Annotated in this window: 44 protein-coding genes, 3 tRNA genes, 1 pseudogene and 1 riboswitch (2 of these 49 cut by a window edge); of the genes and pseudogenes, 32 read left to right on the forward strand and 16 right to left on the reverse strand. The window is 49.8% G+C overall.

Annotation, left to right across the window (positions count from 1 at the left end; all coding sequences use genetic code 11):
- A protein-coding gene (locus ACYVJQ_RS10980; RefSeq protein WP_460893122.1) for an acylase crosses the window boundary here: on the reverse strand, nt 1-148 show its 5' end (the start). The gene continues 2,066 nt to the left of window position 1, outside the view; 148 of the gene's 2,214 nt are visible here — the first part of the coding sequence; it begins with the start codon at nt 146-148; its stop codon lies beyond the left edge, outside the window.
- Between the two features lie 39 nt (nt 149-187).
- Nucleotides 188-1,537 (reverse strand): M20/M25/M40 family metallo-hydrolase, encoded by a 1,350-nt coding sequence (locus tag ACYVJQ_RS10985; RefSeq protein WP_460893123.1) that lies wholly within the window; start codon nt 1,535-1,537, stop codon nt 188-190.
- A gap of 296 nt (nt 1,538-1,833) precedes the next feature.
- Between ACYVJQ_RS10985 and ACYVJQ_RS10990 the strand changes: the two genes are divergently transcribed.
- Nucleotides 1,834-3,135, forward strand: a complete 1,302-nt coding sequence (locus ACYVJQ_RS10990; RefSeq protein WP_460893124.1) for a M20/M25/M40 family metallo-hydrolase — start codon at nt 1,834-1,836, stop codon at nt 3,133-3,135.
- Nucleotides 3,136-3,215: 80 nt separating this feature from the next.
- Nucleotides 3,216-5,096, forward strand: coding sequence for a gamma-glutamyltransferase family protein (locus ACYVJQ_RS10995; protein WP_460893125.1), 1,881 nt, complete (start codon nt 3,216-3,218; stop codon nt 5,094-5,096).
- Between the two features lie 144 nt (nt 5,097-5,240).
- Here the strand turns inward: ACYVJQ_RS10995 and ACYVJQ_RS11000 are convergent, their stop codons facing one another.
- The 6 genes from ACYVJQ_RS11000 to ACYVJQ_RS11025 form a co-directional block, all read right to left on the reverse strand.
- Nucleotides 5,241-5,417: a hypothetical protein gene (locus ACYVJQ_RS11000; RefSeq protein WP_460893126.1), complete on the reverse strand. Its 177-nt coding sequence runs from the start codon at nt 5,415-5,417 to the stop codon at nt 5,241-5,243.
- 876 nt (nt 5,418-6,293) lie between these two features.
- Nucleotides 6,294-7,319 carry a 2-hydroxyacid dehydrogenase gene (locus ACYVJQ_RS11005; protein ID WP_460893127.1) on the reverse strand — a complete coding sequence of 342 codons (1,026 nt, stop codon included), beginning with the start codon at nt 7,317-7,319 and terminating at the stop codon, nt 6,294-6,296.
- Between the two features lie 269 nt (nt 7,320-7,588).
- Nucleotides 7,589-7,822: a DUF2188 domain-containing protein gene (locus ACYVJQ_RS11010; RefSeq protein ID WP_460893128.1), complete on the reverse strand. Its 234-nt coding sequence runs from the start codon at nt 7,820-7,822 to the stop codon at nt 7,589-7,591.
- A gap of 178 nt (nt 7,823-8,000) precedes the next feature.
- Nucleotides 8,001-8,714: a pseudouridine synthase gene (locus ACYVJQ_RS11015; protein WP_460893129.1), complete on the reverse strand. Its 714-nt coding sequence runs from the start codon at nt 8,712-8,714 to the stop codon at nt 8,001-8,003.
- 157 nt (nt 8,715-8,871) lie between these two features.
- The gene (locus ACYVJQ_RS11020; RefSeq protein ID WP_460893130.1) at nt 8,872-10,116 is read right to left on the reverse strand and encodes an alginate export family protein; all 1,245 of its coding nucleotides are present in this window, start codon (nt 10,114-10,116) and stop codon (nt 8,872-8,874) included.
- A 406-nt stretch (nt 10,117-10,522) separates the two neighbouring features.
- A complete protein-coding gene (locus ACYVJQ_RS11025; protein ID WP_460893131.1) occupies nt 10,523-13,105 on the reverse strand; it encodes a glycoside hydrolase family protein in 2,583 nt (860 codons plus the stop codon).
- 290 nt (nt 13,106-13,395) lie between these two features.
- Here ACYVJQ_RS11025 and ACYVJQ_RS11030 point away from each other — a divergent pair.
- Nucleotides 13,396-13,785: pseudogene (locus ACYVJQ_RS11030) on the forward strand (rhamnogalacturonan lyase family protein); the annotation flags it as partial.
- 115 nt (nt 13,786-13,900) lie between these two features.
- Here the strand turns inward: ACYVJQ_RS11030 and ACYVJQ_RS11035 are convergent.
- The 3 genes from ACYVJQ_RS11035 to ACYVJQ_RS11045 form a co-directional block, all read right to left on the reverse strand.
- A tRNA-Arg gene (locus ACYVJQ_RS11035) sits at nt 13,901-13,974 on the reverse strand.
- A gap of 61 nt (nt 13,975-14,035) precedes the next feature.
- A tRNA-Pro gene (locus ACYVJQ_RS11040) sits at nt 14,036-14,109 on the reverse strand.
- Between the two features lie 113 nt (nt 14,110-14,222).
- A tRNA-Ser gene (locus ACYVJQ_RS11045) sits at nt 14,223-14,310 on the reverse strand.
- Between the two features lie 284 nt (nt 14,311-14,594).
- On the opposite strand from ACYVJQ_RS11045, the gene ACYVJQ_RS11050 reads away from it, so the two are divergent.
- The 13 genes from ACYVJQ_RS11050 to lysA all read left to right on the forward strand — a co-directional run bounded on the left by ACYVJQ_RS11050 (nt 14,595) and on the right by lysA (nt 31,776).
- Nucleotides 14,595-15,563 (forward strand): vWA domain-containing protein, encoded by a 969-nt coding sequence (locus ACYVJQ_RS11050; protein ID WP_460893132.1) that lies wholly within the window; start codon nt 14,595-14,597, stop codon nt 15,561-15,563.
- Nucleotides 15,560-16,474, forward strand: coding sequence for a tetratricopeptide repeat protein (locus ACYVJQ_RS11055; protein ID WP_460893133.1), 915 nt, complete (start codon nt 15,560-15,562; stop codon nt 16,472-16,474). Before ACYVJQ_RS11050 ends, ACYVJQ_RS11055 begins: the two co-directional genes overlap by 4 nt.
- A gap of 484 nt (nt 16,475-16,958) precedes the next feature.
- Nucleotides 16,959-18,143, forward strand: a complete 1,185-nt coding sequence (locus tag ACYVJQ_RS11060) for an acetyl-CoA C-acyltransferase (protein WP_460893134.1) — start codon at nt 16,959-16,961, stop codon at nt 18,141-18,143.
- Between the two features lie 122 nt (nt 18,144-18,265).
- On the forward strand, nt 18,266-19,540 hold the full coding sequence (locus tag ACYVJQ_RS11065) for a toxin-antitoxin system YwqK family antitoxin (RefSeq protein WP_460893135.1): 1,275 nt from the start codon (nt 18,266-18,268) through the stop codon (nt 19,538-19,540).
- A gap of 282 nt (nt 19,541-19,822) precedes the next feature.
- Nucleotides 19,823-20,860, forward strand: a complete 1,038-nt coding sequence (gene bioB / locus ACYVJQ_RS11070; RefSeq protein WP_460893136.1) for a biotin synthase BioB — start codon at nt 19,823-19,825, stop codon at nt 20,858-20,860.
- A 10-nt stretch (nt 20,861-20,870) separates the two neighbouring features.
- A complete protein-coding gene (locus ACYVJQ_RS11075) occupies nt 20,871-22,022 on the forward strand; it encodes an aminotransferase class I/II-fold pyridoxal phosphate-dependent enzyme (protein ID WP_460893137.1) in 1,152 nt (383 codons plus the stop codon).
- A complete protein-coding gene (gene bioD / locus ACYVJQ_RS11080; protein ID WP_460893138.1) occupies nt 21,980-22,630 on the forward strand; it encodes a dethiobiotin synthase in 651 nt (216 codons plus the stop codon). The genes ACYVJQ_RS11075 and bioD overlap by 43 nt, the downstream gene beginning before the upstream one ends.
- Nucleotides 22,623-23,909 (forward strand): adenosylmethionine--8-amino-7-oxononanoate transaminase, encoded by a 1,287-nt coding sequence (gene bioA, locus ACYVJQ_RS11085; RefSeq protein ID WP_460893139.1) that lies wholly within the window; start codon nt 22,623-22,625, stop codon nt 23,907-23,909. Before bioD ends, bioA begins: the two co-directional genes overlap by 8 nt.
- A 32-nt stretch (nt 23,910-23,941) precedes the next feature.
- Nucleotides 23,942-25,162 (forward strand): beta-ketoacyl synthase N-terminal-like domain-containing protein, encoded by a 1,221-nt coding sequence (locus tag ACYVJQ_RS11090; RefSeq protein ID WP_460893140.1) that lies wholly within the window; start codon nt 23,942-23,944, stop codon nt 25,160-25,162.
- Nucleotides 25,163-25,346: 184 nt separating this feature from the next.
- Nucleotides 25,347-26,792, forward strand: coding sequence for a T9SS type A sorting domain-containing protein (locus tag ACYVJQ_RS11095; RefSeq protein ID WP_460893141.1), 1,446 nt, complete (start codon nt 25,347-25,349; stop codon nt 26,790-26,792).
- Nucleotides 26,793-27,476: 684 nt separating this feature from the next.
- On the forward strand, nt 27,477-28,955 hold the full coding sequence (locus tag ACYVJQ_RS11100; RefSeq protein WP_460893142.1) for a T9SS type A sorting domain-containing protein: 1,479 nt from the start codon (nt 27,477-27,479) through the stop codon (nt 28,953-28,955).
- A gap of 348 nt (nt 28,956-29,303) precedes the next feature.
- Complete coding sequence (locus ACYVJQ_RS11105; protein WP_460893143.1) at nt 29,304-30,638, forward strand: aspartate kinase; 1,335 nt, start codon at nt 29,304-29,306, stop codon at nt 30,636-30,638.
- On the forward strand, nt 30,631-31,776 hold the full coding sequence (gene lysA / locus ACYVJQ_RS11110; RefSeq protein ID WP_460893144.1) for a diaminopimelate decarboxylase: 1,146 nt from the start codon (nt 30,631-30,633) through the stop codon (nt 31,774-31,776). Before ACYVJQ_RS11105 ends, lysA begins: the two co-directional genes overlap by 8 nt.
- A 424-nt stretch (nt 31,777-32,200) precedes the next feature.
- Here lysA and ACYVJQ_RS11115 read toward each other — a convergent pair whose 3' ends face one another.
- Genes ACYVJQ_RS11115 through ACYVJQ_RS11125 form a run of 3 tightly spaced genes read right to left on the reverse strand, consistent with a single transcriptional unit; the run spans nt 32,201 to nt 35,831 of the window.
- Entirely contained in the window at nt 32,201-33,454 is a 1,254-nt protein-coding gene (locus ACYVJQ_RS11115; RefSeq protein ID WP_460893145.1) for a homoserine dehydrogenase, read from the reverse strand.
- Nucleotides 33,433-34,488, reverse strand: a complete 1,056-nt coding sequence (metX, locus tag ACYVJQ_RS11120; RefSeq protein WP_460893146.1) for a homoserine O-acetyltransferase MetX — start codon at nt 34,486-34,488, stop codon at nt 33,433-33,435. Before metX ends, ACYVJQ_RS11115 begins: the two co-directional genes overlap by 22 nt.
- 8 nt (nt 34,489-34,496) lie before the next feature.
- Nucleotides 34,497-35,831, reverse strand: a complete 1,335-nt coding sequence (locus ACYVJQ_RS11125) for an O-acetylhomoserine aminocarboxypropyltransferase/cysteine synthase family protein (protein WP_460893147.1) — start codon at nt 35,829-35,831, stop codon at nt 34,497-34,499.
- A 267-nt stretch (nt 35,832-36,098) separates the two neighbouring features.
- Nucleotides 36,099-36,211: riboswitch (SAM riboswitch) on the reverse strand.
- A 350-nt stretch (nt 36,212-36,561) separates the two neighbouring features.
- Between ACYVJQ_RS11125 and ACYVJQ_RS11130 the strand changes: the two genes are divergently transcribed.
- From ACYVJQ_RS11130 to trpS, 6 genes are all read left to right on the forward strand, one after another.
- A complete protein-coding gene (locus tag ACYVJQ_RS11130; protein WP_460893148.1) occupies nt 36,562-37,497 on the forward strand; it encodes a phosphoribosylaminoimidazolesuccinocarboxamide synthase in 936 nt (311 codons plus the stop codon).
- Between the two features lie 68 nt (nt 37,498-37,565).
- A complete protein-coding gene (locus ACYVJQ_RS11135; protein WP_048920757.1) occupies nt 37,566-37,943 on the forward strand; it encodes an STAS domain-containing protein in 378 nt (125 codons plus the stop codon).
- A gap of 21 nt (nt 37,944-37,964) precedes the next feature.
- Nucleotides 37,965-38,882: a ribonuclease Z gene (locus ACYVJQ_RS11140; protein WP_460893149.1), complete on the forward strand. Its 918-nt coding sequence runs from the start codon at nt 37,965-37,967 to the stop codon at nt 38,880-38,882.
- Nucleotides 38,883-39,710: 828 nt separating this feature from the next.
- The gene (locus tag ACYVJQ_RS11145) at nt 39,711-40,508 is read left to right on the forward strand and encodes a queuosine precursor transporter (RefSeq protein WP_460893150.1); all 798 of its coding nucleotides are present in this window, start codon (nt 39,711-39,713) and stop codon (nt 40,506-40,508) included.
- A 75-nt stretch (nt 40,509-40,583) separates the two neighbouring features.
- Nucleotides 40,584-41,186 carry an alpha/beta fold hydrolase gene (locus ACYVJQ_RS11150; protein ID WP_460893151.1) on the forward strand — a complete coding sequence of 201 codons (603 nt, stop codon included), beginning with the start codon at nt 40,584-40,586 and terminating at the stop codon, nt 41,184-41,186.
- A 101-nt stretch (nt 41,187-41,287) separates the two neighbouring features.
- Nucleotides 41,288-42,262: a tryptophan--tRNA ligase gene (gene trpS / locus ACYVJQ_RS11155; protein ID WP_460893152.1), complete on the forward strand. Its 975-nt coding sequence runs from the start codon at nt 41,288-41,290 to the stop codon at nt 42,260-42,262.
- A 922-nt stretch (nt 42,263-43,184) separates the two neighbouring features.
- On the opposite strand, the gene ACYVJQ_RS11160 is transcribed toward trpS, so the two are convergent.
- Nucleotides 43,185-43,583, reverse strand: coding sequence for a hypothetical protein (locus tag ACYVJQ_RS11160; RefSeq protein ID WP_460893153.1), 399 nt, complete (start codon nt 43,581-43,583; stop codon nt 43,185-43,187).
- A gap of 159 nt (nt 43,584-43,742) precedes the next feature.
- Here ACYVJQ_RS11160 and hppD point away from each other — a divergent pair, with 159 nt between their 5' ends.
- From hppD to ACYVJQ_RS11210, 10 genes are all read left to right on the forward strand, one after another.
- On the forward strand, nt 43,743-44,843 hold the full coding sequence (gene hppD / locus ACYVJQ_RS11165; protein ID WP_460893154.1) for a 4-hydroxyphenylpyruvate dioxygenase: 1,101 nt from the start codon (nt 43,743-43,745) through the stop codon (nt 44,841-44,843).
- 184 nt (nt 44,844-45,027) lie between these two features.
- Nucleotides 45,028-46,776, forward strand: coding sequence for a phospho-sugar mutase (locus ACYVJQ_RS11170; RefSeq protein ID WP_460893155.1), 1,749 nt, complete (start codon nt 45,028-45,030; stop codon nt 46,774-46,776).
- Between the two features lie 393 nt (nt 46,777-47,169).
- Nucleotides 47,170-47,466, forward strand: coding sequence for a hypothetical protein (locus ACYVJQ_RS11175; protein WP_460893156.1), 297 nt, complete (start codon nt 47,170-47,172; stop codon nt 47,464-47,466).
- Between the two features lie 239 nt (nt 47,467-47,705).
- Nucleotides 47,706-48,392, forward strand: coding sequence for a hypothetical protein (locus ACYVJQ_RS11180; RefSeq protein ID WP_460893157.1), 687 nt, complete (start codon nt 47,706-47,708; stop codon nt 48,390-48,392).
- 97 nt (nt 48,393-48,489) lie between these two features.
- Nucleotides 48,490-48,936 (forward strand): GNAT family N-acetyltransferase, encoded by a 447-nt coding sequence (locus ACYVJQ_RS11185; RefSeq protein WP_460893158.1) that lies wholly within the window; start codon nt 48,490-48,492, stop codon nt 48,934-48,936.
- 112 nt (nt 48,937-49,048) lie between these two features.
- Nucleotides 49,049-49,459, forward strand: a complete 411-nt coding sequence (locus tag ACYVJQ_RS11190) for a VOC family protein (RefSeq protein ID WP_460893159.1) — start codon at nt 49,049-49,051, stop codon at nt 49,457-49,459.
- 163 nt (nt 49,460-49,622) lie between these two features.
- A complete protein-coding gene (locus ACYVJQ_RS11195; RefSeq protein WP_460893160.1) occupies nt 49,623-50,192 on the forward strand; it encodes a DUF4256 domain-containing protein in 570 nt (189 codons plus the stop codon).
- 79 nt (nt 50,193-50,271) lie between these two features.
- The gene (locus ACYVJQ_RS11200; RefSeq protein ID WP_460893161.1) at nt 50,272-51,462 is read left to right on the forward strand and encodes an MFS transporter; all 1,191 of its coding nucleotides are present in this window, start codon (nt 50,272-50,274) and stop codon (nt 51,460-51,462) included.
- Nucleotides 51,463-52,408: 946 nt separating this feature from the next.
- Nucleotides 52,409-56,011, forward strand: coding sequence for an Ig-like domain-containing protein (locus ACYVJQ_RS11205; RefSeq protein ID WP_460893162.1), 3,603 nt, complete (start codon nt 52,409-52,411; stop codon nt 56,009-56,011).
- Between the two features lie 4 nt (nt 56,012-56,015).
- A complete protein-coding gene (locus ACYVJQ_RS11210) occupies nt 56,016-57,023 on the forward strand; it encodes a PorP/SprF family type IX secretion system membrane protein (protein ID WP_460893163.1) in 1,008 nt (335 codons plus the stop codon).
- 421 nt (nt 57,024-57,444) lie between these two features.
- Here the strand turns inward: ACYVJQ_RS11210 and ACYVJQ_RS11215 are convergent, their stop codons facing one another.
- Nucleotides 57,445-57,671, reverse strand: partial view of a glycoside hydrolase family 43 protein gene (locus tag ACYVJQ_RS11215; protein WP_460893164.1) — the final stretch only. Its footprint extends 913 nt past the window's final position; the window shows 227 of its 1,140 coding nt (coding positions 914-1,140); its start codon lies beyond the right edge, outside the window — the gene reads right to left on this strand; the stop codon is at nt 57,445-57,447.

The raw sequence follows: 57,671 nt of genomic DNA on the forward strand, positions 1-57,671 counted from the left end.
AATTGTCCCGGATGATGGTGACCCGGGCAGCCTGGTCCTGCCACCTTTTCAGGTCTTTGGACGAGGAGGCCTGCTCCTGGCCCGTGCAGGAGAAAAGCAGGGCCAGCAACAGCAGGTAGGCGGTAAGGTTATTTTTAAAGGAGGTCATACAAGACTGTAGTAAATGATTTATGATTACGCGTGAGGGCTATTTAGCCAGGCCGGCCTCTGCCAGCAATACCAGAAGCGTACGCTGAATGGCCAGGTAGCCTTTCTCGTTCACCCACCATTCATCCAGGGAGTGGGCCCCGCCCCCTACGCCGCCTACGCCCACGGTTACCCCCGGCTTGCCCTTAGCAATGGGAATATTGGCGTTGGTGGAGCCGGCAATCAGGTTAGGGTGGGCCTTGAAGAATTGGGTGGCGGCCATGGTACGCTGCACCAGGGCCACGGAAGGGTCCAGGGATCCGGAAGGGCGCTCGCCCACCAAATCCATAGCTACCTCCAGCGCCGGGCCCCAGCGTTTGGCGGTGTTTTCTTCCTGCAGGGCTTTCTGCACCGCTTTTTTCAGGATCTGTTCTATGCCCTTGAGCCGCTCGGGGCTCTCTGAGCGCATGTCTACCTCCATCCAGGACTCAAAGGGGATAGAGTTCACCGAGGTGCCCCCTCCCACAATGCCCACGTTGTAGCTGGTCTTGATGCCCTGCCGGGTAAAGGTATCTGCCTCTGAAGTGAAGTAATGGATGGCCTTGCCCAAGGCATGGTGCGGATTGGCTGTCCCGAAGGCTCCCCAGGAATGCCCTCCCGGCCCTTTAAAGGTAACCCGGTACCGCAGGGACCCTAGGCCCGTGGCGGTGATGCGGTCCAGTCCGCCGCCGTCTACGGCAATGTAGGCATCTATTCTAGGCCCGTTCTCCCGGAAGAGGTGTTTCACCCCCCGCAAATCGCCCAGGCCTTCTTCCCCCACGGTGCCAATGAAAAGCACATCGGCTTGGGTTTCCACCTGGTTGCGCTCCAGGGCCCGCAGCACGGTCAGCACCACGGCCAGGCCGCGGGTATCGTCCATAATGCCGGGGGCAAAAAGCGTGTCGCCGCGCTGTTTCACCTGCACATCGGTTCCTTCAGGGAAGACCGTGTCCAGGTGCGCCTCCAGGACCACCGTTCGCTTACCCGCCTTGCCCCGGCGCTTGGCCAGCACGTTGCCCACGGCATCAGTCCAAACCGAGTCTGCTCCCGCCGCCTGCAGCATGGCCGCATACTGCTTGCCCCTTTGCTCCTCCTTGAAGGGCGGGGCCGGAATCTGGGTGAGCAGGATCTGGTCTTTCACCGTCTGGGCGTCCAAGTCCTGAATGGTTTGCAAGGCTTTCTTCACCCCGGGTTTACTCGCCAGCGTCTGCACCTCTTTTTCGTATTTTTTATCCAGGGCGGCTATGGGCGTGCTAGCGGCATTTTCCGGGCTTGCCTGCGCATGTCCTGGCGTTGGGTTATGTACCAGGAGGGAAACCGGCAACAGTCCCAGAAACGCCCATCTAGGGACCCATATAGTAGAAAGAGCCATGTATCTTATTTTAAATTCTTTGGAGGTGAAAGCGGACCAAAGCAGGTCGATTGCTTCGCTTTCAAGACTAAAAGGTGGCAATAAATTTAGTCTTCTACAACTTCTCTCCTTCTCTTCCCCTCCTAATAAAGATGCTCTTGCCGCCACATCCCTTCATCTCCTATTTCCTTGAGGCTAGGTGGCTTGCGCCCGCTTGTAAGTATTATCCCCAAACCGTATCTTGACAAGAAGAAAACAGTGCTTGCAGAGGGGTATCTAATCAACCGGTTCTGCCTTTTCCACCTTAGCTAAACGACATGATCTACCCCTACCAGGCAAAACGCTTTCTGCTGCTGCTTTGTCTCACCAGCTTAACTGCCTTTGGTCAGAAGCTTACCAAAGAGGAAGGCCAAATCCTGAAAAACGTGGAGAAGAACCACCCGGCCTCCCTCAAGTTTCTGGAGCAGACGGTCAATATCAACAGCGGCACCTTTCACCCGGCCGGGGTGCAGCAGGTGGGCGCGGTCTACAAAAAGATGCTGGACGAGATGGGCTTTACCACCCGGTGGGCAGATATGCCCGCCGGCATGAACCGGGGCGGGCACCTTATTGGCGAGATCAAAGGCCGCAAAGGGAAAAAACTTTTGCTGATTGGCCACCTGGACACTGTATTTGAGCTAGAGTCGCCTTTCCAGAAATGGGAGCAAAAAGACAGCGTGGCCACTGGGCCCGGCGCCAACGACATGAAGGGCGGCAACATGGTCATGCTCTACGCGCTCAAGGCGCTGCAGGAGGCGGGCCAACTCAAGGACCGCCAAATTATCGTGATTTTGCACGGCGATGAGGAAAACCCCGGCGCCCCGCTGGACCTCAGCCGCAAAGACATTGTAGAGGCCGCCAAGCGTAGTGAGGTGGCCCTGGCCTTTGAGACGGGCACCGGCTTTAACTACGCCACCGTGGCCCGCCGGGGCAGCAGCAGCTGGACCCTCACCGTGAAAGGCAGGCAAGCCCACTCTTCGGGTGTTTTCTCCAAAGGGTCTGGGGCGGGGGCCGTGTACGAGTCCTCGCGTATCTTGCACCGGTTCTACAATGAGCTGCAGGAAGAGAACCTCACGTTTAACCCGGGCCTAATGATGGCGGGCACCCATGTGCAGCTAGACTCTTCGGGCACCCAGGGCACCGTCTCCGGGAAAACCAACCTGGTCGCCAATACCGCCGTGGTGAAAGGAGACCTCCGGTTTCTCACCGAGGAGCAGAAGCAACGGGCCCGCGCGAAGATGACCGCCATTGTGCAGGAAAGCCTGCCGCAGACCTCGGCGGAAATCGCCTTTAAAGATGGTTACCCCGCCATGCCGCCCACCCAGGGCAATATGGCCTTATTGCAGGTCCTGAACCAGGTGAGCCAGCAACTGGGGCAGGGCGAGGTAAAAGCCTATGACCCCGGCAAAAGAGGGGCCGGCGATATTTCCTTTATTGCCCAGTACGTAGATGGCCTGGATGGCCTTGGCGTGCAGGGAGGAAACGCCCACAACCCAGAGGAATACGTGCACCTCCCCTCCGTGCAGGATATTGTGAAAAGGACCTCCCTGCTGCTCTACCGCCTTACCACTCCCAAATAAAGAGCAAAAACTGGTAACGATCCCGGGTATTTACTTGTCATCGGCTGCTTTTGTATCTGCTATCTAACCTTCATCACCCTATGAAAAATTTTATTGCGCTGTGCCTGAGCGTGGCCTTGGTCCTACCCACTGCCGCCCAGCAGACCCAGAAACCGCCGCTGCACGGCAAGAACTGGATGGCCATTACCGGTAAGCCCTTGGCGGCCACGGCCGGCGCCATGACATTCCAGAAAGGCGGCAACGCGGTAGACGCCGCCTGCGCCATGCTGGCTGCCACCTGCACGATGTGGGACGTGCTCAGTTGGGGCGGTGAGACCCAGGCCCTGATCTACAACCCCAAAACCAAGAAAGTCATCGCTATCAATGCCATGGGCGTGGCCCCCACGGGCGCTACCGCAGAGTTCTTCAAAAGCAAAGGCTACAACTTTCCGCCGGAGTACGGCCCGCTGGCGGCCACTACCCCCGGCACGCCCGGCGGGCTGCTCTACATGCTGGCCCACTACGGCACCCTGAGCCTGGAGCAGGTCATTGCCCCTGCCATGGAAATGGCGGCCGGCTACCCCATGGAGGCCCAGACCGCCAACAGCATTGAGCGCGAAAAAGAACGCATTAAACAATGGCCGTACAGCAAAAAGGTATTTCTTACCCATCTGGGCCAGAAAAGGGAGGCGCCTGAGCCCGGCGAGATTTTCGTGCAGAAAGACCTGCTGGCCACCCTCACCAAACTGGTGGAAGCCGAAAGGGCCGCCCTCAAAAAGGGCAAAAGCCGCAAGGACGCCATCATGGCCGCCTATGACCGCTTCTACACCGGCGACATTGCCCAGGAGTTTGTGCGCGGCTCTAAAGAACAAGGGGGCCTGATCACCCTGCAGGATCTGGCCAAATGGAAACCGCTGGAGGAAGAGCCTTTAATGGTCAGCTACAAGGGAATAGACGTCTACAAACTGCAGCCCTGGACCCAGGGCCCGGTTATGCTACAGGCGCTGAACATCCTGGAGAACTTTGACCTGAAAGGCATGGGCTATAACAGTCCGCAATACATCCATACGGTGTACCAGGCCATGAGCCTCTCCTTCGCGGACCGAGATTTCTATTACGGCGACCCCGCCTTCGCGCCGCAGGAACCCATCAAGGGCCTTTTGAGCAAGCCCTACGCCAAGCAGCGGGCCAGCCTGATCCAGGCCAACCAGAATAATCCCAAGATCGGTCCCGGGGATCCTTACCCGTTTGAAGGCCGCCAGAACCCTTATCTGAAGTTGCTCAAAGAAAGAGGCTACGAGCTGGACACCACCAAACGGAACTTCGCGCCGCAGCATGACATCCGGAACGGCTCTTCGTTGCTGGAGTACCAGCAACGGCTCTTGCTGGGCACCACCACCGTGGAGGCCGCCGACAAGGAAGGCTGGGTGGTTTCTATTACGCCCAGCGGCGGGTGGCTGCCGGCCTGCATTGCAGGCAACACCGGCGTGGGCATGAGCCAGCGTATGCAGAGCTTCGTGCTGGACGCCCAGTTGAACCCTTTCAACGTGGTGGAGCCGGGCAAAAGGCCCCGCGTGACCCTTACCCCTTCCATGGCCCTGAAAGACGGCAAGCCCTTCCTTTCTTTTGCCGTGCAGGGCGGCGACACCCAGGATCAGAACCTGCTCCAATTCTTCCTGAACATGGCCGAATTTGGTATGAGCGTACAGCAAGCCACGGAGGCCGCCAACTTCAACACCAACCAGCTCTGGCTCTCCCTGGGCGGCACTAAAACCGATGACCGAAAACCCAAGCCGGGCCATATCCTGCTCCATGACAGCACCCCGACCACCGTACGGGACCAACTGAAAAAAATGGGCTATACCTTAAGTTTTGATGACCGTACCAGCGGCCCCATCAACGCGATTTATTTTGACCGTGCCCACGGCAGTTTCTGGGGCGGCTCCAGTAACCATGGGGAGGATTACGGCATAGGGTGGTAAGGTTTTTAGTTTTTCCTGAAGCCTTTTAAAGCAAAAGCCCGGTACGCTATTAAATAGCAGACCGGGCTTTTTAGATGATTTTCCTAGAGTGGTTTTTTCATTTTAAGTTGCCTTAAATCACAGGGCTTTTACTTAGTAACTAACTTATTTCTTGGGTTTCAGAATGGCCGCGTAGAGCACTGGGCTGAAGAAACGTAAATTCTCTATCAGACAGGCTATGTTGTAAAATTTTTCCGGGGCAATCTCGGTATTTTCGGCCATGGCTACCAGAATATTTTCAAGCGCATCGGCGTAATTGGCATCAAATTCTTCTTCGGTCATGTTCCTTGGGAAAGGCCTGTATGGTGATGGTAAATTAACGCAAACCTTAGGGTTTTAATTTCATTTGTTTTGCCTGCTCTCGGTTGATTTGTTATTCTGAGGTTATATTTTAGAAGATAGATGGACAAGGAAGGTTTGATTGAAGTAAAGGCAATTGCCCTAGTCAAGGTATTAGCCGTTTTTGGTGGTCATAAGGGCCAACAACCTGAACACTCTTCGAATTCGGCAATATCCTTTTCTCAATAACTCATTCCGGTTAACCCCAGGCTTGTCAGCTTTTCTATGGCTTCATGGGCTTGGTTGTTTCATCTTCTCTCTCCGAGCGCTCACGGCCGCGAGGCCCCGCCTTCCGCCCTCGCGCTGTACCCTCTCGCCTGGCCCCGCAGGGCCTGCCGCATCCGCGGCACCGGGTCGAGTGCTAGGCGCTCAGACGAAAGGCTGGAAACAATAAATGCGTGGTTTTATAGTTTAAAGAGGCATTGATAGGTAAAGGCGTTTTAGGCACGTTTTAGGGAAAACAGGCTCAAAACGCCTCAGCACTCTAAAACTGCAATAACCCTAACTAAACGCAGACTCCCCCCTTGAGGATTGCCCAAACGAGAGTTTGAGGCAGCGAGCGAAGCTCTGCAGAGGGGTGTTTACACTAGCAGGTCTTTTAACTGCACAAAAAGGGATATACTGTCCATCCACCACGCGGGGGCGTCTCGCATATGCCCATCGCAGTACCTTCCTTACTAATCTGCCTAAGAGGCAAGGCACACCACACTTACAAAAAATCCGTTTTGAGGCCGTTTTTGTAAAAACGGCCTCAAAACGGAAAAAGAAACTGAAAAGCCTAACTTAAGGCAAACCCCTGTCAAAAAACACAATGCCATCTTAATTCAACATGGTCTCCATGTTTGGCAGAAAGCTGGGGAATACTTCGTTTCTGAGGGGTTGGCCTTGCTCAAAGCTGGTAATGTTTTTTAGCGTGACCTGGGCAATGTTGAAGAGGGCCTCTTCGGTGAAGAAGGCTTGGTGGCCGGTAATCAAAACATTGCTGAAGGAGAGCAGGCGCATAAACACATCGTCCTGGATGACGCGGCCAGACAGGTCTTCGTAGAACAGGTCTCCCTCGTCTTCATATACGTCAATGCCCAGGCTTCCAATTTTACCAGATTTAAGCCCTCTGGTCACAGCTTGGGTATTGATGATTCCTCCACGGCTGGTGTTGATGAGCATGACGCCCTCTTTCATCTGGGCAATGGATTCCTCATTGATCAGGTGGAAGGTCTGCGGGGTGAGCGGACAGTGTAATGATATTATGTCTGACTTAGCGTACAAATCTTCAAGGGTAACAAACTGGACGCCGGCATCGGCGGCTTCAGGACTATGGTAAAGGTCATAGCCCAGCACGCGGCACCCAAAGCCTTTTAGAATACGGGCGGTCACCAGACCAATGTTTCCCAGGCCTACTAACCCTACGGTTTTCCCGTGGAGATCAAAACCCATGAGGCCGGTGAGGGCGAAATTGCCTTCGCGCACGCGGTTATAGGCACGGTGTATTTTACGGTTGAGGGTTAAAATAAGGGCCAGGGTATGTTCGGCCACGGCATAGGGTGAATAGTCTGGCACCCGCACTACTTTAATGCCCACCTGGGCGGCAGCAGCCATGTCTACGTTGTTGTAACCGGCGCACCGAAGGGCCAACAATTTCACCCCAACATCTGCCAACTGGCGCAGAATAGTGGCACTTACTTTTTCATTCACAAACACGCATACCGCCGAGGCGCCTTTGGCCAGCACAGCAGTATTTTCATTTAGCGGAACCTCCAAAAACCGTAATTGGTGCCCTTGTATTTTATTGGCTTCGTTGAAGAATTGCTTGTCGTAAGGCTTGGTATTAAAGAAAGTCACTTTCATGGCTCAATGCGTTAGTAAGTCTGTTTTATAGGCGCAAGTTGGAAAGAACCATGCGCCCGGAAAATGACTTTTGCCAGAGCCAGCGGTGATTTTGGTTCAGGGTTTAAAGACCTAAAGCCACCTCTTTTCCTTAAGGAACGGTAGAAATACCGCGAATTCTAGAATAGCCGAATTTGTTTGATAGGCAAAAAAATCCCTGCCCGGTGGTAAAGCTTCACCTTACAGCAAAGCTTTACCACCGGGCAGGGATTCGGGGAAATCAGTTTTTCTTAGCCTTTGGTTTTGGGATCTGAGGCCCTGGGGAAGGTACGCTCTTCTTCAATTTTCCCGTCTTTGGTATGGATGATAACCGAGCTCTTTTCCTGGTTTTTGGCCAGTTCAATAGTCTTGCTCACAACTTCCGTTTTGGTAGAACCCGTGATAGACGCTCTTTGTCCGCCTTCCAGTTTTCCTTCCCAACCATCATCGGTTTTATTCACGTGATATATCTTTCTGTCAGCCATAAGAATTTGAGGTTTAATGGTTTCTGGTAATTTACTGCCAGTAACCCGCTAATGTTGCATTCTTATGATCGCAAAAACCCCTTTTTCGGCCTTGCCCAAAATGAGAGTATTCAGAGAAGAAGCCTGAAATCAAATGCCGCCCATACGTGCCTTGAAACTTGGGTATATCTTCTATGCGCTATTCAGCTGGGTTTATTTGTTGCCGAAGCTGGCTTAGTTCTTCTTCACTTACCTCACGGTATTCGCCGGGCTGTAAGTCTCCTAGGCGCAGGGTCACCAAGCGGATACGCACCAATTGTAGCACCTCATATCCTAGTATATAACACATGCGTCTGATTTGCCGGTTTAGACCCTGGGTAAGAATAATGCTGAATTGGTTTTCGTCTATCCCTTTTACCTGGGCAGGCCGGGTTTTCTGACCCATGATCACAATGCCAGAGGCTAATTGGGCCAGGGCTTCCGGGGTTAAAGGCTTATCTACCGTAACCACATATTCCTTTTCCTGATGGCTCTGCGCATGAATGATGCGGTCATAAATCTGTCCATCATTGGTGAGCAACAGCAGGCCCTCAGACTCCTTATCTAACCGGCCTACCGGAAAAAGGCGTTGGTTCAGCGAAAGGGCCTGGATTAGATTGTCCTGGATGGAAGGGTTAAGCGTTGACTCTACGCCTCGGGGCTTGTAATATACCTGATAGGTGAATTCCTGCGGTTGCTTAAGCACAACGCCATCTAAGGTCACCTCATCTTGCGGCAATAGCGGTTGGGATACCTGTCCCTTTTGCCCGTTTACCAGAACGCGTCCCAACAAAATACGCTGCAACGCCTCCTTGTTGGACAACCTCCCTTTCTGAACCACAAAATGCTGAAGCGAAGAGGTAAGAGCTTTCATGCGACGATAAGAAATAGACAGATTTGGGCCCGCAAATGTAACCTATCGCGGTCACTTCGGCTTGGTCATTTAATGAAACTATGCCCTTCCGTCCTATTCATTTTAATCTGATTTCTATTTCGGGCCTGTTTTTATGAAAACAGGCCCGAAATAGAAATTACTCACTTTTATACAGCACAGGCTTGAAAGTAACCATAAGCCAGGCCCATTGGTTAAGACCGCTGCTCTGCTTGTTTTTAATTACTTCCAGGGTGCGGGTTTCAAACAACTGGGAGTAGCCCAATTTCACATTGAAGTCAGGGCTCAGGTTTTGGGTGAAGATCAGGTCAATTTCCTGTCCTAGCCTTGCGCCCAGCTGGCGGTTCTCTACGCCAGGCTCATATACCCGTACCGGTGAGGCGAAATGGTGCAAATGCACCAGCAGCGCATTGTTGGTACCGGTCTTGAAATTGGTTTTCAGGTAGTAATCTACTAGCCCGGTGTTGCGGCCTTCCTGCCCGTGGTTGTTGCCCACGTAGAAATAATCCATGAACCCGTAAAACCCGTGGTTGGTACCATACAGGGGCACAAAGCTTTTGTTTTTAGAATCGGTACGGCCTGTACCAGACAGGTAGTCTACGCCTATGGTTATGGGTGTGACTGGAGTGACTACGGTAAGGTTGGCTGCCGCCAGAAAAGCCCTCACTTTTTTACCCGGCACGTCCTGCCCGCCCTGGAAATAGAACTCTCCTCCCAGTTTAACCGGCCCCAGCTTGGTATCTCCCACCAGCCCGTAAGTTTGCCGGTAGGCCACCGTACTGTCAGGCTTCTGACGGCCGTCATTGAATACCAGCAGGGATAATTTACTTTGGGACCAGTCTTGGTGCAGCCACACGTATAGCATGGTTTTGTAATTGTCCAGGCCGCCGTAATAGGTGTCAAATAACTTGGTAGGTTCTGAAGGCACTGACTGGTTAAATCCGGCCCCGGCGTGCGCCGAAAACCCCGAACTGTCTGTGAACATGAACCGGATGGCGTCATGGCTTCTGCCCTGCTGGGCCCAGTCCAGATTGCCAAGGAAACGGGCGTTGTCATAGTCCAACTCCTGCCTACCTACGCGAACGGCCAACTGGGGCGTAAACAGGTAATCGCCGTAGGCTTCATAGACATTAAACAAGCTGGGATCAGATTTATAGACCTGGTTGGTGCTTCCCCATACCCGCACATCTTGCAAGGAGAGTTTTAGCCGGATCTTTTCTTTCTGGAACTGGGCATTGAGGCGGGAGCGCTGCTCCACAAAAAACGCGGGGTCATCTTTTTTGCCATTCAGGGTTTTAAAGCCGTTCCTGAGTTCGGCCCGGGGCCTTATTTCTGCGGAAAGGGAGAACTGGGCAATTGCTTGACTAACAGAAAACGCTAACACCACAGTTAGCAGGAGGGTTTTGGGAAAGGAAACGGCTGTCATAAGAAAGGAATTCTAATACTTGGTAGTAAGAAAAGCCTTCGCGCTAATTAGTCGTCTTTTTCTTCCTTTCCCGCCAATGGCATGGTTACAGCGGGTACAGTTTTCTGGCCGGCCAGGGGTTGCCGGTCTTTGGCAGCTATAAAGCGTTGGTGCTTCTACAGGGCCTCAAGGTAATGCGTTTAGTTATTGCTTGGTGGTATTTGCCCAGGTTATTTTTCAGGCAAAATCATCTTACTTTTTAAGTTGCTAATATTCAATAAGTACCCAAAAAACGCCTCCTTCCTTTAATGAAATGCCTTGGCCTGGAAGTAGCTGTTTTGGGCACGTTTTTCAAAAAACATGCCCAAAACAGCTACCTTATAATTTACGGTTTTTTCTTCTCTAACCAGACAGCCTCTACCTCCAAGGTAATAGGGCCGGTAGCAGCAGCGCCTTCCGACAGGAAGATCTGGAGCTTGTCCAGGTCCTGGAGGGAAAACGCGCCCGGCTTATCCGTCTGGAACCAGAACGGGTGAAAGCCCGGGTAAGGGCGCGGCAGCAACATAAACCGTCCGGGCCGCAACGTGTTCAGGGGAATCTCTATATCCTGCAAGGTAGTACCTGCAGGTACGGTAGCCGAAAAAGCAGCCGCCTTTGTATTGACCAAGGCCACGGTTACCGGCACCGCCTTAGAGGTTCGGAGGCGCACCACCAGTTTGTCAAAAGCTTCTAACTCTGATTGCCGGCCTTTCAGGTGGGCTAACAAACTCTGCTGGAACCCAAACGTGCCTTCATTGGGTAATTCTTTGGCCGTTAAACGCAGCATTAACTGGCCGGCTCTCTGGCCGGTAATCAATTGGCGCTCATCACTTCGCCATAGGTTGGGGAAAACCTGAATGGACCGGTCTTGGGTAGGGTTAAAAAGAATGAGTTGGCCCTTTTCAGCCGCTACCCATAGCTGGTAAGAATCTATGCGGTAATAGTCCCAGGCCCAGGGATCACCTTCCACCCCACCCGGATACGTCACGTGCTTGCCAGCATCCTGCACCATAATGCGGTAGTTGACCACGCCAGGCGTGAGCAGGTCTGCCGGAAGTTGGGCAGTGTAGTGATAGGCGTTTTCCCGTTCCATAGAAATGGTCTTAAAAACGCCCGCCTGGTTTTGGGCCTGTAGGGTTACTTTTGCCCCTGAAGTAACACCCACCACCTGCGCCTGAATAGAAAAAGGTTTTTCAGAAGATACCTCGGCCACAGGCTCATGCTGCACATACACAGATTGGTCAAAAGGCGGCGGCGCCACAAATTCCTTAACCTGCAAATTCAGAAAGCTTTGGTCGCCGGACCAATTGGTTTTCGATTTTTTGGAGAGCAGGTAAGTGCCTGGCTTCACCTGAAAGCTTCCGGCTTTGGCCTGGCCTTTTGACTGGTTGCCCTCATTTACGCCCCAAACAGTAAAGGTATTCCCCAGGTCTGGGAGAGTAATCTGCAGGGTCTGGACCTGCCATTGGATGCGGGTTACTTCCTTGCTGGGAGATGCCTTTGCGAAGGGATCTCTTATCTGCACGGCGTCGGGCATTACCTCCAGGCGCCACACGTCCTTGTCCAGCTTGTCAAGGAAGTAGGCCCCGGTGCCGGTGTAGCGAACCACCGAGGAGCTGCCCACGCCCGCCACTTGGGTGAGCTTGCGGGTATTTATGGGTTGTGTATTGGTGTTATTGGAGTAATAAAAGGCCTGCGCAGTATTCATCTCGCTCAAATTAGCGGCGTGACTTACCCTGAAAGCCCCAAAGACACTGTCTGCCGGGTAGCTGCCAAAATTTTTGCGCAAAGGCAACGCATGGAAGGCTTTGGCGGCGATTAGCAGGCTAATAGCTTTGGATGGGGTATAAGCCAGATTCAGGTAGTGCGTCTGGTACTCAGTGTTCGCGTAGGCGGTAGCCAGCGGGTCATAGGCGAATTGGGTGGCCCACTGAAAGCCCGCCTGCCGGAAACTCTTCGCCATAGCAGGATACATGTATGACCCAAGCACATCGCCGGCATCAAACTCATACACCATCAGGGCCTTGTTCTTAAATGCCGGAATAGTGTCAAAAGGGATATGGTACCGGTCTACGTGCGGCAGGTAATTGCCTTGCAGCGTATGGTTGGCCACCAACCCAGTGGGGTACCACTGAAAACTAACGCCGTCCACCTGGGCCTTGGCCACGGCATCTGCGTAGGTAGGTGATTCACTGATGTTGTAATAGACAGGTTTGGTCCAGCCCGTGGCCCTGATGGCCGCCACCATGCGGTTCACATACTCAGTGGTGCGGGCTTTGGGACCAGAGTGCTGGGGCTCATTGTTGACTTCGGCCGCTATGATGTTAGCGTCTGCCCCATAAGTAAGTTTGGTGTATGGATTTACGTGGTTCAGGAATTGCCGGAGATAATTCTCCTGGGCCACAAAAGCTTTCTCCTCCACCAGCGCCCGCTTTTTGCCATACAGGTGCGAGAACCCGGGGGTGGCCTCATCTTTTTCGGGATAGCCGTTGCCCCAAAAGGCAATGGGCGTAAGCATGATTCTGATGTTGCGTTGCTTGAGTTTATAGACCAGGTAATCGAAAAGTCGCAGGTGCTCGTTTTCCAGCAGGTTGCCCAAGGTATCAGAAATCTCGGTGTCCCATATGTGCACCCTAAATGCGTCAAGTCCTAACCGGGCCAGATGGTACACGTCTTGGTCGATGGCCTTTTCCAGATCCATTCCCCGCGCCTTCACAGACCGGTAACCATAGGCAAAGGGCACCGTGTAATTCACCCCGAAAAAGGCCGCCTCCTGGTTGTTCTTCTTCCAGCGCAGAATGCCTTTGGCGTCTATATATACCAACTCTGCCTCATCAGTTGGTTTGGTTTGGGCTAGTACTTCGCTGAAGCCAAAGCACATGAAGGCTAATAAACAGAGGATGATATTTAGAAAGGCGGTCTTTTTCATAGGATTGGGCATTGATATTTATGTTACGCCAGGGGTTGGAGCAAAAGTACGAAGGATTGGATTCGTTCCCCTACTATACTCCTTTGGGTAATACCAATAACTCTTTCCTTTTAAAAGCGCCTGTTGGTTTCATGACTTGGTTCCCTTAACTAACATTGCAATAAGAAGACCCGCATAACAAAGGTGCTGAGAGGTGGTGGTCGGGTTCTGAGGGATTGTTTTCTATGAAAGGAGAAAAGATTGGCCCCTCTCCTGCATCCTCCTGGCTTCTCTGGTAGGATGCTGATTTTACCCGCGAATTGCTGAGTGGCGGTAAAATCAGTAAGTACAAAGGCGGACCTATTTTCACGGCTAGCAATGAAAGGGGCTTTGCCAGAGGCTATCCAAAAGTAACCGCAGACCTTTTCGGGGATTGGCGGGAGGAATTCATTTTAAGCGCGGGTACTTCTGAACTAAGGGTGCACACCACCGCAATTCCTACCCATCACCGACTCTACACCCTCATGCATGACCCGCAGTACCGACTCAGTATTGCCTGGCAGAATGTGGCTTATAACCAGCCGCCCCATTTAAGCTTTTACTTGGGAGAGGATATGAAGCACGTTCCTAAACCTAAGATAGTGGTACCTGTAAAAGGGAAGAGTTTAACCCGGGGGGCGAAAAAGGAGGCGTGGAAATAGAAAGGGCAAAAGAAACAGAGAAAAGGTAGGAAAGCACAAAAACCGCGTTTACGGGCCAGATGGGCAAAAAATTAGCCCCTAGATGAATAAACATCTAGGGGCTAAACCGGTTTTGTGATCCCATTTGGATTCGAACCAAAGACCTACTGCTTAGAAGGCAGTTGCTCTATCCAGCTGAGCTATGAGACCATCGAAACAAAAATGAGTAATGGAGAATGTCTGTACATCCAACATTACTCATCTTTTTTCGTCGGGGTGGCAGGATTCGAACCTACGACCTCCACATCCCAAATGTGGCGCGATACCGGGCTACGCTACACCCCGAGTCCTGCAATTACCAAGTAACCAACTTACCAAACCCTAACCTTCTGGGTAATTGCGGTGCAAAGATATGAATTGAAATCTTCTTTCCAAACTAAATTTTCAAGAATATTTCGCGGAGAGAGGGGGATTCGAACCCCCGGTACCCTTTAGAGGTACGGCAGTTTAGCAAACTGCTGGTTTCAGCCACTCACCCATCTCTCCGGGTTGCTCTTTCGGTTAAAGAGTGTGCAAATATAGACCAATGGCAACGAGATTACCAAAGCCTCCTACAAAAAAATTCCCTCGTCTTCTCCCCTATTCCATCATCCTGCTCTTTTCCAATCGCTTAGAAGGATATATTTTTTGAAATTAATTTTCCTTTCTGCCGTTTTACAGGCATTGGCAGGGTAAAATGGCCAGAATTTGCTTTTTGGCCTGTTACCTTTCATTTGGTTCATTCTTTTTAACTTGCCAGCCAAACCCTTTTAGCGCCTGCGGCTTCGTCTATGAATTGGTACCTTCCCTTTACCTCCATGGAGTTTTTTTTCCTGCTCCTGTTTGTGGTGCTTTATGGCGGGTATCTGTTCAGGATTAAAAACCTGGCCCACCAGTTCAACCAAAAGGCCAATACTGTTTGGGTGAAAGCCATTATCCGGAGCCTTTACATGGTCCTACTGGTAGTAGCTTTGCTGGGTCCCTCCTTCGGGGCCATGACCAAGGAAATAAGAACCAACGGCAAAGATGTATTTGTGGCGGTAGACCTTTCTGCCTCTATGAAAGCCATTGACGTTCCTCCCTCTCGTTTACAGAAGGTAAAACTGGAACTCCGCGACTTCATTAAAAACACCAACGCCGACCGCGTAGGGCTACTGGGCTTTACCTCAGAAGCCTTTGTCATCAGCCCGTTGACCTATGACCAGAGCGCGCTGGAACTGTACATGCAATCACTCAGGACCGGTTTGGCTACCCCAGAGGCTGCCCAGCTGAAGCCTACCCTAGAATTAGCTCTGCAAAAATTCAAAGAAACCGCCGAAAGCCGGGACACCGAAAGGACTAAGATTCTGGTCATCTTCTCTGACGGCGAAACCTTTGGCGAAAACCTGCAAACCGCCGCCAATGGCCTCCGCAACCAAGGTATCAGGGTATTCTGCGTGGGCATTGGAACGTATCACGGAGGGAAAATCCCAGAGGGGCGCAGCTTCAAAAAGCAAAAGGACGGCTCTCCCATCATTACCCGGTTAGAGCCGGAAACCCTGAAAGACATTGCCACCAGAACCAACGGTGACTATTTTGAGATAACCCAGAACATTAATGAAATGCCCCGCCTGCTAAGCGCCGTAAACGCTGTAGAAAGCGAATTGCGCCAGACTAAGGTGATGGAAGTGGCGGCCAATAAATACCTTTACCCTTTGCTAGCCGCCCTCCTCCTTATCGCGCTAGATGTATTATGGACGCTACAGGTGCTTAGAATATGAAGTACTGCCTGTTAACCTGCCTTTTTCTGGCTTTTTCACCCTGGCAGGGACTCCAGCGCATTGCGCTTAGAAACCAGTATGCCCAACAAGCAGGGATAGCCTACGGACAAAAGGACTATAGACAAGCGGCTTTTCTCTATGAACGGGTGCGGCAAACCGAAGGGAATTCAGTACCCACCACATCCGTACAGATTAACCTGGCCCACTCCTATTTTCAGTTACATGACTATAGCCGCGCCTCCCCCATTTACCGGTCCCTTATGAAAAGCCCCAATCCCAGGCTACAGTCTATGGTAGCAACCCAGCTGGCCGCCATTGAGGTGGAAGAGGGAAACTTTACCCGGGCTCTGGCCTACTGCAAGCAAGCCATGACCACCGATGAAACCAATCAGGCGGCACGCTACAACTATGAATTGCTGCAGAAATACCTGCTTCTTCACCCAGAGAAGCGGCAGCTTCCGCCTCCTCCCCCCAGAACAAAGTCTCCCGAACGTGCTCAAGGGGGGGCTCGTAAGTCTGATTCTGAGGGATCTTCCTCTGCCGGAAAGGATGGCCCCTCTAAAGCAGGAGGCTCAGGCGGAACCAACGCCGGCGGCACCAATTCAGAGTCCGGTCCAACAGGCGAAAACCAACGGCAGGAAAGAGGCGACTCCCCAGGCCAGAATCAGGGACAATCCAACACAGAAAGTTCCCAACCTTCTTCTGGTTCCGGCAACCAGAGAAGCAGTCAGGAGGCCCAAGCAAGTGATGCCCAGCTGCAAACACGCTTTGACCGCCTAAAGAAGCTTCAACTAAGCCCTGAAAAAGCACGCCAGTTACTTGACGCCATGCGCCAGGAAGAAGCCCAATACCTCCAACAACTTCCCCGCAAATCCACCGGTAAACGGGATAAGAATTTGCCAGATTGGTAAGGAAAAGCAGTGGCTGTTTTTCCTGGGATGTATGCACTCCCTGGTTCAAGTTTCCAACTTGGACCCACCATTCGGGAAGTTTCCAACTTCCCTGAGGTCTTGGCCTCACCCAAGGCATTTCGTATTCCTTTAGCAGGGGTTGGAGATGATTGTGATCCCATTTTTAAGTTGAAAGCTTAAACTATCAATAAACCTTCCCCACGCGTTCTAAACCTTCTTCCTCAGTAATCATGAAATTATGCCTTACCCGTTTTGAGGCTGTTTTAAGAAAAATAGGCTCAAAATAGGGAACCACATTTTAACCCAAAGGCCAATTGCCACTTACCCCAAAACCAATTCCAATTCATTTAAGTATCAACCCTATTGCCTTTTCCTAATCCTTTAGTAACCTTACTCATCGCAAAACCCTACAACCTAACAAGCGTTTGGTTTTTAAACCGGAAACTGGTAATTTCAGACCATCATCTTAGAAAACACTACTTATATGCAAACAAAAGAAGTTTATGTCATTTCGGCGGTTCGTACTCCCATTGGCAGTTTTGGTGGCGCTTTGGCCAGCCTTACGGCTACTCAATTAGGAGCCATAGCCATTAAAGGCGCTGTTGAAAAAGCAGGCATTGACAAGAACCTGGTGCAGGAAGTGATCATGGGCAATGTATTGTCGGCTAACGTAGGGCAAGCCCCGGCGCGTCAGGCGGCCATTGGTGCTGGTTTGGGCTATGAGGTGGAATGTACCACCATCAATAAAGTATGCGCTTCAGGGTCCAAGGCCATCATGTTCGCCGCGCAGGCTATTATGTTGGGTCATAAAGACGTGATAGTAGCTGGTGGCATGGAAAGCATGTCTAATGTGCCCTACTATTTAGATAAAGCGCGTTTCGGGGCGAAGATGGGCCACGGCCAGATGATTGACGGCTTAATCAAAGACGGTCTCTGGGATGTCTACAATGATTACCACATGGGCAGTGCCGCTGAGAATACGGCCCGTGAAATGGGCATCACCCGCGAGATGCAGGATGAATACGCCATCAACTCCTACAAAAAAGCAGCTGATGCGGCCAAACAAGGCTTCACCAAAGACGAGATCATTCCGGTAGAAATTCCGCAGCGCGGCAAAGACCCGATTGTGGTTTCTGAGGACGAAGAATTCAGCAAAGTGAACTTTGACAAAATACCCGGCCTGCGCCCCGTATTTGACAAAGAAGGAACCGTGACTGCTGCCAACGCTTCCACTCTAAATGACGGGGCCGCCGCCATCCTGCTAATGAGCAAAGAGAAAGCCGAAGAATTGGGCCTGAAACCAATTGCCAAAATTCTGGGCTTCGCCGATGCTGAGCAGGAGCCGAAATGGTTCACGACCACCCCATCATTGGCTATTCCTAAGGCCCTGAAAGCTGCCGGAGTACAGGCCGCCGACGTAGATTTCTATGAAATCAATGAAGCGTTCTCAGTGGTTTCCCTGGCCAATAACCAGAAATTGGGTCTAGAAGGCAGAAACGTGAATGTGTACGGCGGGGCCGTTTCCTTAGGTCATCCGCTGGGAGCTTCAGGTGCTCGCATTGTGACTACCTTGATTAACGTGTTGCACAAAAAGAACGGTAAGATTGGGGTGACAGGCATTTGCAATGGCGGTGGCGGTGCCTCGGCTATTGTATTGGAGGCCATGTAATCTCCCTAAAACTATACTAATTTAAGAAAGCCTTACGTTAATAGTTAGGCTTTTTTTATTGTTTTGCACCCATGAAAAGGACTTTGTTTCTCTTTGCCCTCTTGCTCTTAAACCTTGCTTTCTTGAAAGAAAGCAAAGCCCAGACGCGGGTGGTTACCTACCATGACTCCCTCCAGACCGCCATCAAGGAAATCTACTTTATAAAGGTAAAGCCAGATACGGTCATTCATGGGTACTACCGCAAATTCTACCCCTCGGGTCCTTTAGAGGCCATGGTGAAAGTGGTAGACGGCAAACGGGACAGCATCTACACCGAGTTTTTCCCCAATGGCAAAGCCAAATTGACGGTGCCTTACAAAGACGGCAAGAAGAACGGCCTTTTCCAGGCCATTTACCCCAACGGCAAAAAACTGCAGGAAGGCACGTATGTCAATGACCTACAAAACGGAACCTTCAAAAGCTATTATGAAAACGGCCAACTGAAGCAGGAAACCACTTTTGTAAACGGCTTCCCCGAAGGCGTGATGAAAGAATATTTCCCGGATGGCAAGTTGAAGTCTGAGATCACATACGCCCGTAAGTCCCAGAACGGCCTCACCCGCACGTTCCATGGCAATGGTCAGAAACAAACCGAAGCCAATTACCGCAACGGCATGCTGGAAGGCGACTTCAAAACCTATTATGACAATGGCCAATTAGAGACCGAAACATTAAGCCAGGGCCCCACCAAACCCGCTAAGCACAAAACCTATTACCGGTCCGGCAAACTGATGACCGAGGGAGGCGTTCTGGCTGGCAAGCCGGAAGGGCCTTCCGTGGCTTATTATGAAAACGGGAACAAGAAGAGCACCTTAACTTACAGCAAAGGCATTCGCACAGGCCTGGCCCAATCTTTTGACGAGAATGGAAAACTCCAGCAGGAAATACGCTACAGCAATGCCGAGAGGGACCGGAAAATCACCCGTTACTATCCATCTGGGGCCGTCGCCGCGCAGGAAGAATTTAAGGAAAATAAACCTGTAGGCACTTGGCAGCAATTCTATGAAAACAAGCAGCTAAAAGTTTCTGAGCCTTACAAAAACGGAAAAATCAACGGCGAGCGCCTCACTTATCATGATAACGGCCAGGTAGAATCCAAAGCCACCTACCTGAATGGTAAGATCACTAGCACCCTCATTACCTACTTCCCGTCGGGCAAGGTGAAGTCAGAAACCCTCTACAAGGACGGCCTACGCTACGGCACTTTTAAACAACTTTACGAGAACGGTAAAACCGAAATGGCCGGCACCTTCAGAAACAACCGCGAGACCGGCACCTGGAAATACTTTAACCAGAACGGCAAGGAAGTGAAATCGGTGGAATACCGCAACGGCCAGGTAGTAACCGGAAAGAAATAGCGATTATTCTCTGTTTTGGGCCTGTTTTTCAAAAAACAGGCCCAAAACCAATTTATCAAAGGCTTTCCAAATTTTAAGGGCAATCCCTTGTGGTTTCCCTTTTTCGATGCACTCGTATAGGGGCAACCTCCAAGGGATCACCCGTCCAAAAATCCGTTTACAGCCTGTTTTTCAGAAAACAAGCCTAAACCAGGCTAACACCTGTTAGCAGTTGCAGTAAAAAAATTTCTCCTATTCCTTTTTCCGCCGTACTTTGGTCTTCTAAACTAGATTAAAAAGACTATGACGGACGCTCTTACCACCTCCACTCCCCGCACCGACTGGACCCTGGATGAAATTCGCGCCATCTACTATAAACCCGTGCTGGAACTCATTGTAGAGGCAGCGCAGGTACACAAGCAGTTTCAGGCTACCGGCGAAGTGCAGGTATGTACCTTACTGTCTGTGAAAACAGGCGGTTGCCCCGAGGATTGCGCCTATTGCCCGCAGGCCGCCCGTTACCACACAGACGTGCCTGTGCACAAGCTGCTCAGCAATGAGGTAGTGTTGCAAGCCGCCCAGAAAGCCAAAGACGGCGGTTCTACCCGTTTCTGCATGGGCGCAGCCTGGCGCGAGGTGCGCGACAACCGCGACTTTGACCGTGTGTTGGAAATGGTGGAAGGCGTGAACGAGATGGGCCTGGAAGTGTGCTGTACCCTGGGCATGGTGAATGAGTACCAGGCCGAGCGCCTCAAGCAGGCCGGCCTTTTCGCCTACAACCACAACCTGGATACCTCAGAAGAGAACTACAACAACATTATCACCACCCGCACCTACGGAGACCGTCTGAACACCATTGAGAACGTGCGCAAAGCTGGCATCTCTGTGTGCAGCGGCGGCATCATAGGCCTTGGTGAAACCAACGAAGACCGCATTGCCATGCTGCACGTGCTCAGCAACCTGCCGCAGCACCCAGAATCTGTGCCCGTGAACGCGCTGGTACCGGTAGAAGGCACACCCCTGGCAGAGCAGCCCCGGGTAAGCGTGTGGGAAATGATCAGAATGATTGCTACCGCCCGTATTCTTATGCCACAGACCATGGTTCGTTTATCGGCGGGTCGTCAGGAAATGACCGTGACCGAGCAGGCCCTTTGCTTCCTGGCCGGCGCCAACTCCATCTTCTCTGGAGAGAAATTATTGACTACGCCAAACCCTGGCTTCGCCGATGACCAGGCGATGTTTGAGCTGCTAGGCCTCACGCCCCGCAAATCCTTCAAAACGGAGTCTTCCTGCGGAGTCATCAAAGATGCAGCTGCTCCAGTAACCATGGCCGCTGAATAAGCACCTGCCCATGAAATTCCCGGAACGCCTGTCCCGGCAACTGGAATCCCGCGCGCAGAAAGGCAACCTCAGACAACTATATCCACCAGTCTCCGGGTTGGTGGACTTTAGTTCCAATGACTACCTGGGGCTGGCCGCTTCTGAAAAGCTATCCGCCATGATCGCCCAGGAACTGGAAAGCCACCCTGCCCACGGCGCTACCGGAGCCCGGCTGCTGAGCGGCAACACCGCCTATGCGCTGGAACTGGAAGAAAGCCTGGCCACTTTCCATGCCACGGAGGCAGCCTTGCTGTTCAACTCTGGTTACGCGGCAAATTGCGGTTTCTTTTCAGCGGTACCCCAGCGCGGTGACACCATCCTGTATGACGAAGCTAGCCATGCCTCCATTAAAGACGGCATTCGGCTGAGCTTCGCGCAGAGTTTCCCTTTCCGGCACAATGATCTGGATGATTTAAAAGCCAAACTTAAACGCGCGCAGGGCGATGTCTACGTGGCGGTGGAATCTCTCTATTCTATGGACGGGGACTTCGCGCCTCTGGCACAGTTGGCGGCGCTCTGCCAGGAACAAGGCTTGTACTTGGTGGTGGATGAGGCGCATTCCAATGGGCTGTATGGCCCTAACGGCGAAGGTTTGGTGCAGGCCCTGGGTCTGGAGGAACAGGTATTTGCCCGCATCATGACCTTTGGGAAAGCCATTGGCGGCCATGGGGCAGCGGTAGTGGGTTCTAAGGATCTGCAGCAGTTTCTGTTGAACTTCAGTAGGCCCTTCATCTATACCACTGCTTTACCGCTGGCATCTTTAGCTGCCATTAAATGTGCCTACAAGCTTCTGCCCGGGTTATCCGCAGAGCGGAAGCAGGTGCAGGAATTGGCTGCCTACTATCAATCACTCCTGCCGGAATTTTCCGTTTCAGAGCCGTTTTCAGAAAAACAGGCTCAAAACAGCCCTATACAAGCCTGGCACTTGGCAGACCCACTAGCACTCCGGAAACTTTCTTCTCAATTACAGGCCGAAGGTTTTGAAGCCAGGCCAGTGTTCAGCCCCACGGTCCCGGCCGGGAAAGAGCGGCTACGCCTGGTGCTGCACGCCTTCAATACCCACGCCCAAGTACAACACTTATGCAATCTGCTCCAACAATACAGCCCAAGCGTTATTTTGTAACCGGCATTGGCACCGACGTAGGTAAGACCATTGCCGCCGCCATTCTCACCGAGGCCCTTTCAGCTGATTACTGGAAACCAATTCAAGTGGGTAGCCTGGACCAAACCGACACCCACACGGTGCAAGGGCTTGTCTCTAACCAAAAATCAGTGTTCCATCCTGAGGCCTGCCGGTTACAATTGCCAGCTTCCCCGCACCTGGCAGCCGAAAAGGAAGGCGTTCGGTTATCACTAGACGAAATCTCGGCCCCGGCCACTCAGAACCATTTAATTGTGGAAGGCGCTGGTGGCGTGATGGTACCCCTGAATGAGCGGGAGTTGGTACTGGACCTGATCCAGAAACTTCAGCTAGAAGTGATTGTGGTTTCCAGAAACTACTTGGGCAGCATTAACCATTCCCTAACTACCCTGGAAGTTTTGAAAAATCGACAGATACCTGTGGCGGGCCTCATTTTCAACGGCGACCCTACGCCTTCCACCCAGGATTTTATTCTGCAGTACACGCAGGTGCCGGCCCTCCCCCCCATTTTGGAGGAGCCAACTTTTGATAAAGCCACCGTGGCCCGCTACGCCCAAACCTTTAAAGAATATTTTGCCGCCCATGCTTAAGAGCCTTTCAGAGCGGGACCAGTTGGTGAACTGGCACCCGTATACCCAAATGCAGACCGCCCCGGCGCCCATTGGCATTGTGCGGGGCGAAGGCACTGTGCTTTACGCTGAGGATGGAGAGGAATACATTGATGCCGTTTCTTCCTGGTGGGTGAACATTCACGGGCACGCGCACCCCCATATAGCGGAGCGGGTGGCCCAACAATTGCGCACGCTGGAGCACGTGATCTTTGCCGGTTTTACCCATGAGCCCGCCGTGGAGCTTTCTGAGCGCCTGCTCCGTTTGCTGCCCGCCAACCAGGCCAAAGTCTTCTATACAGACAACGGCTCCACTGCCGTGGAGGTCGCCCTAAAGATGGCGTTACAGTACTGGCACAACCAGGGAGTACCTAAAACCAAGATCATTGCTTTGGAAGGAAGTTACCACGGGGACACCTTCGGGGCGATGTCGGTGAGTGAGCGTTCTGTCTTTACCCGGCCCTTTCAGCAGTACCTGTTTGACGTGGAGTTTTTGCCCGTGCCCGTACCCGGAAAAGAAGCGGAAGCCCTGCAGCGTCTAGAAGAGATTGCCGCCACCGGCGAGATAGCGGCTTTTATTTTTGAGCCTCTGGTGCTGGGCACCGCCGGCATGGTCATGTATTTGCCCAAAGTTCTAGACCAATTACTGACTCTCTGCCAGAAACACCAGATTATCACCATCGCAGATGAGGTCATGACAGGCTTTGGCCGCACCGGCAAACGGTTCTCCATGGATCATCTCACCCAGCAACCAGACCTGATGTGTTTCTCTAAAGGCCTGACCGGTGGCACCATGGCGTTGGGCGTAACCACTTGCGCTTTGCCTATCTACAACGCGTTTTTAAGCCAGGACAAAACCCAGGCCCTGTTCCATGGCCACTCGTACACCGCCAACCCAATAGCCTGTGCCGCCGCCCTTGCCAGCCTTGATTTGGTGGAGCCTAATGAATTTCTCCAAAACCTGGATCGCATCAGCGCTGCCCATTCGGCTTTTGCAAAGCAGATCACAGGTGAACTTGGCATCAAAGCTTGTCGGCAAACAGGTACTATCCTGGCTATAGAATTTGAAATAGGTGAAACGTCATACTTCCATAACCTGCGGGACCAATTATATAACCTGGCCCTGGAGCATGGGGTTTTGTTGCGGCCGCTGGGTAACATTATTTATGTTTTGCCGCCTTATTGTATTACTGCAACACAGTTAGAGCAGGTCTATGCCGTTATAGAGAAAATGCGGCTTTTGGTGGTAGAGCTGTTTTAGGCGTACTTTTGCAAAAACGGGCTTAAAACGGAATGCACGCAGCGCAGGAGAAGGAATGGATTGTGATCAGGGGCTGGGGCTCTTTGTCTGGCTTGGGAAGTACTCCGGCAGAGATCAAGGCTTCCTATGCCACGGGAAAGACCACCTTTACCACTCTGCCGCATTTGGGCCTGGATATACCCGTTTCGCCTCTTTCTGCCTCCGGCGAAGCAGCCCTGCAGGCTCTGGTACAGGAAGAGCCCGTTTACTTCTCCCTGGACCGCTCTGTGCTTATGGCCATTGTGGCCGCCCGGCAAGCAGTGGCACAGGCCGGGTGGGCTTCTTCTCCAGACGTGCCCATTGGGGTGAACATTGGGTCCTCCCGTGGGGCCACGGGTTTGTTTGAGCAGTACCATGAAGAATTCCTGCAGAATCCGGAGCAACGCCTTTCGCCCAGCGCCTCCCCCAGCACCACTCTGGGCAATGTGGCCAGCTGGGTGGCCAATGATCTGAACGCGTCGGGCCCGGTCCTGAGCCATTCGGTTACCTGCAGCACCGCTTTGCAGGCCTTTGCCAATGGCGTGGCCTGGCTGAGGGCAGGAATGGCCAAGCGCTTTCTGGTGGGCGGCACCGAAGCCCCGCTGACCCCTTTCACACTGGCGCAGATGAAAGCCATTGGCATCTACACTAAGTTTGCCGCCCATGAAAACCCCTGTCGTCCGCTTAACCCCGGGGGACACAACACCTTTACCCTAGGCGAAGGGGCCGCTGTGTTTGCCCTGGAGCGGATGGCCGAACAGGAAATGAAAGCCCTGCCCCAGGACCAATTCTTTACGGTAGCCGCCGTAGGCATGGGCTTTGAGCGGAGCCCTTCCAAAACCGGCATTTCACAAGATGGGCAACATTTCCAAAAAGCCCTCCGGAATGCTCTGGACCAGGCAAACCTTGTCCCTTCACAAATTGACAGTATAGTGGTACATGCCCCCGGCACAAGGGCTGGCGATCCTGCTGAACTTGCCGCTATCCACTCAGTTTTCGGCTCAGAACTTCCAACTCTCTATTCTAACAAACTCCAGATTGGCCATACCTTGGGCGCCTCTGGCGGACTCAGTGCCGCTTACTTTCTGGACTACCTTTCCCATTACCCCAATTCTACCAGTTTAGTAAAAAATAATTTTGCCTTAGATTTATTACATCTAAATAATACTATCATTTCTTCTGCAGGCTTTGGAGGGAATGCTTCTGCCCTCCTGTTACAAAAATTTACAATATAAGTTATATTTAAAATAAATATATTTATATAAAAGTTTGCTTTTCTATAAGCTTTATAATATTTTCATGTAGTATTTTACCTTACCAAGCAGAACGGGAAGTTTGTGCAGGGTAAAAATGGTAAGGTAAGGGAGCCACGGTCTTGTCTGACATCTACCTCTATTAGCAGATCTATTAAATTTTCCTATGATGAAATTAATACCTAACCTCGCTTTGCCAATTTTTTCAAGGATCCTATTTTTTATTGGATTTATTATATTATTACAACCATTGGAAGGGTTTTCACAAATAAGTATGACTCCCAAAACCACATATACTCAGGACTTCAATGGGTTGCCACCACTTCCTCAGTTTAGTTTCGGGGTAAACCCCCAAAATGGTCAAGATGTCTTTATTAGTAATTCTATTAGGTGGGTGGATAATGTATTCATTGATAATTGGTATGCAGGAATGACATCTACCTCTGATCTCATGTATTCCTCCTCCTCTAAAGGTGCAATAAAGCATACAGATGACAAAATGTATACCCCAGGAAGAGGGATGCTGGGGATGGGGACACAGAGTGATTTTGCCTTAGGTAGCCTTAGTGCTCAGGCTAATGCTAATACTGTAACCGGAGACATTTATTATGGTTTAAAATTTAAAAATACTTCTACAGAACCTATCAAATTTCTTGATATCAATTTTTACTTAGAACAATGGTTGGACGCGAATGAGGATAATGGTTTACTGCTTCAATATAGAGTTGCTTCTGCTCCTAATACTTCTATTGGTAGTATAAAAGAAGGTACATGGACAAACATAGGAGGCACCACTCTCTTATCTCCGCCGCAGAATAAAGTTCAGAATTCTAAAAATGAAGATTTAACTCCGCTAGATGGAAACCTTGCTATAAATAGAAGGTTAATAGGAATTACTTTGGGCGGTGCAGGCACTCCAGAATTAACTATCCTTCCTGGCTATGAGTTTATGATTAGGTGGGTAAACAAAGATAATGGTAGGAATGCTGAAACAAAAGACATCTTAGCCATTGATGATTTAGTTATTAATGGATTTGACCCAGCTGCCGTTCCGCTTCCCGTTACGCTTACCTCCTTCACCTCCAAAAACAGAGACGGCAAGGTAGAGCTGGCCTGGACCACCGCCTCCGAGAAGGACAACGACTACTTCCAGGTGGAGCGCAGCACTGACGGCAAGGCCTTCCACGCCATAGGAAGGGTGAAGGGGAACGGCACCAGCAGCATCCAGAGAAACTACGCCTTCACCGACAACTCCGCCCTTTCCGGCACATCTTACTACCGCCTGAAGCAAGTGGACTTTGACGGAAAGTCAGAGCTATCCAAGGTCATCGCCAACACCCTAGGGAAATTGAATGCCGCGGCGACCTTGCAGGTAGGACCTAACCCATTCCAGCAGCAACTTGCCTTTACGCTTAAAACCGCAACTGAAACAGAAGCGGTAGTAGAACTCAGGAATATGCAAGGGAAGGTTTACTATCAGGGAATAAAAACTATTACCCCTGACGCTTCTCAGGTTGGTATCAACACCTCTAGCCTTCCGCAGGGTATTTACATCCTGTCCGTCTCTGGCAGTGACTTCCTCTTGTCACAGCGGGTTTTAAAAGTTGAATAGCATTTACCGGACGCTTACTTTTTCCAAAATCCCTTTATAAACGTTTACCGCTCCTCTTAAGCCCTCATTGACCTACTTTCTAAAGTTGGCCAATGGGGGCTTTTCTGTTTAATGCATATGTGCTTTTTTATTCAATTAAATTAATGATCAAAATATCAGACTTATAATACCTGCCTTACGAGGAGACCAGCTTAAAAAGTGAATAAACCCCAATCATGAAAGGTAACAAGGAAGTTTATACCTCTATTAGTCCTTAGGCTTTCCTTTCTAATTTGAATCTTGAACTATTCTCTATCAGATAAGCCATTCTTATAGCTGCCTTTGGCAAGTTCAAGCATACTCTAGGGGCCTTTTTAATAATGACTCCACTTCTATATACCTTTTAAAAATAAATTTTTCTTGCTTTTATCTAAAATATGGTAACTAAGATATTTGCCGTATGCTCTGAAATGCAGACTTTGGTTATTATTCACATTTTTTAATATTGTTAAATTACTACTTAAAATTATATACATCCTGTAATATTTTGGATTTCTTGTTTTTTTAAAATAATTTCATGGCGTTATTACGTTTCTATCCGAATTTGGAATAGATACAAAGAAATGGTATCTGCATAGGTATTGGCTCCACCGTCTTGTAAACAAGCGCTTATAACGTCTAATTTTTTCATTAAAAATTCAAATTATGAAATTAACAGCTACCAACTCGTTAGCAATTTTTTCAAAAATCCTATTTATTGTTACTTCCTTTATAATTTTTAATCCCCTAGATGGCTACAGCCAAGAGGCTATTCCTGGTATTGGTATTGCTCCAAATGGGAAATACACCCAAAATTTTAATGGTTTACCTACCACACCCCAATTTACTTTAAGCGGGAGTACTGGTAGCCCTACTTTAATAAATTATTCTACCCCTTGGGTAGACAATGGAAATGTATATGGGTGGTATGCCGCCATGGCAACTTCAGGCACCATGCAATACTCGTCTTCCTCTGTGGGCGCCATTAGTAATCCAAATAATGCTAATGATAAATCTAAATATACCCCAGGTAGCGGGATGCTAGGAATGGGGCCTCAAACGGTAAACGGAAAGGACCTGGCATTAGGAAGCCTTACTTCCCAAGCGAATGCTAATAACTTTACCGGTAATATTTATTATGGCATACGATTCAAGAACACTTCAACTACAGAAACAATCAATTTTGTAGATCTTAAATTTTATTTGGAGCAATGGTTAGATGCGGTAGAATATACTTCCTTACAACTTCAATACCAAGTAGCCTCATCAGCAAACAGCCCTCTAACTGATATAAAAAATGGCACCTGGACTACGGTAGGTGGCACAACGTTGTTGGCCGCTCCACAAAACAACGTTAAAAATTCTAACACTGACAATTTAGTTGCTCTTGATGGAAACCTTGCTGCTAACAGAACTTTTATAAGTATTACCCTTGGTGGAGCAGGTACTCCTACATTAGCCATCCCTCCAGGGTATGAGTTTATGATCAGGTGGGTAGATGCTGACAACGGAAGCAACGCCGGCAAAAAAGACATCTTAGCCATTGATGATTTAGTTGTTACAGCCGCTGATCCATCGGCCGTTCCGCTTCCCGTTACGCTCACCTCCTTCACCTCCAAGAACACAAACGGAAAGGTAGAGTTGGCCTGGACCACCGCCTCCGAGAAGGACAACGACTATTTCCAGGTGGAGCGCAGCACCGACGGCAAGACTTTTCATCCTATTGGAAAGGTAATAGGAAATGGGACCAGCAGCATCCAGAGAAACTACGCCTTCACCGATCCTTCCGCCCTGGCCGGCACGTCTTACTACCGCCTGAAGCAAGTGGACCTCGACGGCAAGTCAGAGCTGTCCAAGGTCATCGCCAACACCTTGGGGAAACTGAATGCCGCGGCTGCCTTTCAGGTAGGTCCTAACCCGTTCCAGCAGCAATTGACATATAAGGTACAGGCAACTTCCGCCACTGAGGCGGTAGTTGAGCTCAGAAATCTGCAGGGAAATATCTTCCATCAGGATAAAGTGGCCTTGGCCCCAGGTACTTCCCAGTTCGAAATTGCTACCTCTTCGCTTCCGCAAGGAATTTACATTTTGTCAGTGACTGGTGCAGACCTCCATGTGTCACAGCGCGTGATGAAGATTCAATAACAGATGTCTTTTCAGGGAAATAACAGCCCCTGAAAAAGCATTCCTAGTTTTTACTTAAGCCCTTTATTACAAAAGGAGACGAAGGAAGTTCCGCTTCATTTGTCTCCTTTTGCTTTTTAAGGCAGTCAAGTTATTACTGCAAATAAAAGAGGCGTTCACCCAATACCCTTGGCTAGTTTCCTTCCTATCCCCCTTCATTAATTTCAATCCTTGGTAAACACTCTTATTCAGGCACTTATCTAGCTTCTCTAGCCCATTATTTTATTCAAATTTTTACAGGGTTTAGAGTGGATTTTTTCAGGTACCTAACCATTCATTTAGTAAATTTGCAGGAATTATTTCGTTACTATGAAAATCATGAAATTTGGGGGCACCTCGGTAGGCTCAGCTGAGCGTATGGGTGCTGTCTCACAACTACTTCCAACCCAGGAATCGGTTATTGTGGTTTTGTCTGCCATGTCAGGCACCACCAACCACCTGGTACAGATTGGACAGCAGCTGGAACAAGGAAACCTTGACCAGGCCGAATCACTCACAAACCAACTGGAGCAGCACTATAAACAGGTGGTGGCCCAACTATATAAACAGGACGCATCTAAAGAAAAAGGTAAACAGGTTTTAGGTACTGTTTTTCAGGATATCAGGGCACGTCTGGACCTTCCTTATTCCGGGGTAACGGAGAAGATCATTCTGGCCCAGGGTGAATTACTGTCAACTCAGCTTTTCCAGATTTTCCAGGAAGAGAATGGCATTAAATCTGTGTTGCTGCCAGCTTTGGAATTCATGCGTATCACGCCAGATGAAGAACCAGACCAGGCTTACATCAGAGTATACCTCAACCAATTGCTGGCCCAGTACCCAGACAACCAATTGTTCATTACCCAGGGCTACATCTGCCGCAATGCCAAAAACGAGATTGATAATCTCAAGCGCGGCGGCAGCGATTACTCGGCTTCAATTATTGGGGCGGCGGTGAAAGCCTCTGAGATCCAGATCTGGACCGACATTGACGGCATGCACAACAATGACCCGCGGGTGGTGAAAAACACCTACCCCATTGCCGAGCTGTCTTTTGATGAAGCGGCCGAGCTGGCATATTTCGGGGCCAAGATTCTGCACCCTTCCAGCATTTTGCCGGCCCAGCAACACAACATTCCGGTACGGTTGCTGAACACCATGCAGCCCGAGGCCACCGGCACCACTATTTCGTCTAAAAAATCTGGAAACAAGATAAAGGCGGTGGCAGCGAAAGATGGCATCATTGTCATTAAAATTAAATCAAGCCGCATGTTGCTGGCCTATGGTTTCCTGAGGAGCGTGTTTGAGGTTTTTGAGCGTTTCAAAACCCCCATTGACATGATCACTACCTCTGAGGTAGCGGTTTCCCTCACGATAGACAATGACAAATACCTTCCTGAGATCACGGAGGCTTTGCAGCGTTTCGGGACTGTGGAGATTGATTCAGGCCTGACCATTGTTTGCGTGGTGGGCGACTTCATGGAAGACAAACCAGGGGCCGTGTTACGTGTTGTGCAGTCGTTGGCCCAGATACCATTGCGCATGGTCTCCTACGGCGGAAGCAAAAACAACATTAGCTTTCTAGTGAATACAAACTATAAAGAAGAGTCTTTGCTTGCCATTAACGAAGGCGTTTTTCAGGAGAGGGAGGAAGCAAATGCTTAACGAGCAACTTTCTGTCTTAGAACAGCACGCTACCCCTTTTTACGCGTATGACCTCTCCTTGCTGCGCCAAACCTTAGATTTGGCGCACGCCGAGGCTTCTAAATATGGCTACCACGTGCATTATGCCTTAAAAGCCAATGCCAATGCCCCTATTCTGGCCGAAGTGCTGGAAAGAGGTTTTGGCGCTGATTGCGTAAGCGGAAATGAAGTGCGCCGGGCCCTTGAAGCCGGCTTCTCACCGGAGCAGGTGGTTTTTGCCGGCGTTGGGAAATCAGATGCTGAGATCAATTTTGCCCTGCAGTCTAATATTTTCTGCTTTAACTGTGAATCTGTACAGGAGCTGGAGGTGATCCAGGAACTGGCCGCGGCCCAGGGCAAAACCGCCCAAGTGGCGCTGCGCATTAACCCAAACGTAGACGCCTACACCCATAAATACATTACCACCGGCCTGGAGGAAAACAAGTTTGGGATTAATGTCTGGGAATTGGAGGAGTTGGTGCCCCGTTTTGGGGAGTGGCCTAACCTGCGTCTTATTGGGCTACACTTCCACATTGGCTCTCAGATCACCGACCTGCGGGCTTTTGAAAATCTGTGCGTTCGGGTAAACGAGATTCAGCGGTGGTTTGAAGAGCGTGGGCTGGTTTTCCCACACCTGAACGTGGGCGGAGGCCTGGGCGTGGATTACCGCACCCCAGAACTGAACCCCATCGCCGACTTTGCCACTTATTTTAAGATTTTTGATCTGTTATTGGAAAAGCGCCCCGGGCAGCAAGTCCATTTTGAATTGGGCAGAGCCCTGGTGGCCCCCTGCGGAAACCTGATCACCAAGGTGCTCTACCTGAAACACGGGCAGAAAACCAACTTCGTGATTCTGGACGCCGGCATGACCGAACTCATGCGCCCGGCCTTGTATCAGGCCTATCATAAAATAGAAAACCTCAGCAGCCAATTTCCGGAGAAAATCTATGACGTGGTAGGGCCCATCTGTGAGTCAACAGACTGTTTCGCCAAAGAATATACCCTACCGGAAACCAAACGCGGCGACCTCATTGCCATTAGGACGGCGGGCGCCTATGGCGAGGTCATGGTGTCACAGTACAACCTCCGGGACAAAGTCCAGGCTATATACCTTTCTTAACGATGGGCCAATGGCTAAGTGATTTTCTTTTCAGCCATAATCTTATGAAAACCTGTTTTAGAGCTGTTTTTGAAAAAACGGCTCTAAAACAGGTTTTTGCTTTTACCCTGGTTAGCACCCTTTTATAGAAGTACTAGTCAAATTGCATTAAGAGGAAGAGGTAAATTTTTACCAAAAAAAGAGCGGCCAGAGTAAAGGTTTTCTGTTTTGAGCCTGGTTTTAGAAATCCAGGCTCAAAACAGAAAATACCCCATCACTGCCGTCCTATTCATTCCCAAATGGCAAATTCACGGAAAACGAAAAGCCCAGCTATCTAGCTGGGCTTTTGGTAATAAACGAACTAAAATGAACAAACTACTTTCTACTTTTTGGCGGGCTATCCCTTAAGAAACTGTTATGGGAGAATAAGGAGTATAGTCGTTTATCAGGCGTTTGACCAAGCCACTGCTTCTTTTTCGGGTGCTTCCTTTGCTTCCTCAAAACCAGAGGAAAGGGCCATGATGTAGGCACCCGCCTGTCTTATTTGGTCTTGAGATTTGATAAGGTTGCCCAAAGTAACAGTTCCAATTAAACTGAAGGCATCTGCCTCCCGCTGCACCGTTTGCAGGTTGGAAAGTCCCAAGGCCACCACTAAATCTGGTTCAGGGCACCGCAGATACACTTCCAGCTCATAATCTAAGGCCAGAGCGGCGGCATTTTTATGTCTTTGCAATTTCTTATAACCATAGCGGTATCCACGGCTAATGGAATCAATATCAGATAACACGGCAGACCCAGTAGGGTGCCCGCCGGCGCCACGCCCTTTGAATAGTTGGGTGCCAGAGTAGCCACCTTCCACTACCACGCCATTGAATTCCTGCTCCACGCCATACAAATCATCAGAGGCTTTCACCAGGCTAGGCAACACCAAGGGCACTAACTCTCCGTCGGCGGTCTCATGCACGGAGGCCACCAGTTTAATAACGGCATCCTGCTGCTTGGCAAACTCCCAGTCCTGGCGCCCCAGGAAATCTATCCCGAAGAAGGCAACCTCTTCCGGGGCCAACGTGCGCCCGAAGGCATGGGCCGCCAGAATGCAGAGCTTGTGGCGGGAATCGGCACCGGCCACGTCCAGCCAGGGATCCAACTCGGCGAAGCCTTTGTCTTGGGCCTCTTTTAATGCTTCACTGTAAGCCTTCTGGTTTTTGAAAATCTGGCTGAGGATGTAGTTAGACGAACCGTTCAGAATGCCATGCACCCGCGCCAGGGGCTCATTGGAAAAATACTCCTCTACCGTTCTAATTATTGGTATACCTCCGGCCACGGCAGCTTCATACAAAAGGGTACCGCCAAATTCTTCCTGCAGGGCCAGGAGTTCTGACAAATGGTAGGCCACCAACTTTTTGTTAGCGGTCACCACTTTCTTGCCTCGGCGTAAGGCCTCAGATACAATGGCATAGGCCTCATCTGCGTCGCTAATGGCTTCCACCAGAATATCAAGATGCTCGTCCTGCACCACTTCCAGCCAGTCAAACGTGAAATTTTCTGGGGGAAGCGGACGCAACTTAACGGGGTCTTTTACGCAAATGCGGGCCACTTTGTAGGGCAGTGACTCTTCACGGGCCAGTATATCATACAGTCCTTGGCCTACGCAGCCAAACCCAAATAAGCCAATAGTTAGAAGACGGTGGGAATCCATGTTTTTCGTTGTTGTTTTTTCTGTAAAAAGGTATCCAGGGCCTGGCTTATCTGGGTGGTTTCCAGTAAGAACCCGTCATGCCCGGCAGGCGAATGAATAATCTCCAGGGTTACGTTTGAGATATGACGGGCCACAAACCGCTGCTCATTCACCGGGAACAGCACGTCGGTGTCTACTCCTATTATAAGGGTTTCGGCCTGCACGCGGCGCAAGGCTTCTTCCAGACTTCCTCGATTTCTGCCCACGTGGTGGTGGTCCATCATTTTGGTTAGCTGCCAGTAAGAAAAGGCATTGAACCGCTGCGCCAGTTTTTCCCCTTGGTATTGCTGATAGGTAGCGGCCCGGTAATGGCGCTTCCGCTCTTCTGAGGGATCGCGCTGGGCTTGGTTATAGGCTTTATAGGTACGGTAAGACAGCAAGGCAATGGCCCGCGCGGTGCGCATGCCCTGCAAACCGGCATCATCCGTGTCTAACTGCCAGGTCACGTCCTGTTCAATGGCCATGCGTTGGGTTTCATTAAAGGCAATGGCCCAAGGCGTTTGCCGGGCGTTTGCCGCCACTTGCACCAGCCGTTTAGTTACCTCTGGGTATTCAATGGCCCATTCCAAGGCCTGTTGTCCGCCCAGGGAAGCACCAATCAAAACTTGAATCTGTTCAATACCCAGTTCCTGGCGCAAAATCTCAAACGCCTTTACCGTATCCAGAACAGTAATGGTGGGGAATGCGTGATAATAAGGCTTGCCGGTATCTGGATTAAGGCTCAACGGACCGGTAGAACCGTAGCAGCTACCCAAAGAGTTGGCGCAGACAATAAAATGCTTGGCCGGATCAAAGGTTTTGCCTTCCCCAAAGAGGCCATCCCACCAGTCTTTCACAAAGGCGTTGCCGGTAAAAGCATGGCACACCCAAATAACGTTGCTGCGGTCTTCATTCAACGTGCCCCAAGTGGTGTAAAATAGTTGGAAACCGGGCAATGATCGCCCGGACTCCAAAAGAAACTCATCTGTATAAGAAAAAACGCGTCCTGATAACATGGCAAATACTAGTTTAAAGAGGCTTCTACTTGGATGTCACGCACCCGTACTTTGGCAAACGCCTGTTCAAAATCTGCCTTGATGTCTTCAATATGCTCAATGCCCGCAGACACCCTAAGTAGCGTGGGGTTTACGCCGGCAGACAGTTGCTCCTCTTCATTTAATTGCTGGTGGGTGGTGGAGGCCGGGTGAATGATGAGCGTTTTGGCGTCGCCCACGTTTGCCAGGTGGCTTACCAGTTCCAGGCTGTTCACAAAAACCTCGGCTTCTTCTTTCCCGCCTTTCAGGTTAAAGCTTAGCACACCGCCAAAACCACGTTTCAGGTATTTCTGAGCCAATGCGTGGTACGGGCTGGAAGGCAGACCGGGGTAATTAACGCTTTCCACCAGAGGGTGTTTCTCCAGCCATTGAGCCAGGGCCAGCGCGTTTTCTACTGTGCGGTCCACCCGCAGCGAAAGCGTCTCCAGGCCTTGGATTAACTGGAAGGAATTGAATGGACTTAAAGAGGGACCAAAATCACGCAGTCCTTCTACCCTGGCCCTAATGGCGAAAGCGATGTTGCCGAACGGACCATTGGCGCCAAACACTTCCCAGAAATTAAGGCCGTGGTAGCCTTCAGAAGGCTCACTAAACTGCGGAAACTTGCCGTTGCCCCAGTTAAAGTTACCGCCGTCTACAATCGCCCCGCCCAGCGTGGTGCCATGACCACCAATCCATTTGGTGGCAGAGGCTACCACCACATTGGCCCCATGCTTGAGCGGCTGGAAAAGGTACCCTCCGGCACCAAAGGTATTGTCTACCACCAGCGGCAGATTATGTCCGGCGGCCACCGCGGCTATTGATTCAAAATCAGGAATGCTAAACCGCGGGTTCCCAATGGTTTCCAAGTACAGGGCCTTGGTATTTTCATCTATTAGGGCGGCATAAGAAGCAGGGTCTTCGTTTTTGGCAAACCTCACCTCAATGCCCAGGCGCTTGAAGGATACTTTGAATTGATTGTAAGAACCGCCGTACAGATTGCTAGAGGCTACAAAATTGTCACCGGCCTGTAAGATATTAGTAAGGGCAATAAATTGGGCCGCTTGCCCAGAACCCACGGCTACGGCCGCTACTCCGCCTTCCAAGGCAGCAATGCGTTTCTCAAACACATCAGTAGTAGGGTTCATGATGCGGGTGTAGATATTCCCGAACTGCTTTAAGGCAAACAGGTTAGCGCCGTGCTCGGCACTCTCAAATACATAAGAAGTGGTCTGGTAAATAGGAACCGCGCGGGAGCGGGTAGTAGCATCTATTTCTTGGCCAGCGTGCAGCTGAAGGGTTTCAAAACGAAGGGAATTAGACATAGTAATGGCTGGTTACAATTGAAAAATTGAACAAAAACAAGACTCCAGAAAAACTAACGGATAGCAGGAACACTCCTGCCGCGGTGCGTCAGACCCTGGAAAACAGGAAAAGGAGGATTATAGGCAACAACAACAGCCCCGCATGCCACAAATTCGCATGCTTGTTGCGCCGAACAAGAAATGAGGTGTACTAAATTTTGTCACTGCTAATGAGCGTGACCCTGCATTGTAAGAAGTGGCTTTTGCTTGATTTTCCATCTTCGTATCAATTTATATTCCCCAAGGCAATATGTCCGTTGGGTTCAGGAATTAGCACCTTACACGGTTGGTAGGTTGCTAGAGCTTCTCAGAGCCTGTCTCTCCACTCTTCTTTATAAATCAACTACCTTGATAATTGACTTGATATTGCAAATGTAGGCCCCAAAACCTTATTTCCAAACTATTTTAAAAAATTTAGTAAATTATTTTTGTCACAGCCGCAACAGCCCGTCAAAACCATTGCAAAACTCATACCCCTACCTAACATTCATTAGCAACTTTACAACTAGCTATTTTCTTATAGCCTGAATTTTCGTTGTTCAACTCCTAACCTTCAGCTCCATCATTTAGCCCAAACAAAGATTTTTTCTGGGTGCATTGATCTGTAAAAGCCTACCGCATATAAACACTTCCCCTAAGGTCTTGCCCCTTATTTTTCCTTTCCTAACTTTGCCGCTGTTAGTCCGCTCTTATGCAAGCATTAAAAGAAACCAACTTCCACTTCCCCAACCAGACCGGGTTTTACCGGGGCAAAGTCCGCGACGTTTATTATTTCAAAGACAAGCTGGCCTTAGTAGCCACCGACCGGATCTCTGCCTTTGACGTGGTGTTACCGCGGGCCATCCCTTACAAGGGTCAGGTATTGAACCAGATTGCGGCCTCCTTTTTAAAAGCCACCGCAGATGTAGTGCCTAACTGGGTAATCAGCCATCCTGCGCCCAACGTGACCATTGGCAAGCAATGTGAAACCTACAAAGTGGAAATGGTGATCAGAGGCTACCTGGCGGGCCATGCCTGGCGGGAATACAGCGCCGGTAAACGTTCCCTCTGCGGAGTGGCGCTGCCGGAAGGCTTAAAAGAGAATGACCCTTTTCCAGAGCCCATCATCACGCCTACCACCAAGGCCGCCGAGGGCCATGACGAAGATATTTCACGGGAGGAGATTCTGCGCCAGGGAATTGTATCTGAAGAAGATTACTTGCAACTGGAGGCCTATACCAGAGCCCTTTTTCAGCGGGGCACCCAACTGGCTGCTGCCCGCGGGCTTATCCTGGTAGACACCAAATACGAGTTCGGTAAAGCCGATGGCACCATTTATGTAATTGATGAAATCCATACGCCAGACTCGTCCAGGTTCTTCTATGCTGAAGGTTACCAGGAGCGCCAGGATGCTGGCGAGCCCCAGCGGCAACTTTCTAAAGAATTTGTACGTCAATGGCTCATAGAAAACGGTTTCCAGGGCAAAGAAGGGCAACAGGTACCTGAAATGACTGACGCCAAATTAACCGAAATCTCCCAGCGGTACATTGAATTGTATGAGCAGTTACTGGAAGAAAAGTTTGTTCCCCAAGACTACGCCAGTCAGCCAGATAGCTTACAGGAAAGCATTGCCGCAAACATTTTTTAACATACTTTGTTACAGATATTCCACCAAAAATTGGTAGATTCGCAGTCTAAACCTTTTTGCTGTTACTTATGAAGTACACAATAGATAAAAAAGAGAACTATACCATCATCACCATAGATGAAAAGAAACTGGACACCACGATCGCCCCTGATCTGAAGTCTGAGTTTGTTAAATTGAATGCAGAAGGTATCACCAACCTGATCTTGGATCTATCAAACGTAAAATATACTGATTCTTCCGGGCTTTCTTCTATTTTGATAGCCAACCGTCTTTGCAACTCTTCTGGAGGCGTATTGATCTTGACTGGCCTTCAGGAGCACGTGACCAAGCTGATCACCATCTCTAAACTGGAGTCTGTGTTGAACATTCTGCCTACCGTTGAAGAAGGTATTGACCGGGTGTTTCTGCACGAAATTGAGAGCGATCTTACCAAAAAAGAAGAATAGTCAATCTGAAGAAACAGCAGTTTGGACTTCGAGCTGAAAATACTTGGTAGCTCCTCTGCCACGCCTTCTTTTGAACGTCATCATACCGCCCAGATTCTCACGGTTGGTAACCAGATAAATCTGATTGATTGCGGCGAAGGTACACAAATGCAGCTGATGCGATACAAAGTAAAGCATCAGCGCATTTGTAACATCTTTATAAGTCACCTCCATGGTGACCATTATTTTGGGTTGGTGGGCCTGCTGTCCACCATGCACCTGCAACAGCGCACAGCCCCTATCAACCTCTTTGGCCCTAAAGGCCTGGCTGACATCCTTTCCCTTCAATTTAAATACGGCGGCACCCAACTCCCCTACCCCATTAACTTTGTGGAGTTAGACACCACCGTTTGCCGTAAAATCTTTGAGGATAAATTCATGACGGTGCACTCGCTGCCTATGCAGCACCGGGTGCCCTGCTGCGGATTTTTATTTAAAGAGAAGGAAAAACCGCGTCACCTGCTCAAATCCAAACTTCCTGATTTCCTTACTCCGCCCCAATTGGTCCGGTTGAAATGGGGAGAAGACATCCGGAACGAGCAGGGAGAAATTCTGGTTCGCAACGAAGACGTCACCACTCATCCCAAGCGCAGCCGAAGCTACGCCTATTGCTCAGACACCAAATACAAGGAAGACATTTTGCCTTACATTCAAGGCGTGGATCTCCTCTACCATGAAGCCACATTCTTAAGTGACATGGCGCAACGGGCAGAATACACCTTCCATAGCACGGCCGCCCAAGCCGCCGCTTTGGCTCAAAAGGCCCAGGTAAAACGGCTACTCATCGGGCACTTCTCTGCCCGCTACAAAGAACTCACCCCCCTGCTGGAGGAAGCCCAGGCTATTTTCCCTAATACCAATTTAGCTACAGAAGGGAAAACAGTTAGTGTGTTGGAGTAATGGTTTTGTAAACATGAATGTTTAGGTCTTCCTTTGTTAAGGTGGGTAGAGGTTTTTTTATCGGACTTTTGCCGTTCGCTTAGATTTGTCTATTAATCAACGATTTAGACAGCTTTTCCTTTCTTCCGCCGTTTTTGGTATTCTCACCAAGGACCAAGATTGCGGCTCAACCTGCAACATCCTTGTGCATGCATTCCCGCCTGTTGCTGGCGTGGTGTCTGCTGTTGCCTATGTCCTTATGCTGTATTGTTGCATGGTTTCCCTCTGAGCGCTCACGGCCGCGGGGCCCCGTCTTTCCCCCTCGCACTGCCCTTGCGGCCGGGTTGCAATTCTCTCTTAGTAAAGCCCCTGCAGGGCCACAAGCGAGGCGCTCGAAGTAAAGACTGGAATTGAGGGAATGCGTGAAGGAGATTTGGTGAAATGTATTTTGGGCTGTTGGCGTTTTAGGCACGTTTTTCGGGAAACAGGCTTAAAACGCATTTCGGCGTACTAAACGCAGACTCCCCCCTTGAGGGGGGCGAAAGGGGGTGTTTACACCAGCAGACATTTCCCTGGTTCAATTTTTCAACTTGGACCTACCATTCGGGAAGTTTCCAACTTCCCTGAGGCGAAAGACTCACCCACGCATTTAGTCCCCCTTTGAAGGGGGTAGGGCTTGACTACGCGTGCAGATCAACTCAGAACCTACCCCAGCCGTTTTGGGCCCGTTTTTCCAAAACCAGGCCTAAAACGGAATTATACCCTACAAGGCACCCTTGCCAAAATTTTATAATTACCGCCTTTCTTCCATCTTTACAGGAAATAAGAACTTAAACCGCCGCATATAAAATGTCCAATTCCACCCACCATTATCACGCCTCCATGGGCGACAAAAAACGACAGCTGTTCATGGTGCTGTGCGGTATTTTCCTCACTAACGCCTTGCTGGCTGAGTTGATTGGGGTAAAGATTTTTTCGGGGGAAGGCGTGTTTGGGTTGCCGGGGGCCCAGATACCGGTTATGGGAAACACATTTGATTTCAACCTCACCGCAGGGGTCATAATCTGGCCAGTGGTCTTTATCACCACTGATATCATTAATGAATATTTTGGAAAAGACGGGGTGAAGCGCATAAGCATTTTAACCGCAATGTTGATCGCTTACGCGTTTCTGGTCATTGTCATTGCCACGGCCTTGCCACCGGCGCAGTTCTGGCAGGACATCAACAACCAGGGACCCAACGGTACGGCCTTTGACATGGACTTCGCTTTTAACAAGGTGTTCCGGCAGGGGCTGGGCATAATCATTGGTTCTTTGGTGGCGTTTTTGGTGGGGCAGTTGCTGGATGCGCATGTCTTCCATTGGCTCAAGGGCATTACCAGCAGCAAAAAGATCTGGATACGGGCCACCGGCTCTACCCTGGTTTCACAGTTGGTAGACACGGTGGTGGTCCTATTTATCGCCTTTTACCTGTTCGGGGATTGGAGCCTTACGTTGGTGTTTTCCGTTTCAGTGATCAATTACCTGTACAAGTTTACCATGGCAGTAGTGCTCACGCCTTTGCTGTACTTGGCCCACCCCATTATTGACCGCTACCTGGCAGATGACCAGAAAGTACCCATGGAAACCTTTATTGCCCAGGATTAATTTCCTCTTTTAGCCGCACGCTTTATGGCGCAACCTCCCTTGTATCTTATCAGTGGTTTAGGGGCTGATGAACGCATGTTTCAATTCTTGGAACTGGATCATCCGCAGCCCCGGTATATCAAATGGATCAGGCCCTCTCCTTCTGACACGTTGGCGACCTATGCCCAAAAGCTGGCGCAACAGATGGAGCCCAGCCAGGAACCGCCCATCTTGATAGGCCTGAGCTTTGGAGGCATGGTTGCCCAGGAAATAGCCCGGCAGATTCCGGTTAAAAAACTTATTCTGGTTTCCACCCTGGTAGATACCCGCCAAATTCCCTTTCCATACCGCTTGGGGGGTTGGTTGAAAGCCCAGATTTGGCTTCCTTTTGCGGCAGCTAAACGCTTTACCGGCCCAGGAGCCTGGCTTTTTGGGGCTATTACGTCCCAGGACAAGGCCATTTTCAGGTCTATTATCAGGGACACAGATGTGCTCACCCTTCGGCGTTCGCTTACGCAGATTCTCTCCTGGCATCAAGAAGCCCCGCCCGCGGGCGCCATCATCATCCATGGTGACCGTGACAAAATCCTGCCTGTTCCCCAGGTTCCGGGCCTTCACGTGATAAAAGGAGGCGAGCATTTAGTAGTGTTAAACCGGGCCAAGGAAGTAAGCGCGTTGATTAACCGGTACCTAGCTTAACCTGTTTTAGGCCTGTTTTGCTGAAAACGGCTTTAAAAAGGGATTGGCTTTCCCGTTTGCCCGTCAATCGTTTACTTTGCAGAGAACTTTACAGTAACAGAATGGCACGAATCCTTACGGGCATCCAAAGCAGTGGCCGTCCGCACCTGGGCAACCTGCTGGGTGCTATCCTCCCCGCAATAGAGCTTTCCAAGAAAACCGAGAATGAATCACTGTACTTCATAGCTGATTTACACTCGCTTACCTCCATCAGGGATGCGCAGGAGCGCCGCATGAATACCTACGCCGTGGCGGCCGCCTGGCTGGCCTTTGGTTTTGACACCGATAAGAATATCTTTTACCGCCAGTCAGACGTGCCTGAAACCACTGAACTGACCTGGTATCTCAGCTGTTTCGCGCCGTTTCCCATGTTGGCTAATGCGCACTCCTTCAAGGATAAATCGGCGCGCCGGGGCTTGGCAGATGTGAATGCCGGGTTGTTCACCTACCCTATTCTCATGGCCGCTGATATTCTGCTGTATGATGCCCAGTTTGTGCCCGTGGGTAAAGATCAGGTTCAGCACTTAGAGATTACCCGTGATGTGGCCAGTTCCTTCAACCATATTTACGGCGATACTTTTGTGTTGCCCGAGGCCAAGGTAGATGAATCTGTCATGACCGTTCCCGGCACCAACGGCGAAAAGATGAGCAAGTCCTACGGTAACACTCTGGATATTTTCCTGCCGGACAAGGAACTCCGCAAGCGCGTCATGAGCATTGTCACCGATAGCAAAGGCCTGGACGACCCCAAAGACCCAGCCACCGACACTACCTTCAAGTTGTACGCCCTGCTGGCCACGCCCGCTGAAACGGAAGACTTGCGCCAGAAATACCTGGCTGGCGGCTTCGGGTACGGCCACGCCAAACAAGCGCTGTATGACCTCATCATCACTAAATACGCAGAGCCCCGCGAGCGTTTCCAGTACTACATGGAGAACCTCCCGGAGATAGACGCCAAGCTAGCCGAAGGCGCCGCCAAGGCCCGTGCTATAGGTGCCCCAGTCCTGAAGCGGGTGCGAGAAAAGTTGGGTTTTTAAGCAGTAGGGCTAATTATTTAGCCAGAATCTATTTCAAACAGGGAAGCCGAAGCAGGAATGCTTCGGCTTTTTGGGTTTCAAGAAGTTTTCTGAAGGACCTTATTCTTTTGCCGTAGGGACAGGGCTTGACCTGTCCGTTGCGATTCTTATTGTAGTCCAGGTTCTCTTTTAGTGGTCGTTTCAAGTTGCTTGCGTTTTGAGGCAGTTTTGCGGAAAACGGGCTTGAAACGGGTTGATCTACACGAGTAATCAGCCCCCTACCCCCTTCAAAGGGGGAGGATATGCGTAAAGTGAGGCCAGAGCCTCAGGGAAGTTGGAAACTTCCCGAATGATGGGTCCAAGTTGGAAACTTGAACCAGGAAAAATGGAGATAGGCGTTTTGAACTGTTTTTGGAAAAACTTGCACAAAACGCCTTTACCTCCTTCCCACGCATTTCTTATTCCAGTCTTTACTTCGCGCGCCTCGCTTGTGGCCCTGCAGTGGCTTTACTAAAAGAAGAAAGCAACTCGGCCGCAAGGGCAGTGCGAGGGGGAAAGACGGGGCCCCGCGGCCGTGAGCGCTCAGAGGGGAAAGATGAAACATTACAGCATAAGGACTTAAGGCATAGGCGCTCGCCACGCCAGCAACAGGCGGAAATGCGTGCACCATTCAGGTGAAGAGGCAGTCTCAGTCGTTGCCCCTAGGAACACCAACATTGACGGGTTAAAGCTAAAAGAAATTGCCAATAGAAAGCAGGCCAAATTTTGCCCCTTGAGAACAAAAACTACAATGAAGAAGCTGAAAAAACAATTCATCGACTTTCTGTTTTAAGCCTGTTTTCCTTAAACCAGGCTTAAAACAGAAAAAGCTCCTGCCCAGGAATTACCTGTACAGGAGCCAGAACCTTTATCTAAAGTATATCTTACAATAGAAAGCCAAAAACTACGCTTTCCAAACTTCCTCGCGAACGTTCTTGCCTACGCTCAGGATAATGCGGGTGGGGTTAGGTACCAGCACCAGGCGGGCTTCTTTGTTGGGATAGGCGTCAGCCTCTACCCAAACACCTTCTTTGCCCGTTACCTCTACCTGGCCGTCACCGCTCAGTTGCTCTGGCAGGTAGGCAGTTGGAAGGAGCACATCAGTATCGGGGCAAACCTTGTGGTGTACGTCCCCTAAGACCTCCTCCAGGTATTCTCCGAAGGAATCATTAAGCTCATCTTCCAAATCATGCAGTTCTTCTTCCACGTCATCATAGCGGTCATCATTGTAAGAGAGTTTGCTCAACTCCTGCTTTTTCTGGATGATGGTGACTAAGGCGGTATTTATTTCTTGGATGTTCATGCGGTCTAAATTTTCACAAATTTTATAACATCTGGCGCTATTTCCAAGTAGATGGCCCAAAACACTACGCCAAATACTTATTTTCTTTCCAGTGCAATTCTTCTATTTTTACACAAAATGCCCCCAATTGCAGACCCATCATTTCAAAAGATAGACCATATGGCAGAGCAAACCGACTTTCTCCCGCTCAAAGGCACAGATTATATTGAGTTTTATGTGGGCAACGCCAAACAAAGCGCTTATTTCTACCAAACGGCCTTCGGGTTTGAACTGGTAGCCTACGCCGGTCCAGAAACCGGTATACGTGACCGTGCCTCTTATGTGTTGCAGCAGGGTAAAATAAGGTTTGTGCTTACCACCTCCCTCCTTCCAGACTCCCCTATCTCAGAACACGTGCGCCTGCACGGTGATGGCGTGAAGGTGATGGCCCTGTGGGTAGATGATGCCTACAAGTCCTATGAGGAAACCATCAAACGCGGGGCGAAATCGGCGGGCGAGCCACAGACCCTCACCGATGAGTTTGGCGAGGTAAAAGTGGCCTCTATCTATACCTACGGCGAAACCATCCACACCTTTGTGGAGCGCACCAATTACACCGGCGCCTTTATGCCTGGCTTTAAAGCCAAGAAAAGCCCGGTGCCGGTAACGCCCGTGGGCCTGAAACACGTAGACCATTGCGTAGGGAACGTTGGCTGGGGCGAAATGAACACCTGGGTAGATTTCTACGCCAAGGTAATGGGCTTTGAACTGCTGCTCACCTTTGATGACGAGGACATTTCTACGGAGTATTCGGCGCTTATGAGCAAAGTGATGAGCAATGGCAACGGCTACGTGAAGTTCCCTATCAATGAGCCAGCCGAGGGTAAAAAGAAATCACAGATTGAGGAGTATCTGGACTATTACCATAGCCCGGGCGTGCAGCACATTGCCATTGCCACCGATGATATTGTGGCCACCGTGGGTGAACTGCGCCGCCGTGGGGTGGAGTTCCTGAGCGTACCTACCTCCTACTACGCCGACCTGCTCCAACGTGTAGGTACCATTGACGAGGCCATCCAGCCCCTGCAGGACCTCAACATTCTGGTAGACCGCGACAACGAAGGGTACCTCCTCCAAATCTTCACCAAACCCGTGGAGGACCGCCCCACCGTATTCTATGAGATCATCCAACGTAAAGGCGCCAAATCCTTCGGGAAAGGCAACTTCAAGGCCCTGTTTGAGTCTATAGAACGGGAGCAGGCTTTGCGCGGAAATCTTTAATCAGGTGCAAATGGTTTAATGTGCTGATGTGTTAATTCACCATTTGGAGATTTGAAGAGGTGGGGATTGGGAAATTCTTTTCCTTCCTCTTTAATGAATCTACCAGAACCTCAGCCCATTACCCCATAGGCATATTAAAAAATAGCACATCAGCACAATAAAAAATTAGCACATTCACTTACCTATGGAAAATAATTTAACCCTTGACCCTGCTGTACAAACCAAGATTTCCTCATGGTTAGACGGCGGCTATGACGCCGATACGAAAGCTGAATTACAGAAACTGGTAGATAGCCAGGACCATGACGCCCTCACCGATTCTTTCTACAAAGACCTGGAGTTTGGGACTGGTGGCTTGCGCGGCATTATGGGCGTGGGCAGTAACCGCATGAACCGTTACACGGTGGGCATGGCCACCCAGGGCTTGAGCAATTACCTGTTAAAGTCGTTTCCGGGGCAGCAGATTAGCGTGGCCGTGGCACATGACAGCCGCAATAACTCACCCTTCTTTGCCAACGTGGTGGCAGACGTGTTCAGCGCCAACGGTATTAAGGTGTACTTCTTCAAAGAGCTTCGGCCTACGCCCGAGTTATCTTTTGCCATACGGCACCTGGGCTGCCAGAGCGGCGTGGTCTTGACGGCCTCGCATAACCCCAAAGAGTACAACGGCTACAAGGCCTACTGGAACGACGGTGCTCAGGTAACGGCCCCGCATGACAAGAACATTATTGCCGAGGTGAACAAAATCCACAGCGTGGACCAGGTGAAATTTGAGCGCAACCCGGCTAACGTAGAATATATTCTGGAGGAAGTTGACCAGGCGTATCTGGATAAGGTAGCTACCCTGAGCGTGGACCCTGAGATGATAAAGCGCCAGCAGGACCTCAAGATTGTCTACACCCCAATCCATGGCACTGGTATTACCTTGGTGCCGCGGGCGCTGGAGCGCTTCGGGTTTAGAAACGTGCACGTATTGGCGGCCCAGTCAACGCCAGATGGCAACTTCCCAACGGTGGTATATCCTAACCCAGAGGAAAAGGACGCCATGACGCTAGCCATGGAAAAAGCCAAGGAACTGGATGCCGAACTGGTGCTGGCCACTGACCCAGACGCTGACCGAGTAGGTATTGCTGTGAAAGACCTGCAAGGCCAATGGGTATTGCTCAACGGCAACCAAACTGCTGCGCTCCTCACCTATTATATTCTGCAGGCCTGGCAAAAAGCCGGTAGGCTTACGGGCAAGGAATACATTGTGAGCACCATTGTGACAACAGACCTGATCAACCGCATTGCCGAAGGCTTTAGCGTGGACTGCTACGAGACCCTAACGGGTTTCAAGTACATTGCCACCATCATGCGTGAGAAAGAAGGCCAGGAACAGTATATCTGTGGCGGCGAGGAAAGCTACGGCTTTTTGGTAGGAGATTTCGTGCGTGATAAAGACGCCGTTTCTGCCTGCGCCATGATTGCTGAAATGACAGCTTCTGCCAAAGACCAGGGCAAGAGCCTATTTGAGCTTATGCTGCAGATGTACCAGGAGTATGGCTTCTACAAAGAAGACCTTATATCCCTGACCAAGAAAGGCCACCGTGGGGCCCAGGAAATTCAGGAAATGATGCAAGAACTGCGGGAAAATCCGCCTAAAACTGTGGCTGGTTCAGACGTGGTGGAATTGATTGACTATAAAACCGGCTTTAGAAAGAACCTGCAAACCGGCCAGGAAACCGCCACTGGGCTTGAAAGCTCCAATGTGCTGCAGTTCGTGACGGCAGACGGCACTAAAATATCGGCGCGCCCATCAGGTACTGAACCCAAGATCAAGTTCTACTTTAGCGTGCGTGAAGACTTACCTTCGGCTGACCAGTTTGAGCAGGTAAGCAAGGTTCTGGATGAGAAGATTCAAAGGATTATTGCGGACCTTAAATTGAAATAGGCTATTACTCTGGTTCTTGGAAGCCCTTTCTGTAGATGCAGAAAGGGCTTTCTGTTTTAAGGCTGTTTTTTCAAAAACAGCCTTAAAACAGAAAGCTGAAAAAGGAGCTGCTAGTCGTGTATATCCGCGTAATACAAGGCTAAACTGAACTCATTAGATTCTAATGCACTTCTGCTTGCACCACTTCGTAAGGGAAAATTAGGCCTGCTTATGCCCTTTTCTTGTTTTAAAGGTGTTTTTTGGAAAATATGCCAAAAACGCTATCTTGTAAAACCCCAGCCAACTCAAAGACGCCTAAGTCAGGCAATGAAAACCTCCGCACATAGTGCAGATAAACGTATGTTCACGTTTAGCAACTAGTTAGGTCTAATTTTAAATAAGAAAGAAACTTAAATGGTCAATCAATGGAATAGTCTACACGATTCTTCAATCAAAGAAATTTCTATAGATTGGGAAAGGAAAATATTGACCATTGAAATCTCAACTACCGCCCTTTCATTTCCAGAAATAAGGAGAGCGTTAATAAAAGCTGAAAATGTGACTTCGCTTCTTTGCCCGATGAAAAGCCCTTGGGGAAAGAGTGAATCTATAAATGAAGTAAAACAGATTGGTGAAAAACTTGAAATAGAGATGCAAAGTGGAGACACGATAGTGATTGAAGCAACTCTATTCAAATTGGAAGAATTTTAAATCAAGTTGTTTCTAGCTTGTTTTTCGAAAATTAAGGCAAAAACGGACGGACAAGAGTTGGATGCACTCGGCAAGCTGTTTTCGGGCTCATTTTTGAAAAACAGGCCAAAAACAGAAAAAAGCCGTGCAGTCTTTGCAGAGAAAAAACTAGACCTAACAAGGCATAAACGGCATCTCGGCCGACGGCCTTCGCCGTCGTTTATACAAGCCGTTACCCTACATTCGGCACATTACTTATTATGAATCCAGCTAAGTTATTCATAATCGCAATCGCAGGACTTCTTTCCTGTAAACAAGGTAGTAAATCTAAGACTGAAACTGTTGAGCCAGAAACTGTAAATTCGGCAAGGAAATATGAGTATGTTGATTCTATGGGCAAGCACCTCATTATTGAAAACGGAGGGCCTAAAGGAGAACAATACATTGACCCAACTGGGAAGGAATATTTTAAGACTATATTTTGGACTCGGATAACCAATGAAACGGACCATCCTCTGGAACTGAAGATTGGCTTTCCTGTAAACTCTTATGAGGTACCTGGGTCAATTAAAAGCTACTATGAAATATTGATTCCATCTGATACAATGACCATAGATAAAGAACCATTATATAACTTTGGAATGACGGATTTAAAGTCTTATTTAGATACTCATATTCATAAGCCGTCCTCTTTAAAAAGAACCATTAACCCAAAAAAATCTAGTGGTTTTTATGTGATATTACTTTGTTTGAAAACAGAAATAACCCCCGGTAGCACCTTACGAACAGGACTAAGTTTAAAAGGGAAAAATCTTATCTATAAAATTTCCCGATTTGCGAGCAAGGCAGACCTCTCATTAATAAGTGAAAAAGAAATCCATTGTGGAAGTATTACCCTAAAGGGTTTGATCTTAAACAAAAAAGAAGAAAGCCAGCCTACAACATAGGCGATTGCGCTAAGGCCTCCTAACTGTCCTATCCTTCTTAACTTTATTCTCTTTCCACGGCGCAAAGCCCTAACCGTTGCACAAAATCTAAAATGATTTGGAAATAAGAACTTATAATCAAGTGGATAAATCTTCTGTCATTGCCCTTTTAAAGTTAAACACTCCGGACTTTTTTGACCCCAGTGAACAAAAGGATTTAGAAGAATACCTGGAGAATAAAATTGAAGATTACTTTGTAGTTGAAGAAAATTCTGAAATTATTGGAGCCGGGGGAATAAATTATTTCCCTAATGAAAAAATCGCCCGCATTTCCTGGGATGTTATCAACCCTAGTTTTCAGGGAAAAGGAATCGGTCGAAGACTTATAGAGCATAGAATCAATCACTTGAAAAGAAATAAAGACGTTGAGCTAATTGTTGTGAGAACGTCTCAACTGGTTTACAAATTCTATGAGAAAATGGGGTTTAAGCTTATAAAGGTGGAGAAAAATTTTTGGGCAAAGAATTTTGACTTATACCAGATGGAACTTACAAATGAAAACTAACACCAACCTGGTGTACTTGAAAAATTAGTCCTTGCCCCTAGTTATAAGAAGAAATTAAATCATTTTGGTACCTGCTTTTAAAATCCTTCCATCCCTATAAAAAGCATGAGTTATGGATACCGCCCCTCCCGTCAAACTTGATATTTATATTAATTACCCCGGGAATTGCGAAGAGGCGTTCCGGTTTTATGAGCAGCATCTGGGTGGAAAAATACTCCTGATGGCCGCACACCAAAATCCGCCGCCTGCTTTCCCCAAAGAATGGAAGAACCCTATTCAGCATGCCATAATAGAGATGGGCGGCACCCTGGTTCGGGGCGCTGACATTCCCGGTGCCCAACCCATGCGAAGCGCCTACCTTACGCTGAGAGTGGAGACTCAAGAGCAAGCAGAACACTTTTATACTCTATTATCCAGGGAGGGCGAAATCTTTATGAAAATGGAAAAGACTTTCTTCGCCAACCGGTTTGCCATGCTCCGCGATAAGTTTGGGACCTCCTGGATGCTCCTGCAAGAACAGTAACCAAACTTTACACTTATCGGAAGACTTGCGGAGTAGTTCCAAAACAAAGTTAGAGGCTAACCACAGCCGCAAACATGTTGAAATCCCTTAACTTAAAGTCTGCCCCTGCACTAACCTCTGGTCCTATACCTATTTAAACACTTGCCATTAAAATCTACACACGTTGACTACCTTACATCAGACCCTATTAGCACCAGAGCAGCAGGAAGAGCTGCTTAGCATTTTAAAGTCCCGCTTTGAGAAGCACTTGCACCGTCATAAGGATGTAGATTGGCCCGCAGTGCAAGCCAGGCTGCAAGCTGCCCAGGAAAAACTTTGGTCGCTGCATGAAATGGAGAAAACCGGCGGGGAGCCAGATGTAGTAGGCCAAGACCCTTCCACCGGCGAAATCATTTTTTTTGATTGCTCACCGGAAAGCCCCAAAGGGCGTAGAAGCACCTGTTACGATCTTGAAGGGCTGGAATCTAGGAAGGAATATGCCCCCGAAAACAACGCGCTGGACATGGCCGCCACCATAGGCATTGATCTCCTAACCGAAGAGCAGTACCGCCAACTTCAACAACTGGGAACCTTTGACCTGAAAACCTCCAGTTGGGTCCTCACGCCCCCTGAGATCAGGAAGCTAGGCGGCGCCCTTTTCTGCGACCGGAGGTACAACCATGTTTTTACCTACCACAACGGGGCCCAATCTTACTATGCCGCCAGAGGCTTTAGAGGCGCACTCCGGGTTTAACTTTGTCCTTTCTATTTACCTTGTTAGGCTGAGGAAAAGGAGTACGTATCTTTTGCTTTCTTAAACACAATGGCCGCCCGTGAAATACATCACTAAGACCGTATGGGTACTATCTATAGTAAGTCTGCTTACAGACACAGCCAGCGAGATGCTGTACCCTATCATGCCCATCTACCTGAAGACCATCGGGTTCTCGGTGGTTTTAATTGGGGTACTGGAGGGGGTAGCCGAGGCAACGGCGGGGCTTAGCAAAGGATATTTTGGGAAGCTCTCTGATTCCATGGGCCGCCGGGTGCCCTTTGTGCAGCTAGGATATGGCCTTAGCGCTCTCTCTAAACCCATGATGGCCTTTTTCATTTTCCCCTTCTGGGTTTTTCTGGTGAGAACCATAGACCGTTTCGGGAAAGGAATAAGGACGGGTGCCAGGGATGCGTTGTTATCTGATGCCGCCACCCCCGCCACCAAGGCGAAAGTCTTCGGTTTCCATCGGTCCATGGATACCCTGGGGGCCGTGGCGGGTCCTGGTTTTGCCCTGCTGTACTTGTACTATTACCCTGAAGATTACAAAACTCTCTTCTACATTGCCTTCGTGCCGGGTTTATTGGCTATTCTGGCTACCTTCTATTTAAGGGAAAGCACCACCATCACCCCAAAATCAAAGGTGGCGACCCCATTCTTTTCCTTTCTGGGCTACTGGAAAGAGAGTCCGGCCGCATATAGAAAGGTGGTGATAGGTTTGCTGGCGTTTACCTTATTCAACAGCTCAGATGTCTTTCTTTTGCTCAAGGCTAAGCAGGCCGGGCTGGATGATACCCTGGTCATTGGCATTTATATTTTCTACAACCTGGTGTACGCCCTACTTTCTTTTCCCCTGGGCATTCTGGCTGATAAAATAGGCTTGAAACCAATTCTGGTGGTGGGGTTTGCGGCATTTGCGGCGGTGTACGTGGGCATGGCCTTTGCCCAGGAAACGTACTTTTTTTTCGGGCTGTTTTTCCTCTATGGTTTTTACGCCGCCGCTTCTGAAGGAATCTCCAAAGCCTGGATCTCTACTATCTCAGATAAGAAAGACACCGCAACTGCCATTGGTACTTATACCGGGCTGCAAAGCATCTGCACGATGTTAGCCAGTTCCCTTACCGGTTTTGTCTGGTATCAGTTTGGCGACACAGCGGCCTTTCTTACTACCGCCGCGGCCACATTAGCGGTACTGATTTATTTCTTAACTGTGCCAGGGCCCTCTTCCCATACCGAAGGAGTTCCTGCCTAACCAACCCCTATGAGGCTTCCAGCTTTGGTTTCCTTATAGTAATTTAGGTGTCTATCTTGTGGCCTAGACTTATCGTTTACACAACCCCTCACCAATACTTTTACAGTCAGAATCTTTCCTTTCGCTTACACTGGTTTTTAAACCAAAGGTGGTTTCTGTTTTGGGGCCGTTTTCCGAAAAACACCCTCAAAACAGAAACTGAATCTAACAACCTAGATAGCGCCTTCCAGCCTAAATTTCCTTAGAGGCTGAAAATTTAAAATTGACGAATCAGAGGTTTACCCTATAGGTTTAAAAACAAGCCTTTGCCAGGATAGGAACAATTGCCTTAAATTCCTGTTTACCCAAGACAGAAAAGAACTTAATACAAAGGTTCTATTTGGTAAAACAGCCTTGTTTCAGGAAGCATACCTATTAATGGGTAAAACAAAATTTTGGCTAGACAGTATGTGCCTGTTAGGGAAGGTATACCCAAAATCTTTTCTGGGCGGCAGGTTCCCGAATCAACTTCAAAGTCTTGGCAAGCCTGGGTTTTGCGCTTTTGTGATATTGGTTTATCTTTAGATATGGTTTATTAAAACAACCAATAGAAAGAAAAGTCGCTTAAACGCTCATGATCAACGCCTTTACATAGCTTTTTCGCATTTTAGCATATACTATTTTCTGTTTTTTGCTGTTATAAATTCAGAAGCCTATTCACTTTAAGAAGAAAAAAGATTTGATTTAACTAATACCTCACCTCTATCTCTTTGTCTCTTTATTGGATAGCCATCTTTATAAGGTGGGCAGACGGTTTAGTCATTCTCTGATTTCTTCTCTAAAAAGTTTACCCTACTAGGTATCATTTACTTTTTTAAGAAACCGGATGCATTCCTTTAAAAGTTGTCTGCTCATCTTTCTGCTCTTACTCTGTACCGTTACCCTGGTACAGGCGCAAACTTGCAGTGTGAACATAACGCCCCCCGGTCCGGCACCCGTCTGCCAGGGCACCACTGTTCTTTTAACCGCCAATGCTGCCTCTAATCCGCCGGGCGCAACTTTTACCTACCAATGGATAAAAGATGGGGTGGATATTTCCAATGCTACCCAGTCAACATTTAGCGCTACGGTATCTGGCAATTATCAGGTAAAAGTGACCAACAATTCGAGCCCGCCGTGCTCCATTACCTCTGTACCGGTAACAGTTACCGTAAATCCCATCCCTCCTACACCTGACTTTATTCTTAACCCTTCCACTACCCAGTGTTCTGGTTCTGCTATTACGTTTACCATCACTAACCCTACCCCCACAAACTCTTATGTCTGGGACTTTGGCGACGGTACCACTACCGTTGGTTCTACCGTACGCCATACCTATTCCGCCATTGGGGCCGGGACAGCTAATTTTCCGGTAACAGTTTATGCCATCAGCCAGGCCGGCTGCCGGTCTGAAAATGCCACCCGCAATATCCCCATCAACCGGAAACCAGCTTTTACAGCGCCCAAAGACAGCAGTAACTTTCAGGTTTGCGTAGAGGAAAAGGACACCATTAAGGTAAAAGCCTCGCTTCTCAATAATACCCCCGTTCCTAATGACATTACCCAATATATTGTAGACTTCGGGGATGGCGCAGGGCCAAAGGTATTCTTGCCTAGCCAATTCACCAGCACTACCCCCATTAGGAACACAACCCCTTATGACACCACTGGAGCCTTTAAGATTACCATCCGGGCTATTGGTGCCAATGGGTGTGACTCTGTGTATACCAAAGATTTCAAGATTGACCGTAAACCCAAGGCTGATTTTGATGCCCGGTCCGGCAAGAAGCGGCTTAACCCCAATGAATGTACTCCGGTAATCATAGCTATTCAGGATACCTCAACCGGGGGTAACCTTACCTACCGGTACAAAGTGACCAACAACCAGGGGCAACCGCCAAGTGGGGTAACTTATCTCCAGGGCACTGATTCTACCTCCAGAGAACCCGTTCTTCGGTTTGACATTGAAGGCCGTTACAATATCAGGCTGATTGTGTCAAACTCGTGTGGCCAGGATACCGCCAACCAAAGCGTGTTGATTGCCCGCCCAGAAGTCATGCTCAATGCAGATTCTACCGTTTGTGGGCCTGCCACTATTCTGTTTGATGCGCAGAAGGTCAACTATGATAATAACCTGGGCTTGGTGGAGAAAAGCTTTACCTGGACGGTTAGCCCAAGTACCGGGGTAACTTATGTGAACGGAACCAGTGCGGCTTCTAAATTCCCAGAGATCAGGTTCGGCTCACCCGGCACTTTCAAGGTAAGTGTGATCACGGAAAATGAATGCGGGAACTCAAGGGATTTTGAAATGTTCCCGGCGGAGGCCACCATCACCATTAACCCCCTGCCTACGGCTGTTCAGTTCACGTCTAACAGCGTCACCATCTGTAACGGGGACAGTACCACCATCAGGCCGAGTGGGCCGGGTAGCAGCTTTGAGTTTTACACCCAGGAAACGGGCGGCACCAGTGTTTTCTCAGGTAAAGAATACCCTACCTCTGGCCTGTCTACCACTACGGTGTTCTACGTCACCGCCAAGAACACCCAAGGCTGCGAGAGCCCTACCCGTACGCCTTTCACGGTGAACGTGGTGCCGGCCATTGGCAACAACACCATTTCCTTAACCAAAGCGCAGGAAGAAATTTGCGCCGGGAAACCATTCCCCGGGTCAATCACGGGAACCGCTCCTACAGGCGGCGGGGGCACAGCCTTTACATACACCTGGCAGAGCAGTACCACTGGCCCTTCCACCGGATTTGGTCCGGCGGCAGGAACTAGAACCCCACCTAATTTCACACCCAATGCCTTAACTACCAATACCTGGTTCAGAAGGATTGTGGCCACCGGTTCCTGCTCGCCAGACACCAGTAACGTGGTTTTAGTGAGCGTAGTGCAACCACCCGCCAACAACACCATTTCTATAGCAGGGAAAGACAAAGCCACCATTTGCCAGGGAAATAATGCACCTCAGATCACTGGTTCGCCCAGCGGTAATTTCACGGTGATCTGGCAAGGTAGTACTACCAGCGCCACCACCGGGTTCAGTGACATTGCCGCCTCACGGGGTATGACAGATTATTCACCTGGTGCCCTAAACGCTACCACCTGGTTCCGTCGCGTCCTAAGCACAACTGCCGGGGGCTGTTCAGATACTTCCGCAGTGGCGCAGGTGGTGGTGGTTCCGCCTATTGGCCCTAATACCATCCAAAGCGACCAAACCCTTTGCTCTACCACTACGGCCCCTGCCCCTTTGGTTGGCTCTACCGTTACCGGTGGCGGAACCGCTGCTAACCGGACCATTATTTGGGAAAGCAGCCTGACCGGCAACGCCAATGACTTTACACCTATCACCGGCGCCAACACCCAAAACTACACGCCGCCTACTCTAACCCAGACCACCTATTTCAGGCGAACAATTAGGTTAGTGGAAGGTGATTGCGCCCCTAGTATCAGTAATGTGGTGGTGATAACCGTGGTGCCCCCTATTACTAATAATAGCATTTCGGCTACCGAAACCAAGGTATGCCAGGGCGCTATGGTAGCGCTTACGGGCACAGCCGCCGCCGGCGGAAACGGGGAACTGGATTACCTCTGGGAAAGCAGCACTACTAGTGCCACCGCTGGCTTTACGCCCGCACCCAGCACGGCTACCAACCCCAATAACAGCCAGAACTACACCTCGCCCTTCATTACGCAGAATACCTGGTATAGAAGAACGGTGCTGTCTAGAGGCACTGCCTGCCCGCCAGACGTATCAAATGTTATTGCTGTTACCGTAGATGCTTCGCCAGCCACGCCTACGGCAGAGGCCGCCAATGTGCAAACCTGCCCCGGGGCACCTGCTACCTTAAAGGTGAGTAATCCGGTGGCCGGCGTCACGTATGAGTGGTTTACCCAGCAGACCGGCGGTACGCCTGTTTTCTCAGGGCCGGAAGTGAAAACGGGTCCGTTGGCTGGAGACGCTACTTTCTATGTGCAGGCCGTGAGCAGTAACCAATGCCGAAGCACCAACCGCGCCTCTGTAAAAGTAACCGTGGTACCAGTGGTAGCAAAAGCAGGAAATGACACAACCATCATTCAGGGACAAGCCGTGCCATTGCGGGCCACCGGCGGTACCACTTATCTCTGGACCCCGGCTACCGGACTGAGCAACCCTAACATTGCCAACCCAATTGCTACGCCTGCAGTTACCACCACCTACACTGTCACCGTTTCCAACTCACCAGACTGTGAGGACACAGATGAGATCACTATCACCGTGCTGCCCCGCATTAAAATAGTGAACACCTTCAGCCCTAATCGTGACGGAATCAATGAGGTCTGGGAAATTGAGAACATTGAAAACTTCCCAGATGCCACGGTAGAGATCTTCAACCGCTACGGGGCCCAGGTGTACAAATCAACGGGCAATTACGTGCCCTGGGATGGTACCCACAACGGCAGTCCGCTGCCGCTGGCTACCTACTACTACATTATCCGCTTGAACAAAGATGACAAACCTTTCACGGGCAGCGTCACCATTATCAGATAATCCCATGACGAAGAAGATAGGTGCTTTTTTGCTTTCGCTGCTCCTGACTGCTCCCGCCTGGGCACAACAGCGGCCCCAGTATAGCCAGTACATGATCAACAGCTATTTGCTGAACCCGGCCATTACCGGCATGGAAGACTACACCGATGTGAAAATTGGGACCCGCCAACAGTGGGTGGGCCTGGAAGGAGCGCCCAAAACTTACTACGTGAGTGCCCACACGCCCCTGAATAAAGATGTGAAAAGCGTACGGGTACAAGGCAAAGGTTTAAGCCGCACGCGCACCGTCAACCAGAACCGCTTTGTGCAGGCGTACCCGCACCATGGCGTGGGCATACAAATCATCAAAGACAAGACCGGCCCCCTGAGCCGCACTAGCGCGAACCTTACGTACGCCTACCACTTGCCCATCACCAGAACCGTGACGGTGGCCATGGGCGCCAGCGCAGGGCTTTTGCGGAACAGCTTTAATCCCAGCGAGGCCACCTTTACCAACCCCAATGACCCCGCCATCACCAGCGACTACATTAACCGGAATTACCTTGATTTCGGGCTGGGCACCTGGATCTACTCCAACCAGTTCTTTGTGGGTCTGGCCGGGGCGCAGCTTATCAAAAGCGACCGCGACCTGAACTCAGGGGAAGAAAAAATCACCAGTGCGGTGTTACAGCGGCATTACGTAGGAACGGTGGGCTATAAAGTAGCCGTCAGAAATGACCTGACTTTGATTCCCTCGGTCTTGGTGAAGCTCACAGACCCCAGCCCTATTACCCTGGACTTCAACCTGCGCGCCGTCTACGCCGACCGTGTCTGGGTTGGGGGCTCTTACCGCAACAAAGACGCTTTTGCTATTATGACCGGCGTGAACATTAGCCACATCATGGATGCTAGCTACTCTTATGACTACAACACTTCGCCCTTAAACATAGCCAATACCGGCTCGCATGAAATTGTGTTGGGCCTTAAACTCTTCAACAAAGGCAAAGTCATCTGCCCCCGTTGGATGCACTAAAAGCTTATCGTTTTTAAAACAGAAAAGCCCGACTGCATAGGACGGGCTTTTCTGTTTTAAAGGTGTTTTCTGAAAAACAGGCTTAAAACGCACTGGCACTTTTTATCTGTATTCTTCCATTGGAGGAGTGATGAGGCAACATATCAAATGGAGGGCAATCCCTTGTGGTTGCCCTTCACGTTTGCGATGCGTTAGGGCAACCACAAGGGATTGCCCCTACTTCCAGATAATTCTCCGGCAAAAATCATCCTTTCCACCATCGGCATTTGAACCGTCAATAGCCACAAAGGTAATCTCCCCACAGCCTTTTACTTAGCAAAGATTCAATTAGTAACTTGGGTCTGTTTTTACAAAAACTGCCATAAAACAGAAAGCCCCGCTTCCGTGAGAAAGCGGGGCTTTTAACAGTAAACCGGAGTGCCTACTTCTGCATAGAAGTAATGGTCTTAATGGTGCCGTCTGGTTGGTGAGTCAGCTCCGTGACTTTGATGTTACGCAGGTGGGTTTTGTTGGAGAGCTGGGTGTCATGGTAGAACAGGTACCATTTGCCTTTGAACTCCACAATGGAATGGTGGTTGGTCCAGCCTTGCACGGGGTTCAGGAGCACGCCTTTATAAGTGAACGGCCCAGCCGGTGAATCGCCTATGG

Source organism: Rufibacter soli, from assembly GCF_054781795.1.

Bases quoted from the DNA above. Each gene is read 5' to 3' on its own strand.
- lysA (WP_460893144.1), top strand. From the start codon at position 30,631: ATGCTTAACGAGCAACTTTCTGTCTTAGAACAGCACGCTACCCCTTTT.
- hppD (WP_460893154.1), top strand. From the start codon at position 43,743: ATGGCAGAGCAAACCGACTTTCTCCCGCTCAAAGGCACAGATTATATT.
- ACYVJQ_RS11125 (WP_460893147.1), bottom strand. From the start codon at position 35,831: ATGTCTAATTCCCTTCGTTTTGAAACCCTTCAGCTGCACGCTGGCCAA.
- ACYVJQ_RS11095 (WP_460893141.1), top strand. From the start codon at position 25,347: ATGATGAAATTAATACCTAACCTCGCTTTGCCAATTTTTTCAAGGATC.
- ACYVJQ_RS11150 (WP_460893151.1), top strand. From the start codon at position 40,584: ATGTTTCAATTCTTGGAACTGGATCATCCGCAGCCCCGGTATATCAAA.
- ACYVJQ_RS11055 (WP_460893133.1), top strand. From the start codon at position 15,560: ATGAAGTACTGCCTGTTAACCTGCCTTTTTCTGGCTTTTTCACCCTGG.
- ACYVJQ_RS10990 (WP_460893124.1), top strand. From the start codon at position 1,834: ATGATCTACCCCTACCAGGCAAAACGCTTTCTGCTGCTGCTTTGTCTC.
- ACYVJQ_RS11025 (WP_460893131.1), bottom strand. From the start codon at position 13,105: ATGAAAAAGACCGCCTTTCTAAATATCATCCTCTGTTTATTAGCCTTC.
- ACYVJQ_RS11190 (WP_460893159.1), top strand. From the start codon at position 49,049: ATGGATACCGCCCCTCCCGTCAAACTTGATATTTATATTAATTACCCC.
- ACYVJQ_RS11180 (WP_460893157.1), top strand. From the start codon at position 47,706: ATGAATCCAGCTAAGTTATTCATAATCGCAATCGCAGGACTTCTTTCC.
- ACYVJQ_RS11050 (WP_460893132.1), top strand. From the start codon at position 14,595: ATGAATTGGTACCTTCCCTTTACCTCCATGGAGTTTTTTTTCCTGCTC.
- ACYVJQ_RS11175 (WP_460893156.1), top strand. From the start codon at position 47,170: ATGGTCAATCAATGGAATAGTCTACACGATTCTTCAATCAAAGAAATT.
- ACYVJQ_RS11015 (WP_460893129.1), bottom strand. From the start codon at position 8,714: ATGAAAGCTCTTACCTCTTCGCTTCAGCATTTTGTGGTTCAGAAAGGG.
- ACYVJQ_RS11135 (WP_048920757.1), top strand. From the start codon at position 37,566: ATGAAGTACACAATAGATAAAAAAGAGAACTATACCATCATCACCATA.
- ACYVJQ_RS11075 (WP_460893137.1), top strand. From the start codon at position 20,871: ATGAAATTCCCGGAACGCCTGTCCCGGCAACTGGAATCCCGCGCGCAG.
- trpS (WP_460893152.1), top strand. From the start codon at position 41,288: ATGGCACGAATCCTTACGGGCATCCAAAGCAGTGGCCGTCCGCACCTG.
- bioA (WP_460893139.1), top strand. From the start codon at position 22,623: ATGCTTAAGAGCCTTTCAGAGCGGGACCAGTTGGTGAACTGGCACCCG.
- ACYVJQ_RS11160 (WP_460893153.1), bottom strand. From the start codon at position 43,583: ATGAACATCCAAGAAATAAATACCGCCTTAGTCACCATCATCCAGAAA.
- metX (WP_460893146.1), bottom strand. From the start codon at position 34,488: ATGTTATCAGGACGCGTTTTTTCTTATACAGATGAGTTTCTTTTGGAG.
- ACYVJQ_RS11005 (WP_460893127.1), bottom strand. From the start codon at position 7,319: ATGAAAGTGACTTTCTTTAATACCAAGCCTTACGACAAGCAATTCTTC.
- ACYVJQ_RS11145 (WP_460893150.1), top strand. From the start codon at position 39,711: ATGTCCAATTCCACCCACCATTATCACGCCTCCATGGGCGACAAAAAA.
- ACYVJQ_RS11210 (WP_460893163.1), top strand. From the start codon at position 56,016: ATGACGAAGAAGATAGGTGCTTTTTTGCTTTCGCTGCTCCTGACTGCT.
- ACYVJQ_RS11060 (WP_460893134.1), top strand. From the start codon at position 16,959: ATGCAAACAAAAGAAGTTTATGTCATTTCGGCGGTTCGTACTCCCATT.
- ACYVJQ_RS10995 (WP_460893125.1), top strand. From the start codon at position 3,216: ATGAAAAATTTTATTGCGCTGTGCCTGAGCGTGGCCTTGGTCCTACCC.
- ACYVJQ_RS11115 (WP_460893145.1), bottom strand. From the start codon at position 33,454: ATGGATTCCCACCGTCTTCTAACTATTGGCTTATTTGGGTTTGGCTGC.
- ACYVJQ_RS11000 (WP_460893126.1), bottom strand. From the start codon at position 5,417: ATGACCGAAGAAGAATTTGATGCCAATTACGCCGATGCGCTTGAAAAT.
- ACYVJQ_RS11010 (WP_460893128.1), bottom strand. From the start codon at position 7,822: ATGGCTGACAGAAAGATATATCACGTGAATAAAACCGATGATGGTTGG.
- ACYVJQ_RS11105 (WP_460893143.1), top strand. From the start codon at position 29,304: ATGAAAATCATGAAATTTGGGGGCACCTCGGTAGGCTCAGCTGAGCGT.
- ACYVJQ_RS11170 (WP_460893155.1), top strand. From the start codon at position 45,028: ATGGAAAATAATTTAACCCTTGACCCTGCTGTACAAACCAAGATTTCC.
- ACYVJQ_RS10985 (WP_460893123.1), bottom strand. From the start codon at position 1,537: ATGGCTCTTTCTACTATATGGGTCCCTAGATGGGCGTTTCTGGGACTG.
- bioB (WP_460893136.1), top strand. From the start codon at position 19,823: ATGACGGACGCTCTTACCACCTCCACTCCCCGCACCGACTGGACCCTG.
- ACYVJQ_RS11090 (WP_460893140.1), top strand. From the start codon at position 23,942: ATGCACGCAGCGCAGGAGAAGGAATGGATTGTGATCAGGGGCTGGGGC.
- ACYVJQ_RS11100 (WP_460893142.1), top strand. From the start codon at position 27,477: ATGAAATTAACAGCTACCAACTCGTTAGCAATTTTTTCAAAAATCCTA.
- bioD (WP_460893138.1), top strand. From the start codon at position 21,980: ATGCAATCTGCTCCAACAATACAGCCCAAGCGTTATTTTGTAACCGGC.
- ACYVJQ_RS11130 (WP_460893148.1), top strand. From the start codon at position 36,562: ATGCAAGCATTAAAAGAAACCAACTTCCACTTCCCCAACCAGACCGGG.